Origin of the sequence: Pleionea sediminis (assembly GCF_007570825.1) — a bacterium.
Lineage (GTDB): Bacteria > Pseudomonadota > Gammaproteobacteria > Enterobacterales > Kangiellaceae > Pleionea > Pleionea sediminis.
The window spans coordinates 1-57,671 of record NZ_SUNB01000009.1; the positions used below are offsets into that span (position 1 = coordinate 1).

43 protein-coding genes and 1 pseudogene (1 of these 44 running past the window's edge) are annotated in these 57,671 nt (G+C 39.1%); 34 read left to right on the forward strand and 10 right to left on the reverse strand.

The genetic code is table 11. The features are described 5' to 3' along the window. From FAX86_RS20555 to FAX86_RS20585, 7 genes are all read left to right on the forward strand, one after another. Window positions 1-4,039, forward strand: a 4,039-nt coding sequence (locus FAX86_RS20555) for a thrombospondin type 3 repeat-containing protein (protein ID WP_205859271.1), incomplete at its 5' end; no start/stop codon positions are given. Window positions 4,040-4,070: 31 nt separating this feature from the next. Continuing rightward, on the forward strand, window positions 4,071-8,216 hold the full coding sequence (locus FAX86_RS20560; protein ID WP_144395382.1) for a D-Ala-D-Ala carboxypeptidase family metallohydrolase: 4,146 nt from the start codon (window positions 4,071-4,073) through the stop codon (window positions 8,214-8,216). Beyond that, the gene (locus FAX86_RS20565; protein WP_144395383.1) at window positions 8,213-9,145 is read left to right on the forward strand and encodes a hypothetical protein; all 933 of its coding nucleotides are present in this window, start codon (window positions 8,213-8,215) and stop codon (window positions 9,143-9,145) included. The genes FAX86_RS20560 and FAX86_RS20565 overlap by 4 nt, the downstream gene beginning before the upstream one ends. Window positions 9,146-9,303: 158 nt before the next feature. Then, complete coding sequence (locus FAX86_RS20570; RefSeq protein WP_144395384.1) at window positions 9,304-15,771, forward strand: LamG domain-containing protein; 6,468 nt, start codon at window positions 9,304-9,306, stop codon at window positions 15,769-15,771. A gap of 7 nt (window positions 15,772-15,778) precedes the next feature. Next, window positions 15,779-17,251 carry a hypothetical protein gene (locus FAX86_RS20575; RefSeq protein WP_144395385.1) on the forward strand — a complete coding sequence of 491 codons (1,473 nt, stop codon included), beginning with the start codon at window positions 15,779-15,781 and terminating at the stop codon, window positions 17,249-17,251. 428 nt (window positions 17,252-17,679) lie between these two features. Then, on the forward strand, window positions 17,680-18,516 hold the full coding sequence (locus FAX86_RS20580; protein WP_144395386.1) for a hypothetical protein: 837 nt from the start codon (window positions 17,680-17,682) through the stop codon (window positions 18,514-18,516). A gap of 10 nt (window positions 18,517-18,526) precedes the next feature. Then, window positions 18,527-19,267, forward strand: a complete 741-nt coding sequence (locus FAX86_RS20585) for a hypothetical protein (RefSeq protein ID WP_144395387.1) — start codon at window positions 18,527-18,529, stop codon at window positions 19,265-19,267. Window positions 19,268-19,592: 325 nt separating this feature from the next. Here FAX86_RS20585 and FAX86_RS20595 read toward each other — a convergent pair. Further along, a pseudogene (locus tag FAX86_RS20595) lies at window positions 19,593-20,789 on the reverse strand (IS256 family transposase); the annotation flags it as partial. Window positions 20,790-20,894: 105 nt separating this feature from the next. Beyond that, entirely contained in the window at window positions 20,895-21,344 is a 450-nt protein-coding gene (locus FAX86_RS20600; RefSeq protein ID WP_144395388.1) for a hypothetical protein, read from the reverse strand. A 762-nt stretch (window positions 21,345-22,106) separates the two neighbouring features. On the opposite strand from FAX86_RS20600, the gene FAX86_RS20605 reads away from it, so the two are divergent. The 8 genes from FAX86_RS20605 (at window position 22,107) to FAX86_RS20635 (ending at window position 27,260) form a co-directional block, all read left to right on the forward strand. Beyond that, window positions 22,107-22,451 carry a hypothetical protein gene (locus FAX86_RS20605; RefSeq protein WP_144395389.1) on the forward strand — a complete coding sequence of 115 codons (345 nt, stop codon included), beginning with the start codon at window positions 22,107-22,109 and terminating at the stop codon, window positions 22,449-22,451. Between the two features lie 12 nt (window positions 22,452-22,463). Beyond that, the gene (locus tag FAX86_RS20610) at window positions 22,464-24,347 is read left to right on the forward strand and encodes a PKD domain-containing protein (protein WP_144395390.1); all 1,884 of its coding nucleotides are present in this window, start codon (window positions 22,464-22,466) and stop codon (window positions 24,345-24,347) included. A gap of 506 nt (window positions 24,348-24,853) precedes the next feature. Further along, complete coding sequence (gene lepB / locus FAX86_RS20615; RefSeq protein ID WP_164503694.1) at window positions 24,854-25,570, forward strand: signal peptidase I; 717 nt, start codon at window positions 24,854-24,856, stop codon at window positions 25,568-25,570. 64 nt (window positions 25,571-25,634) lie between these two features. Beyond that, window positions 25,635-26,351: a hypothetical protein gene (locus FAX86_RS20620; RefSeq protein WP_144395392.1), complete on the forward strand. Its 717-nt coding sequence runs from the start codon at window positions 25,635-25,637 to the stop codon at window positions 26,349-26,351. A 63-nt stretch (window positions 26,352-26,414) separates the two neighbouring features. Next, the gene (locus tag FAX86_RS22325; protein WP_164503695.1) at window positions 26,415-26,582 is read left to right on the forward strand and encodes a hypothetical protein; all 168 of its coding nucleotides are present in this window, start codon (window positions 26,415-26,417) and stop codon (window positions 26,580-26,582) included. After that, complete coding sequence (locus FAX86_RS22885; protein ID WP_144395393.1) at window positions 26,582-26,710, forward strand: hypothetical protein; 129 nt, start codon at window positions 26,582-26,584, stop codon at window positions 26,708-26,710. The genes FAX86_RS22325 and FAX86_RS22885 overlap by 1 nt, the downstream gene beginning before the upstream one ends. After that, a complete protein-coding gene (locus FAX86_RS20630) occupies window positions 26,652-26,882 on the forward strand; it encodes a hypothetical protein (RefSeq protein ID WP_144395394.1) in 231 nt (76 codons plus the stop codon). Before FAX86_RS22885 ends, FAX86_RS20630 begins: the two co-directional genes overlap by 59 nt. Before the next feature lie 51 nt (window positions 26,883-26,933). Beyond that, window positions 26,934-27,260, forward strand: a complete 327-nt coding sequence (locus FAX86_RS20635) for a hypothetical protein (protein WP_144395395.1) — start codon at window positions 26,934-26,936, stop codon at window positions 27,258-27,260. Window positions 27,261-27,444: 184 nt separating this feature from the next. Here FAX86_RS20635 and FAX86_RS20640 read toward each other — a convergent pair whose 3' ends face one another. After that, window positions 27,445-29,037, reverse strand: a complete 1,593-nt coding sequence (locus FAX86_RS20640; RefSeq protein WP_144395396.1) for a 2Fe-2S iron-sulfur cluster-binding protein — start codon at window positions 29,035-29,037, stop codon at window positions 27,445-27,447. A gap of 55 nt (window positions 29,038-29,092) precedes the next feature. Further along, window positions 29,093-29,638 (reverse strand): carboxymuconolactone decarboxylase family protein, encoded by a 546-nt coding sequence (locus FAX86_RS20645; protein ID WP_144395397.1) that lies wholly within the window; start codon window positions 29,636-29,638, stop codon window positions 29,093-29,095. Window positions 29,639-29,771: 133 nt separating this feature from the next. On the opposite strand from FAX86_RS20645, the gene FAX86_RS20650 reads away from it, so the two are divergent. From FAX86_RS20650 to FAX86_RS20680, 7 genes are all read left to right on the forward strand, one after another. Next, entirely contained in the window at window positions 29,772-30,671 is a 900-nt protein-coding gene (locus FAX86_RS20650) for a LysR substrate-binding domain-containing protein (protein WP_144395398.1), read from the forward strand. A gap of 131 nt (window positions 30,672-30,802) precedes the next feature. Next, window positions 30,803-31,075 carry a transposase gene (locus FAX86_RS20655; RefSeq protein WP_144395399.1) on the forward strand — a complete coding sequence of 91 codons (273 nt, stop codon included), beginning with the start codon at window positions 30,803-30,805 and terminating at the stop codon, window positions 31,073-31,075. Window positions 31,076-31,320: 245 nt separating this feature from the next. Further along, window positions 31,321-31,782, forward strand: a complete 462-nt coding sequence (locus tag FAX86_RS20660) for a helix-turn-helix domain-containing protein (RefSeq protein ID WP_144395400.1) — start codon at window positions 31,321-31,323, stop codon at window positions 31,780-31,782. A 61-nt stretch (window positions 31,783-31,843) separates the two neighbouring features. Then, window positions 31,844-32,164, forward strand: coding sequence for a hypothetical protein (locus FAX86_RS20665; RefSeq protein ID WP_144395401.1), 321 nt, complete (start codon window positions 31,844-31,846; stop codon window positions 32,162-32,164). Window positions 32,165-32,184: 20 nt separating this feature from the next. Beyond that, entirely contained in the window at window positions 32,185-33,201 is a 1,017-nt protein-coding gene (locus FAX86_RS20670) for a hypothetical protein (protein ID WP_144395402.1), read from the forward strand. A gap of 208 nt (window positions 33,202-33,409) precedes the next feature. Continuing rightward, window positions 33,410-33,940: a tetraspanin family protein gene (locus FAX86_RS20675; RefSeq protein WP_144395403.1), complete on the forward strand. Its 531-nt coding sequence runs from the start codon at window positions 33,410-33,412 to the stop codon at window positions 33,938-33,940. Between the two features lie 585 nt (window positions 33,941-34,525). Further along, window positions 34,526-35,443, forward strand: coding sequence for a S41 family peptidase (locus tag FAX86_RS20680; RefSeq protein WP_164503696.1), 918 nt, complete (start codon window positions 34,526-34,528; stop codon window positions 35,441-35,443). Between the two features lie 475 nt (window positions 35,444-35,918). Here the strand turns inward: FAX86_RS20680 and FAX86_RS20685 are convergent, their stop codons facing one another. The 3 genes from FAX86_RS20685 to FAX86_RS20695 all read right to left on the reverse strand — a co-directional run bounded on the left by FAX86_RS20685 (window position 35,919) and on the right by FAX86_RS20695 (window position 38,557). After that, window positions 35,919-36,383, reverse strand: a complete 465-nt coding sequence (locus FAX86_RS20685; protein WP_144395405.1) for a hypothetical protein — start codon at window positions 36,381-36,383, stop codon at window positions 35,919-35,921. A gap of 501 nt (window positions 36,384-36,884) precedes the next feature. Then, the gene (locus FAX86_RS20690; RefSeq protein WP_144395406.1) at window positions 36,885-38,024 is read right to left on the reverse strand and encodes a KOW domain-containing RNA-binding protein; all 1,140 of its coding nucleotides are present in this window, start codon (window positions 38,022-38,024) and stop codon (window positions 36,885-36,887) included. Window positions 38,025-38,035: 11 nt separating this feature from the next. Continuing rightward, window positions 38,036-38,557, reverse strand: a complete 522-nt coding sequence (locus FAX86_RS20695) for a type III secretion system chaperone (RefSeq protein WP_144395407.1) — start codon at window positions 38,555-38,557, stop codon at window positions 38,036-38,038. Between the two features lie 542 nt (window positions 38,558-39,099). Here FAX86_RS20695 and FAX86_RS20700 point away from each other — a divergent pair. Continuing rightward, window positions 39,100-40,476 carry an energy transducer TonB gene (locus tag FAX86_RS20700; RefSeq protein WP_164503697.1) on the forward strand — a complete coding sequence of 459 codons (1,377 nt, stop codon included), beginning with the start codon at window positions 39,100-39,102 and terminating at the stop codon, window positions 40,474-40,476. Window positions 40,477-40,616: 140 nt separating this feature from the next. On the opposite strand, the gene FAX86_RS20705 is transcribed toward FAX86_RS20700, so the two are convergent. Then, window positions 40,617-41,330: a hypothetical protein gene (locus FAX86_RS20705; RefSeq protein WP_144395409.1), complete on the reverse strand. Its 714-nt coding sequence runs from the start codon at window positions 41,328-41,330 to the stop codon at window positions 40,617-40,619. 497 nt (window positions 41,331-41,827) lie between these two features. Between FAX86_RS20705 and FAX86_RS20710 the strand changes: the two genes are divergently transcribed. Together FAX86_RS20710 and FAX86_RS20715 are read left to right on the forward strand one after the other, a co-directional pair. Next, a complete protein-coding gene (locus tag FAX86_RS20710) occupies window positions 41,828-43,327 on the forward strand; it encodes a trypsin-like serine protease (RefSeq protein WP_144395410.1) in 1,500 nt (499 codons plus the stop codon). A gap of 222 nt (window positions 43,328-43,549) precedes the next feature. Continuing rightward, window positions 43,550-43,765 (forward strand): hypothetical protein, encoded by a 216-nt coding sequence (locus tag FAX86_RS20715; RefSeq protein ID WP_144395411.1) that lies wholly within the window; start codon window positions 43,550-43,552, stop codon window positions 43,763-43,765. A gap of 306 nt (window positions 43,766-44,071) precedes the next feature. Here FAX86_RS20715 and FAX86_RS20720 read toward each other — a convergent pair whose 3' ends face one another. After that, window positions 44,072-47,374, reverse strand: a complete 3,303-nt coding sequence (locus FAX86_RS20720) for a sialate O-acetylesterase (RefSeq protein ID WP_144395412.1) — start codon at window positions 47,372-47,374, stop codon at window positions 44,072-44,074. A 377-nt stretch (window positions 47,375-47,751) separates the two neighbouring features. Between FAX86_RS20720 and FAX86_RS20725 the strand changes: the two genes are divergently transcribed. From FAX86_RS20725 to FAX86_RS20735, 3 genes are all read left to right on the forward strand, one after another. Next, window positions 47,752-48,174, forward strand: coding sequence for a hypothetical protein (locus FAX86_RS20725; protein WP_144395413.1), 423 nt, complete (start codon window positions 47,752-47,754; stop codon window positions 48,172-48,174). A gap of 282 nt (window positions 48,175-48,456) precedes the next feature. Then, complete coding sequence (gene trhA, locus FAX86_RS20730) at window positions 48,457-49,152, forward strand: PAQR family membrane homeostasis protein TrhA (protein ID WP_144395414.1); 696 nt, start codon at window positions 48,457-48,459, stop codon at window positions 49,150-49,152. Window positions 49,153-49,391: 239 nt separating this feature from the next. After that, window positions 49,392-51,212, forward strand: coding sequence for a putative bifunctional diguanylate cyclase/phosphodiesterase (locus FAX86_RS20735; protein ID WP_144395415.1), 1,821 nt, complete (start codon window positions 49,392-49,394; stop codon window positions 51,210-51,212). Between the two features lie 27 nt (window positions 51,213-51,239). Here FAX86_RS20735 and FAX86_RS20740 read toward each other — a convergent pair whose 3' ends face one another. Beyond that, on the reverse strand, window positions 51,240-51,683 hold the full coding sequence (locus tag FAX86_RS20740) for a BLUF domain-containing protein (RefSeq protein WP_144395416.1): 444 nt from the start codon (window positions 51,681-51,683) through the stop codon (window positions 51,240-51,242). A 214-nt stretch (window positions 51,684-51,897) separates the two neighbouring features. Here FAX86_RS20740 and FAX86_RS20745 point away from each other — a divergent pair, with 214 nt between their 5' ends. The 6 genes from FAX86_RS20745 to FAX86_RS20770 all read left to right on the forward strand — a co-directional run. After that, on the forward strand, window positions 51,898-52,605 hold the full coding sequence (locus tag FAX86_RS20745; protein WP_144395417.1) for a hypothetical protein: 708 nt from the start codon (window positions 51,898-51,900) through the stop codon (window positions 52,603-52,605). Then, entirely contained in the window at window positions 52,605-53,612 is a 1,008-nt protein-coding gene (locus FAX86_RS20750) for an alpha/beta hydrolase family protein (RefSeq protein WP_144395418.1), read from the forward strand. The genes FAX86_RS20745 and FAX86_RS20750 overlap by 1 nt, the downstream gene beginning before the upstream one ends. A 16-nt stretch (window positions 53,613-53,628) precedes the next feature. Next, the gene (locus tag FAX86_RS20755) at window positions 53,629-54,750 is read left to right on the forward strand and encodes a sensor histidine kinase (RefSeq protein WP_144395419.1); all 1,122 of its coding nucleotides are present in this window, start codon (window positions 53,629-53,631) and stop codon (window positions 54,748-54,750) included. Beyond that, a complete protein-coding gene (locus FAX86_RS20760) occupies window positions 54,731-55,435 on the forward strand; it encodes a LytR/AlgR family response regulator transcription factor (protein WP_144395420.1) in 705 nt (234 codons plus the stop codon). Before FAX86_RS20755 ends, FAX86_RS20760 begins: the two co-directional genes overlap by 20 nt. A 389-nt stretch (window positions 55,436-55,824) precedes the next feature. Beyond that, window positions 55,825-56,535, forward strand: coding sequence for a hypothetical protein (locus tag FAX86_RS20765; protein WP_144395421.1), 711 nt, complete (start codon window positions 55,825-55,827; stop codon window positions 56,533-56,535). A 331-nt stretch (window positions 56,536-56,866) separates the two neighbouring features. Then, on the forward strand, window positions 56,867-57,671 hold the 5' portion of the coding sequence (locus FAX86_RS20770) for a matrixin family metalloprotease (protein WP_144395422.1). The gene runs 767 nt beyond the window's last position; only the first 805 of its 1,572 coding nucleotides appear in the window; the start codon lies at window positions 56,867-56,869; the stop codon falls past the right edge of the window.

The following is a 57,671-nucleotide window of genomic DNA, read 5'->3' on the forward strand; positions in this document are numbered from 1 at the left end:
CGATCGCGATGGTGATGGTGTTGAAAACGATCAAGATGCGTTTCCGAATGACCCGAATGAATCGTCCGATTTAGACGGTGACGGTATTGGTGATAATGCTGATACTGATCGCGATGGTGATGGTGTTGCAAACGATCAAGATGCGTTTCCGAATGACCCGAATGAATCGTCCGATTTAGACGGTGACGGTATTGGTGATAATGCCGATACCGATCGCGATGGTGATGGTGTTGCAAACGATCAAGATGCGTTTCCGAACGATCCCAATGAAACGTCCGATTTAGACGGTGATGGTATTGGTGATAATGCCGATACTGATCGCGATGGTGACGGTGTAGAAAATGGCCAAGATGCTTTCCCTAACGATCCCAATGAAACGTCCGATTTAGACGGCGATGGTATTGGTGATAATGCGGATCCCGATCGCGATGGAGACGGTGTTGACAATGGTCAAGATGCTTTCCCTGACGATCCCAATGAAACGTCCGATATAGACGGTGATGGTATTGGTGATAATGCCGATACTGATCGCGATGGTGACGGTGTAGAAAATGATCAAGATGCTTATCCGAACGATCCAACACGTTCAGCTCTCGAAAAAGTTAACAACCTACAAGTAGAGCGGCAAGATACCTCGGTACGATTATTTTGGACAGCCGTACCTGCAAACTCAATCGTTCAATCCTATGAAATTCGTCGGGCCGACTGGGGTGGTAGCTTTGCACCTATAGGAACAATTTCTGCAGGTGCATCAGAATACATTGACTCTAATGTTTCTAACGATAAAGCGTACCAGTACGAGTTAGTTTCCATTTCAAGTAACGGTGATCGCAGTACAAATAATCCCAGTGTTCAGTTTTTTGTTGCGTATAATAATAACCCTGTTTCTAACCTTTCATTGAAGCAACAAGGCACTCACATTGACTTAAGTTGGCAAACAACTGCCGCTGACGAAGTGATTATTTTAAGAGGGGAAGCGAATTTCCCTATGACTCAAATTAATGCGGTCCCCGACAATAACTTTACCGATAGCAACGTTGTTGTTCCCAACTCGTATCGTTATCAATTGGTGAATCGTAAATATTTTACCAATCCAATTGATAATTCGAACTTTCATATCGATGGACCTGCCTCAGATATTGCTTCAATCAAGATGTTGCAACCGATGGCGGTTAGTTTAAATGCTACTAAAGTGTCCGATGGCAATTATGAATTGTCAGTTAAAACAAGTCTCGCAAGTGTTACAGTCACTGGTTCCGTAAGTAATGCTACTGGCCCGGCGACTATTTCTGCAAGTAATGGAAGTCAAACTGAAACCGTAACAACCAATGGCGCTTTCAGTTTAACTTTACCGGTCGATGCCCAAGCCAATCAGTGGCAGATTAATGCGGAAACATCAACGAGTTTGGCATCTGCGAGCCTTACACTATTAATGGATAGCAGTGCTCCGGTTTTATCGGTCAATGGACCTTCTCAAATTAACACGGATGAATCGTCATTAACTTTTACTGGAAGCGTTACTGATGATCAAAAGGTTGATTCGGTTGCTGTTACTTCATCAATATTCGGTGGGCAAATATTCAAAGCAATTGTTTCTAATGATGGTTCTTTCTCGGTTGAATTACCAATAGAAGTGGGGGAAAACCAGCTAACCTTTGTCGCGACCGATGCGTCTGGTAATTCCGATCAAAAAATAGTAACCGTTACTAAAGAAAATAACTTGCTACCTAAAGTTTCTATAACCAGTCACAATTATGGTCAAACATTAACTGAGTCGACAGTTACTATTACGGGGTTAATCGAAACAGATTTACCTCCGGAGCAAGTAACCATCAAGCTCGGTAATATTTCTGGAAGTATTAAAGTCCTTTCAGCGCGAAACTATCAGTTCCAGTTTGACAATATCGGTCTCGTAGAGGGTGAAAACAAATTGGAATTTAAAACCATCTCTCCGGTTGGAGAGAGCTTGCTGCCCTTTATATTGAACTATGATGAAGCAGAACCTCAGTATGAGCCTCAGCTAACCTTAAATGAACCTCTCGATGGTTCTTTTATTCGCGATGAATCTTTCGTAGTTAAAGGCGAAGTTTATTCACCCAGCGAACTAACCGTAGTGACCATTAATGGCCAGCCTGTTGATATTCAGCGAACAGATTCAGAAAACTATTACTTCAATTACCCGGTAAGTTTCCAAGCCGATTCGATAACCGTCGATATTGATGCTGTGGCAAGTAATGGTTTAAGCACAACGCAACAAGCCACTTATTATCGAGATAACTCTGCACCACAAATTGTTGTCGATAATAATTTAATGGCAAGCCCTGCTGTAAATACCATTAACGAATTGCCCTATACCATTACTGGGCGAGTCATTGACGATAATCTGTCGTCATTAACTTTAAATGGCCGAGCGATTCAATTGATTCTGGGTAATCAAAATAATGAGTTTAGTTTTACGGTTGCCGTAAATGTTGAAAATCAGGTTGATACTAACATCGATTTGCGCGCCTACGACTTGTCGGGCAACTCAACCGGAGAGTCTTTTGTATTACGAGCAGAGTCTGCAGCGAGTATCGACATCATTGCGCCCAGTGGTCGAACAGAATTTCAATCAAGCGGTAGTTCGTTTAATTTGCAAGTGATTGCTCGCGTTCGTGGCACTATGGATACCGACCGTGTGCGCTTGGCAGTGAATAATCAAACGCCAGTGTTTGTTGATGTTAACGAAACCTTAGTGAATACATCAGTAGTCATGTCTTCCGACTCGGGCGAGCATCGTTTGAAAATGGAAGTGGTTAATGCCTCTAACGATGTCATCTATCAGACGGCTCGCGACTTTAGTTTGTTAAATGAAGCTGACATTCCTCTGGAATTAATAAAAACAGAACCGTTTAACGGGCAATCGGGCATTGAGCCCAATGGCTTTATAGCGATTTACACGAATAAATCGATCGACCCATCATTATTGTCCTTCGATGTTCGAGAAACAGCGAATGGTAAAACCTACATTAATAATGATGAACCGGGCACAAACTTCTTAAATGCGCGCGGTTACCAATTGGTTGATGTATCACGTAATAATGAAATCGTCCCAGGTGGTATCAGCCGAGTACCAGGTGATAACTTGGTAGCTTTCTATCCATCGCGTGCTTTTGCTTACAATGCAGATGTTACCGTGAAGGTGACCTACGATGGTAATGACTTAACGCGTTTTGCTTTTAAAGTAAGACCATTACCAACATTCCTTACCGGTTCGGTATTTGATCAGTTGGATCAACCGGTAGCTAATGTTTCTGTGGAGCTTCCAGAGTTACAACGCAAAGTATTTACCGACGAAGAAGGTGTCTTTTCTTTTGGATTTGGTGATGCAGCCGATGAAGCTTTGCCACAAGGTACATATCGTTTAGTGGTTAACCGCGGATTTGGTAATCCTAAATTCGGTGTGACCGATCGTCTTATTACTATCGAGTCGGGACGTCGTAACTCACTCGCTATTATTAAGACGCCGGTATTGGATAAACAAGTGCCGTTTAATTTATTAAACAGCGGGCAAGAAAATGAATTTGCCGGCGGTGAGTTAACACTCGATTTAACCTCAGCAAGGGTTAATTTTGCCGACGGCTCTGCCAGTGGTCAAGTGCATGTTTCTTTCGTCGAGATATCCGGCATTGATGCTGCGGTGACGCCCATTGCTTATCCGTCTTGGGTTTACTCAGTACAACCCTCGGGCATTCAGGTGTCAGGCAACATGCAACTCGAAATTAAAATGCCCAAACTTTACAACAGTTACGATTACGTACCCAACTCGGGTACCTACGTTACGTTGATAGGTCGCGATAGTACAACGCATACCTTGCGACCTGTGGGTGTTGGTGTCATCGATGGTTACACGGTTAAGTCGGTTGGCGATCTTCGTTACGAGCGTCTCGACTTTATTGGTTACTCTTTTGTTGCCGAAGACAAGCAAAGAGTACTCGAGCGTTACGCCAATGGTGAAATTGGTTTGCAAGCCTTAATGGCAATGCTGCGCACCGAGTAAATAGAATTATAGTTAACTTAGTTGAAGTATTATGAGTAGAAAGAATGTTATCAATGCACTGTTAGCAATCAGCTTAACGCTGACGTGCATTAATTCTGCCTACTCGGTCGCTGGTTTTCAGGAGTGGCGAACTCGGACCGGAATTGTTATGGCTCGCGGGTTAGTTTATACCGAAGACGGCTTCAGAATTTTCACTGAGTATGATGAGCAAGGAAATATAGTTAGTGCTAATGAGGTTATCGAAGACGATTCGATGCAGGGTGCTTTCGTAATCTCGGGCTCTGAATATCGGGCCATCGTAAATTATTACAACCAGTTTCAGTCGGAAAATGCTAATGGTATTGCTCGTGGTGCGAGAGTGATGACTCGTGAAGAGTATGAGAATGAGAACTTTTTGACTTTCGACAACAAACCATTGGCAAATGGTGCAAAGTCACCTTTGCTCACCAAAACGAAGTCTGTTTTAGTGAGAAATCAAAAGCAAATTTTTCTTACCAATACCGATCCATTGTTATTTCAAGCTTCATTTAGTTTAGAAGTAGAGGATATAGAAGATGCGATCGTTAATAATAATGATATTAAATCAGTCTTGATCGATCCTCTTGGTAATGTTCGGCATTTTTCGGAAAATAATATTGGTTATAAGGTTCTCTTTTTTGAAAATGAGAGCGATGAGAATTATAAACCAGGTCCAAATGACAAAATCTACGATCCATTGGATTTTGTCCCTTTATATATGCCGGATGGTTTAGTTGGTGGTTCTACTGCAACAGGCAACGATGGACGTTACTCATCACTGTATATGCTACCACCATGTCCCGGCTTTTCATATGAATTGTATACACCTATTACCCTCCGTCTTTATTATAAAAATTTTAATCCTCGCATAGAACGAGGTATGGGGCTTTATCATTTAACGAAGCCTGGCTACGACTTTTGTAGTGGGCTTAGTGCTTTGCCACCGTCGCCATCTTTACTTGGGGTTGCGGCCCATTGGGAAGTAATGGCAATTGAAGCAAGTATGGCCCAAAGCATCTATCAAACTCATTTTATGGTTGATACGGCAGTTATTGGGGGAGAAGGTTTTTTTAGTAACGAGAATACTAATCAGGAGTCGACTGGCAGTGAAACACCAATTCCCTTAGGCGAAGAAACCCAATACAAATACGAACGTCCCGATTTATCACTGCATGCTGATTACCACTTTGATTTTGATGGTGATGGAGGAAATGACCTCGCCGTATTGGGTGACTTAAGTGATGAAATGATCGATGGAAAAGAGGTGGCTTATTTTGAAAGAAATAATATTGGACCTTATCAGGGTATATATCTATCCGGTGGAACACAAAACCCGAACAGTGACGATAGAGACACTCGTCAGCCGGACTTTGTTCGATTAGCGGACAAAATGCCAGACTTTACCCATCAAGGTTTACTCGAAACCATCAGTGAAGAAGATTTTAAAAAGACCGATATCTTGGTTTTTCGTGAGTCTAACGGAAAATTAATTACACAACGTAACGGATTAGATGAAGGCGAATTTAGAACACGCAGTTATACCTATTTAGACGGAAATGCCGGCGAAATGGCGTATTCCATTATGGTCCGAGGACCAAAATCTGCGCCATTTGATTATGCGGATAGAGCCAATCGTTCGGGTACCGATTGGTACAGTGGCTGGCAAAGTGCCGCTGGGATGGATGAATCATTGCATCAACGTAAAGCTGATCATATTCGTCCGCAAGAAAAAATACGCGTAATTGCAATTAATCGTAAAACTGGCTACATGGGTAGTGTAAGAACCACTTACGGTAAATTCATTACTGACGGTTACATCTCAATGAACATCGATAAAATTGTTATGCGGCCGCCCAATTTAAAAGTCATAGTTGAGCGTAAATATGATATTGAGCAAGGTCTTACTCAAGGTGAAGAACGGGAGTATTTAATTGGTTACGAAGGTGCAGCACTAGACACAGATAAAACTATCACTATTACCACTGAGTGGTTCGATCACGATGGTTCACCACTGCCTGAAGAGTTGGACGATTACGGATTTACAGGACGTCTTGCAAAAGTTGTATCTGAAAATACCGTTCAACAAGACAGTTCAGCTATTGCTCATTTTAAAATTAAACCAGGTCGACATACTGAAAATATTCAGTTAAGCAGAAACATTGAGCATAACATTCATTACTATGTTCAAGTCAGCGCAAAAACAGCTGCAGAAACGGCAGACTTCAATACAAATCCAGAGAGCAATAATTCCGGCGAAAATTCAGAGGATTCAACAGATGGCTCTTCAGATGAAAGTCAACCTCCACCAGAGCCTTTAGATTACCGTCCGCAATTTTATGTGCCAATTAAAGCGCCTATAATGGATGAAGCCATGACCATAGAGCAATGGCGAGCTTATCGTGATTATGTAAGAAACAATCCCGAAGGACAAAACAATCCGCAAACGCGTATTGAGAAGCCCGAACCTATCTACCGCTGGTTTTATCGTCCTGAGTTACAGTTCAGTTTATTTGGGCTGAGAGTGAATGAGATTTTACGGGTAAATTATAACGAAGATGGTTCAGAACAAACTCTCGATATTCTAAACTCGTTAGCACCATCTATTTTGCCCTCCGATGACTTAGTGCGATTAGTTTACACATTAACTGAAGACAATTTTGCAGCACTGCCATTTTTAGGACCAGGGCAAGAGCTAGTGTTTAGTCTTGGCCCTAATGAAATCGATGCGGTTACTGCGCGATGGGAAGATGGACAATTTATATTTACAAATTTAGATGCTATTAATGATTTAGATATTGAAGACTTTTTAACGATCTCTCTTTATTCAAATAATGATGCTGGAAATATTTTGTGGGAGTACGCGTTCGGTGGAGGCTTAATTATCAATTCATCAGATGATCCTGGAAGTAGAGCTGCAAAATCTTTCATTATTTGTAATGAAAATGCACAAGGACGAAGTATTTGCGAAGAGCAACAGGCTATAACCGCGCACTTAGCTTTAGATTTACCGGATGATGCTGTCATAGAATGGAATGTAGAGGCATTAAGAGGGAATACAAGAAAGGATGATTTGGATAACAGCTCTAATAGTACTAACAAATTACATATGTATGGTGAGACTAAGAACTGGAAAGTGGGGGCAAATCAGGCCGTCAATAATGCGGTGAGAAAAGAAAACACAGATGGCACAGGGCGTTATCAAAGCCCATGGACAAGTGAAAACTATAATTATTCAGATGCGCGATACTTTTCTTTTTCTCCAGATTTAACCGGGGATGACTACACTCATCTACCTAGTAACTATAATCGGCCAGATGATTGTGTAAGTCAGTATGATAATTGTTTATCGGGTACAAACATGACAGATGTTTGGCGTCATAATCCTCATGTTGGTTATAAGATTTCAGTTATTGTGAATGGCCAAACTCCACTTAGTAAAATAGTAAAAATGGATCACGTAGATGTACTTCGCCAAGAATATATTGATCTGATGTACTCTACTAGAAATGATAGCCTCACTGCTCAGGCAAAAGGGGTTCGTCTGTTAGAGCGAGATAATTTAGTAGCTAAAAATGTACTTCCTACAGGCGATTGGGTGGATTCGGATTATGAGTATTCTCATGTAGTTGACGATGGTATGGTTCGCCTAGCTAGAGATGTAATGAATGGCTTTGAAACTTACCGACAATTAGAGTTTAATGGATTGGCTAATGCAACATTTCAAGTTTCTAGTAATAGTTTGAAAATTAATAGTTCTTATCGTAACCCCGAACGAAACGAAAGAATAGGTACGGTTTCAGGTAGCCGTCATATGATGGGGCGCGCTGTAGATTTTGGTTTTTCTGGTTTAACAGCTTTGGCCAATGATGCATCAATAATTGAACAGTTAGCAGCCTATAACAACCGGGGTATATTGTTTGGTAGCTTGTGGCAAATGATTAGCGAGCATCATGCCGATTGGTTAGAAACTGCAAGCTTGGCACAGTTGGAAGGGCGAGGCGGTCCATCTGATATCCAGGTGCGAACTAGTCCCACTGGTATTTTTAATCAGCAAATATCGACAGTTCCACTTGGAATACAAGATGCAGATAATGATGATATACCAGATGAATATGAGTTAACTTTTCATCTGCACATACAGGACAATCCTTCACAATGAAAAAACTAATTGTAATCAGTTTTTTACTCATAAACTCCATCTTCCTTCAAGCTGAGAATCTTCGAGAATATGAAGAGTTGGTTCATAGCTTGAGAGCTACACCTACTAGTTATTTAAAGAACGGTCAGGGCGAATTGGTTGATAAATCAGATGAAATTAATGCGCGCTTAGAGGAGTTGAATATTAAAATCTCGAGAGATCCCAATAATCCTATTTTGTATTTATTAAAGGGATTATATTATAGAGCCAAAGTTACAATCAGAAATGATATTTATCTTCGTAAGTTACGACGTGAAGGAAAAATAACAAAAGAAGAGGCTAACCAAGATCCTGAACGTAAAAGGTTAATTGATAAGGTTACGGAAAATTATGTTAAAGCTTTAGAACTTGACTCTAATCAGGCTCACAGTTTGAGACTTACCAAGCAAATGCTTTATGATATTACGCAAGATGTTGTGTTGGATCCAGCTGTTAATGAAGCTGCTATTAAAAGAGAGATGGCGCTTACTAAAACAGCTCCTACAAGCACTTATTACTGGGATTCTTATGAGACTATGTTTCAAATGTATTTAGGCGGAAAGCAGTATGACGAAGCTTTACGTATATTAGATGAAATGCTGGACAAGTTTCCAGGGCGAACAGAAATAATTCAAACTGCAATTGCCAACGTTGAGCTAGCAAAAAATACTGCTGAAGAAAAGTGGAAATCTACTCCTGCCATTTCAAAAGATGACCGTGCCTCTCAAAAACAAGTAGAACCTGCTGAAGAAAAACAAGTTGTAGATAGCAAGTCAGTTGAACCTAAGAAAGAAGAGGCTCAAGCTGAAGAGCCAGAGAGCAAGACGCAGTTTTTATTAATCGGTATTGCTGTATTCTGTTTGTTACTTGTTGGCTTTGTTTTATTGTTTGGTAGGAAAATTAAAAGATAGGGTTGGCGAAAGATAAAATAGAGATTATTCACTGGGGGCAATGCCCTCGGTTTTGTTATTAAAGGCTTAAGGGTTAGGTTTGTTAGCTTTGTTTGGATAAAGATAACAAACAAAAGTGATGGAATAGTTATAAAGTGGTTTTAAAAAAGTTGAAGTTTATGAGTAGTAAAAAGTCAGTCAGTCTATTGTTAGCCTTTGGGTTATCGCTATTGAGTATGAGTTCTGCTTACTCGGTCGGTGGTTTCAACGAGTGGCGAACGAAACAAGGTTTCGTTATGGCGCGTGGTTTGGTGCTTACGGAAGACGGGTACCCCATGTTCGCCGAGTACGACGAAGAGGGCAATATTGTTGTCGAGCAAGTGGCTATTCGCGATCCGTCTATGGAAGATGCCTATGTCATTTCTGGTGATGAATATCGAATGGTGGCTGACTACTATAAAAACTTTGTTCAAGAAAATGAAGACGGCATCGCTCGTGGTGCAGAAATTATTTCTGCCGATGACTATGACTCGCGAGCTTTTCAAACCATTGATGGCAAGCCGCTGGATGAGTCTGCTAAAGCCGAGCTCATGCCCAATACTAAGTCGGTACTTATTCGTAACCAAAACCAAATATTTATTCCAACAACCGATCCTGCATTACTTCAAGCGAATATCAACCTACAAAATCTAGACGAAGAAATTACCAATGGCAATACGATTAAATCCGTGCTGTTAGATAAAGATGGTAATGTTGTTCATAAAACTGAAAATAATATTGGATTAAAAGTTCGCTATTTTGAGGGTGAAAGTGAAGATAATTTCCGACCTGGTAGAGATGATAAAATTTATGACCCTTTGGAACTAGTACCACTAATTATGCCTGATGGTTTAGTTGGTGGTTCTACTGCAACAGGCAACGATGGCCGCTACTCATCATTGTATATGCTACCACCTTGTCCTGGATTTACTTATGAGCATTATACTCCAATTACCTTGCGGTTATATTACGAAAACTTTAATCCAAGATTGCAAAATGGAATGGGGTTATATCATTTAACCAAACCTGGGTGGGATTACTGCTCTGGCTTAAGTGCCTTAATACCTCCTACGTCTTTGGGTGCGATTTCTGCACGTTTGGCTATAGAGTCCATCGAAGCTTCTGCGACGACTTTTTTATACGATACGAACTTTTTTGTAGATACTGCGGTTATTGGTGGAGAAGCCTTTTTAAGTAACGAACGATTAGACGGGCCTGCTAGTGGTGAAGAAACTCCCATTCCTTTAGGGCCAACTCGGTATAAGTACGAAGAGCCCGATTTAGATCCGCATGACGATTATAAATTCGATTTCGATGGTGATGGCGAAGACGATGTTGCTCGTTTAGGCGCGTTAGATACTATTACTGTAGAAGGTGATGAGATTGAAGTATTTGAACAAAATAATACCGGACCATTGCAGGGTATCTTTTTGTCCAGTGGTTCACAAGATCCAGATAGTAGAGATAGAGATAAACGTCAGCCCGACTTTGTTCGTTTAGCGGATAAAATGCCCGACTTGCAAGATCAAGGTTTATTGGAATACATCAGTGAAGATGACTTTAAAGACACCGATATTTTAGTCTTCCGCGAATCCAACGGCATGCTAATTACCAAGCGTGAGGGCTTGGCAGAAAACGAATTTCGTACTCGCGCGTTTACTGAATTAGACAGTGCTGCGGGAGAGATGGCCTATTCTATTATGGTGCGAGGCCCAAAATCTGCGCCTTATGATTATACTGACCGGGCCAACCGAACGGGATTAGACTGGTACAGCGCTTGGCAAAGCGCCGCCGAAATGAATCCTAAGCTTCATGAGCGTAAATCCGACCATATACGTCCACAAGAAAAAATTCGCGTTATCGCCATTAATCGAAAAACGGGTTACATGGGCAGTGTAAGAACGACTTACGGAAAATTCATTACCGACGGTTTTATTTCGATGAATATCGATAAAATTGTAATGCGACCACCTAACTTAAAAATTATTGCAGAAAGAAAATATACGGTTGAAAAAGGTCTTACTGCAAATCAAGGTGAAGATTCCGAACGCGAATATTTAATTGGTTACGAAGGTGCAGCCTTAGCATCCGACCGCGTTATTACAATTACCACTGAATGGTTCGATCACGATGGTTCTCCGTTGCCGGAAGAACTCGATGAATACGGTTACACAGGACGCTTAGCAAAAATAGTAGCGGAAAATACCGTCGACCAAGATAGCGGTGCACTTGCCAATTTTAAAATAAAACCAGGCCGTCATACCGAAAATATTCAAATTGGTGATGACCCAGAACGTAACGAACATTACTACGTACAGGTTCATCCCGAACCGATAAGCGAATCCCCAGACTTCAGTACGACTGGTGCTGCACCAACGGGACCATTACGCTACCGCCCTCAAAATTACGTGCCGATTAAAGCCCCCATCATGGATGAAACCATGACTTGGGAACAATATCGTGCTTACCGCGATTATCGTCGAGAAAATCCCGAAGCGGATGTTGAAAAACCAGAACCTGTGTACAAATGGTTTTACCGACCCGAACTTCAATTCAGTTTGTACGGGTTGGAGATGCAGAATATTTTTAGAGTTGATGAAAGTGAAGGTTTATCGGTCGATGTCTATCAACAAGAAAAACCGGTGATAGCTAGTTCAGACGATTTAATTCGCATTGTTTACAGTTTGTTTGAACAAGAGATTCAACCTCTACAATTTTTAGGTGCCGGACAAGAATTAGTTTTTGCTGTAGGCGAAGAAGAAGTAAAAGCCTTTCCAGGTGAAGATGGTCAACTAAGGTTCGAAAACTTGGACCATTTATCGTCATTAGATGTTGAAGATTTTTTAAGTGCTCGCTTGTACTCGAATAACGACGCTGGAAATATTTTGTGGGAATACGCGTTTGAATATTTGGTATTGGACAGCCGAATTGTTGGTTATGATGATGTTGAAATTGACGAAAATACAGGTCGAGCTAAGTACTACATATCTGCAGATGAGCCAGAGTTTCCCTTGATATCTTATTTAGTCGGATATGCAGGAAGAGATCAAGAAGATCAATACCCAGTTGAGTTGGAATGGAGCGTTGATGGTGGAGCGCAGATTATCAATCAATCCAATGAATATCGAGAAAATGCGGTGTTCAGCGCTGACGTTAAAATGCCCACGTTTACTAATGCAACGGCAACTGTAAAAGCAAAGATTGCTGGCACTCAGACAGAAGCTGAATTTGGCGAATTAGTTGTTGTTCCTGGTAAGCCTGACTTTATGAATGTAAATATGTCGGGTGATGCTTATATTGTTGGGCATAAAGGGATTGATGTAACCATTGATGTATTCGATCAGCATGGAAATAAAGTGGCTGATGGTACATCAGTAGAGCTTACCGTTAAGGGTAGCGCGGATATTCTTGAGTACGATCCGGGTACTGTCGATGGCCGGATTACTGCTCGTATTGTTGGAAGTAATAAACCTGAAGCCGACAACACCTTAACAATTATTGCAGGAGAGTTGGAGGAAGAGCGAAACTTTGAGATTAAGCCTCTCAACATCGCTTTTGTTAATTTACCAGCAGAAGAAGAAGTTCAAAAAGTTTTACCGTTAAGTGTTCAGGTAACTGAGCCAGGTGGTGAGACAGTTTCTGGTGTCGATGTCTCCTTTTTTGCTCAAGGCGTAAAAATCGACGACAAACCCGTTCAAACGAATGGAAGTGGTATTGCTATTAAAAAAATGCATACCGGATTTAATCCTCGCACTGCAGAAGTTTATGCTCGAGTCGGATTGGTTGGTGAAAAAATGCCATTTCGAACGACACCCGCAGGTGGTGGCAATTCGAGTGTCGATGCTAGTAAAGCAATGGTTATCGGCGATGAAGAAATTGCCGGTTACTACGAATATGAGCGGTTTGACGGTGCTATTTTAGGACTTAAATACGAAACAGAAACGCCAATTACTTTAACTGGCGAAGCAGGAGAAAGCGTTACTGTTAATTTAGGCAGCTTGGCAGATCCGAACCGCACTCCTATTGCTGCGTTTTATATGAAATCGCTCGATGCGAATAGCGAGGGACAAGAAGTAGCGCGAGATGAAACGGGGATTCATCCTAACGTCGCTTACGATATCGTTATAGCTGATGAACATCCGACTGAAGTTAGTAAAAGCTATTTATTTTCGGGTGACTCATCAATTGTTGTTGATGAAAATGACGCATTAAAGCCGGCAAATTCACTGGGGTTTAGTGTTCAGGTTAAGCCAACAGAAAATAATGGCGAAGTTTTTCGATTGGGTAATGGAAATCAAAAACTAGCGATTAATGGAAATGGTGAACCTGTTTTTTCAATAATCACCGAATCGGGACAGTACTCAATTACAGGGCCTACATTGAGTGATAATAGTTGGTCAACTATTGCTGGTAGATATTACAACGGCCTATTGGAACTAGAGATTAACGGAACACCGGTGACTCCAGTTGCTGCTGTTGGACAGCTCGAATACGGTGCATTCCGAGCCGTTATGACTGTCGGTAAAGATTTTAAAGGCTATATGTCGAGCTTTAAGTTGTTCGACTGGAGTCTTCCAGCTCTTTTAACCTTCGATAATGGTGCCGAAACGTACACTCATAACTTTACATCGAATGAGAGTGTCGATGTAATAATTAAAAGTACCGGGCAACTTAATGAAGGAGTTACCAACTTAAATATTCGATCAATGAAAGTTGCTCTGGTCGAAAATAACATTACGCAATTCGTTGGAATTTTGAGTAAAGAATATTACGGCGAGCTTTCGGGATTCATGGCGACCATGCAATCCGATGCGGATATTCCAATTAAACCTGGTGCCTACACTGGAGGTCCTCCCGATCAAGCTTACGATATGGGAATGGTTCCCTACGCTTATGCTGGTTGGACGGACTGGATATTAGAAGAAGCTTGGGAACTTGTAGTTGATGTTGTAGGCTTTTTAATACCTTGGGAAGAGGCCGCTGGTTTCGTAAAACAGCTTTGGTATTTAGTTACAGGTGATGATGACTTCGATGCATTCGAACTAGCGCTTAATGCTCTGGGGGTATTAACGTTTTTTCCCGTAGCAAAGCCACTTAAATTTTTACTAAATCCGATCCGTAAACTATATCATGCTGTAAAAGGAAAACCTTTTATAGGAGCGTTTGGTGATGTTATGGCTAAGATAGCCGATGATTTGATGGAAGGAAAGTTTAATAAACTTTTAAATACTCTTCCTTTTCTAATTATTATTGGCGAAATGGCATTGGATGAGGAAGCTCGAGAAGGAGCGTTACAGATCATTAATGGAATTGAAAGTGCAGATGATTTTTTTGGTTGGGTAGAGTATTTTTCTTTACCAGCTGGAGGTTGGACGGAAGATACTCCCCCTGAGGTGGATTTAGAAAATTCTGCTTACAATTACAATAAATCTTTATTTCTTCCAACTGCATTTGCAGGTGTTAAGAAGCCAAAAATACAGGGAGCTAAATTTGGTAAAGTTGTAAAAGAATCTGTAGAAAAGTTAGGAGATGAGTTCGACGCAAAAGCTTTAACCAAGGCAATTAAAACAATTGGTCAAGAAATGAGGCAAGGAGGGTTTAAGTCTCTGAGGAAAATGATTTTCTCGAAGCAGATGATCATTGCTGGTGCTCAACTTGCGAAAGGTAATTTGGCATTTCTAAAAAATTTCTTAGCTGGAAAAACTGGAGCTCGAATTCCACCTCCAATTATGATAGCAATCGTATTTTATTTAGAAACTAGTATGGCAAATGAAAGCCTGGCTGACGTTGATGGGCGATTACACAACTCAATTCGAAGTGTATATGGAGATGCATTTACTTGTTTTTGCCGAAACTCTCAAAGAAAAAATCAGACAGGAAAGTCTCATGGCGGCATGTATCAGCTGGCTGTTATTGCTAGATATCACTTAGAGAACCAACTCGGTAGTAATAAGTCAATCAAAGCAGTGGAGGCCACTAGAAAAGTTAATTTATATTACGATGAAAGTGGCCTAGGCGAGGAGGTCTATGGCGATAGGGAGCGTCGAGTTGATTTAGTTTTACAGGATAACAATAGCAAGGAAGAGTGGGTAGAGTTAAAATCCTACAAGAAAGGCACTACTCGGATAAGCTCTAGATTTGCGGTTTGGAATGGTAGAAGTAGTAGATCGACTCCCGGTAAAGAAATTATTTTAGATAGAATAGGGCTCTTGCGCAGTACCGAGGGTGGTGTTACAAATGATGATATTGAAGGTAGCCCTACAGTAAGAGTGTCAAAAATAACGTGGCTTTTTCAAAAGTTTAGAGTCGCGGCTAGAAGAGTAAGTGGAAGAAGTTATGAAGAAGAGCGAAGCTATACGCAAGCAGAATTTGGAACTAATGGACTTCAAGAAGGAAAAGTGCTCTTTCACTTGTCTAAAGTTTCGTCAACTAATCAGGTTATTTTAAACAGTTTGGGTTTTGATAAAGCTTCTGAAAATGACCCTTTTAGAAGAAGTGAGATTCAAACAATTGCTCGTTTAGATAATGTTACAGGCTGGTTGAAAGAAAATGCTCGAGAATCTATATTGAAGGGCATTGAAGATTTTGGTGAAGAGCTTACACAGTAAGAGAACTATGAAAAACTATATTGTTGATGAAAATAAGACCCATTTCACTTATGACTTTAAAGACGAGCTTTGGCAAATTGATGACCCTGAGTGGGTTAAAGCGAGAGAGCTGGACTGGAATTTAAATTTTCTTGAGCGATACTCTCAAACATGCGATAGAAACCAGTTGGCATCTCGTAAAACCTATTTCATGAAAGGGATTTGGAAAAAGGAATCGAAAGATACTTTAACCTTATCAACAAGAGCGCTTCTTGCTCCATACAAAGGACTTGAGTACCTCGATAAAATTATTTTTAGCGAAGAGTTAGCGTCTAATATTGACTCTGCGAGAGCTAGTCTTTTTTACTCTATGTGCTCACACCCCTTGCCTCCAACGTTTAACCCTTTTAAAGGTGACGTCGAAAAGGTCTTAGGTCACTATTTGTATTGTGAACCAAAAGATTGTTTAACTGGACTATCTTTGATTCATGAAAAAAAACTTAAGCAGTTTCCAGTAGATCTATTTGCTCTTCATATGTTGTTTATAAATGATGCGGTAAAGTGGCTAGAGGATTACTCATCAAATCCCAGTAATGGGCTGATTCTATTAGTTGAGTACTGGGTAAAGTCGTTGAGCCTTTTAGAACCAGAGGTGATTGAGTCTAAGAAAAATCGACAAAGTCTTCGTAAACTACTGCTACATGTTACTTATCCTTGGAAATATCATCCAGATTCGTTAGCTTCGCAGGAAAAAATGGAGTTTATACAAAAAGTAAAGCAATCACTAGACAGTCTTGATGATGATAAAAACCCTTTGAAGGAAATTATGGCAGAACTTGCATTTAGTGCTGACGATGATTGGGCTAAAAACATTCTTAAGTCAGTCGACTATTCATCGGATAAAAACCGAATAGATTTACCTCAAATCTGTCATCATTTTTACGCAAAGAGTGAAAGTATTAAAATCGAACACCTTTATAGTATTATCGATATATTTAAAGAACATGACTTTATTGAATTGAGTGATGAATATCCAAAATTAGAGGAAGTCGACTTTAACTGCTATTTGACTGAGGCTTTTAAAAAACAACATAATTTAGAAAAAGCTATATTAGCAAGAAAGTTAAATGTCTTTTTTAGTTCGGAGTATATCGGTAACGATTTGGCTAAAATTAGTTCAGATTTAGTATTTATAGAGTCGAGCGATAGCAAAGAAAATATAATTTTATTAGTTGAGCGACCCTATGAAAATTATGCTTTGCCTCTGGCGCATACTTATCAAGGAAATCAAAAGTTCATAATAAATGCTGTAAAATTGGAACTAGGGATAGATTTTTATAGGCACTTTGGATATGGAGCAAATTACAATTGGGATGAATCTAAACGAACTCCAAAAGATGAAGCAAAAATAGAGTATTTAAATAGAGAGCATATTCTGAACTTGGATTTTTTTATTCTTAAAGTAGGTAGGTATGGTTTACTTGCTGAGCAGAGTGGTTAATTTGAAAAATAGATAAATTGTGAATCTATGATTTAAAAAAAATTTAATAGAATTTCGATAACCAATATTGTTACCTTGTTATTTCTGATGGCCTTCCTTCGAAAAGTCCTTCAGTCGATATTTCTCATTTTTAATGACCAGGCTGGAGCTACTCTTTTGTTTCTTAAACGATTCAAACTCAATCAATACGAAGTATTGGGTTACTCTAGCTTAGGTTTTATCTTGTCTCTAACCTACTTTATTTATCTAATTAGAAAGCAAACAGAAAAGGAATCTAGCGATAACTAAAGGATTAAAAAAGGGTCAAGCCGGTTGAATAAATAGGAAAGAAGGGGGAGGTTCAGCCTGACCCCTAAGTACAATCTTCTAAGAATTTTAGGATATCTCCTTTGGCTATTGTTGCGATAACCGCATTTATTTCGACTCATATGGATGAATGTTCTGAAATTTACGAACAGTGCAAAGAATTTCCAGATCAAGTTAAGAAGAAAGTACCGATTTTAATGGCAGAAGCATTTGCGAATCCCGCTGAAAACGATCGATATGTAGGTGGAAGGGAAATTGGAGGGTTATTTCATTTATCAATGTTAGCCCAGAAGCAACTCGAGTATGAGGTTTTGGATGACGAAAGCAGGAAAGTTGTGGGCGTTGAAGTTAGTAAAGAAATACCATTATCGATTAAGAAAGCTTCTGGTCGTATTGCAGAGTTTGGATTTCAACCTAAAAGAAGAGTCGATATATTATTGAAGGGAGAAGGTAGTGAAAATGCAAATGACTTGAGAACCGGAAGTGGTCATATTTGGGTAGAAGTCAAATCACTTAAAACAAAATCGAATTTAAAAGACTGGGACCAATGGAGTACTTCAAAAAAGAAAGACTATAGTTATCATCGTCAATTTTTCTTAGATAGGGTAGGTAATGGGACATCACAATTTGTAGAGTCTGTTAAATCTAGCAATTATGAATGGTGGTTGCAGGATTATAAAAAGTCTAATACAAATCGGAGTTATAATTCACAAGAAGTTGATAAGATCATAAGAAAAATAAGAAAGTTGCCTTTGGGAGACAGTGAAACTTATGTTAGCCTTGGATATTCTACTAAAAATCAAAATGGTTCTCAGTTTATGTTTTCACTAGCAAAACAAAAGTTTAAACAGCGAAATATTAAAAATTGGATTTTGGGTGAAGCTCGAGAATATTTGCTCGAAGGCGTTGGTGAAGAGACAATAAATACATTGGTTGCTGGTTATGATTCTAGTTTATAGGTAATTCAAAATGAGTAATAAAAATAAATTATTCAATGTTGGCAGTGTAGGTGAAAGGGACTGGCGTCAAATTTTAAACAATATCAAGCAAAGCGGAATTTTAGAAGATGAAGATTTAGATTTACCTTTGCTTGAATCATATTTTTTAAATAATAATGAGGATGACTATAAAAAAATAAAGGAGTATGGCCTTGGTTTAATTCTTCTAATGTGGTTAGATGATAGTCCATCATTAGATAGGTTTCAGTCTTTGGTAGAGTCTTTTGATACGAGAAAAATAGAAATAGCTAAAGCTATATTTAATTCAAAGAATCCAAGATTTGGTAAGGAATATTTGGGTGAGTCAGTATTTTGTGGATTAGATCATTTGATTTATTGTTCTTTATATCCGAATGGTTTCAAAATTGAAGAGAGTGAATTCAAAAAGAAAGTAGACTATTATCAAGCATTGAGAAATGATTTTGTTAGAATAGCTAGTTATTTATGTATGTTTTTAGAAGATGACGAAGATCCGTATAGCAAGTATTTGTTAATGTTGGACGACTGGGTGTTTTTTATTAATAAAGGATATACAGACAGACCAGAATTTGATTTTTTAGTTGAAATGGCATATCAATCAAAAAAAGCAGGGTTTGAATATAGGGGGTTAAGGAAGTTGCTATGTGAAGAGTTATTTGAACTTTTTGAAAAAAATGAATTTTCGAAAATTGTTCAAGATAAAATCAATGAAATTAAAAACAATATAAAATAATAATAAGCTACAAATTACTGCTTTGAATAAATGCTAATTTATTTAAGTGGTAGCTTAAAAAGAAGCTTCTTTTAATATTTTTATGATCAATTCAATATTTGAAAAAGACAAAAAACGGAATGTCTTTTCCAGTGATGACTCAGCTAAAAAATGATATTCCTAGTAATTAAAGACGCTAGCAAGAAATGGATAATGCCGATTCAAAACTGGCGTCACACGATGAGTCGTTAAATTATTGAGTTCGAGGAACGACTCGAAAAATATATTAACTAAATGATAGTCACACAGAATGAGAGCGTTCAGAATTCTGTGTCAGCCTAAGTTTTTAAAGTTCTAGCTCACCATCTAATCGCCCTTCGAAGTGGATGGCAAGTTGCGACAATGTAAGGTTCCAATTTTGAACGGGCATTGTCCACTTCTTCGAAGCATTTAATATGCCCGCATACAGTAATTTCATCAAGCTATTTTCATTAGGAAACGCACCTTTGGTTTTAGTCATTTTTCTAAATTGGCGATGAACCGCCTCTATAGCATTAGTGGTATAAATCGCTTTGCGCACATAGTCAGGATATTTGAAGTAGACGGATAAGTTATCCCATTTGCGGCGCCAGGAGTCGATAACAATCGGGTATTGGCTTCCCCATTTTGCATCCAATTCATCCAAAGCAGTTTCAGCGGCGCTTTTATTCGTTGCTCGATAAACTGGTTTGAGGTCAGCCATAAAGGCTTTCTGATGCTTGGAGCCGACGTACCTCATCGAGTTTCGAATTTGATGAATCACGCATTGTTGAACTTCGGTTTTTGGGTAAATCGTTGCTATCGCTTCAGGGAATCCTTTCAAGCCATCAACGCAGGCGATTAAGATATCGTTGACGCCACGATTATGTAAATCGGTCAATACACTGAGCCAGTAATTAGCGCCTTCTGACTCTGAAAGATAAAGTCCTAATAATTCTTTCTTGCCTTCAATGGATACGCCTAGCACGGTGTAAACAGCTTTGCTGACGAAATGACCACTGCTTTCACTTTATAGTGGATTGCATCGAGCCAGACGAATGGATAAATTGAATCGAGTTGACGTTCCTGCCTGGCTTTGAGTTCAGGCAGCAATTGGTCAGTAACACCTGTGATGGTTGCTTCGGAAACTTCGATACCGTATAACTCTTGAACGTGACCACGAATATCGCGATAGCTCATGCAGAGTGCGTACATGGAAAGGATTTTACGGTCAATTTCGTCGGTGAGTTTGGTTTGATTTTTCTTAACTAACTGAGGCTCGAACGTGCCTGCCCGATCTCGCGGCGTTTCCAATTCAAACTGACCAACACTCGATTTAATCGTTTTCTTGCTACTACCGTTTTTATGATTGGGCTCTGCTTCTAATTCGAGATGTTGATTGAGCTCAGCCTTGAGGGAAGCTTCAGTGAGCTGTTTGATTAGAGGTGTTAAGACGCCATCTTCAGCGGTCAGCGCCTCCTGATTGAAGTTGTTTTAATGCTTTATTAAAGTCGAATTCTTGAGTCTTATGCCATTCCTGTTTTTAACAGTTTACTGAAATGACACAGATTTCTAAACACTACTCACAGAATCTGTTACAGTCTCGTTTCGTTAGACTCTGTATTTAGGATTAAAACTCTGAGTAGTTAATAATCGATTCTATTTCGGACTTTATTGCTGATAGGTTGCATGGTTCTAACCCTTCTTTCCACGAATTGAATTTATCATTGAAGTATAAGTTAGGACCTTTTTCTTTGGCTTCTCGTAAATCTTCATAAATATCTAATTCGGACTCGTCGCACTCTGAAATGTTCTCATATATGACTCCACTCAACTCCTCATAATGAACAATATTATCTTCCAGCCACAATAAACTACACCAAGGGTCTTCATCTCCAATGATATAGGCTTTTACAAATGGAACTCCATTTTTAGAAAGTCTTTGCATTACAGTCTCAATATCATTTTCTACTGATGAGCCTCCCAAAACAGAAATTTCTACAAGTTTATTATGTTCTTTCACTTCTTCGATCGATGAATCGAGATCGGATAGTAAAGTATTGATTACAAATTCATTCATATCTGCTATTTTTATATCATTCCTGAAATATACTGTTCCGTAAGTCTCCAAGGTGAGTGCTCCATTAACGTTTTGAGATTTGATAACCTAACACTAAGTATTAAATCAACTAAAATCAAGTCGTATATAGAGGAAATATATTGAAACGAAAGTGGACAGTTAAAAGCGTTATTATTCTTTTATTTCTATTGGCTCTTCTTCGTGAGTCGATACAGTCATTGCTTTATATAATTAAAGGTGAGGGTAGCACCTTAGTGGCAGTAATAAGCGGTGTACAGCTTAGCCACATTCAAATATTTATCATTTCCATTATATTACTAGTACTATCTTTAGCTCTTGTGTTTTATTTTGACCGAAAAAATAAACCTAATCCTAAAAACGATTGATTTACTGATAATTAATTGTGAACTTCCGGCGAACCACGCCTAGTTAATTTTGCTGAATCGTCTTAACCTCATCTCCTACCGTTTTGCTAGGAGTGACCTTTACCCTACATTAGAAAAACTCAACTTGCGTGTGGTTCTGTTTATAGGGGCAAGGTCCGTGGCAGAACATGCTCAATATCGGGATTAAGATGATGTTATTTTTGCACTTGATCCTTTATTTATTGGTATATATCATCTGCATTTCGGATATATTTGGCAAAAGCCAATTAAAAGGAATTTAAAGCAGCGTTTGAAACTGCTTTTGTTGATCGAAATTTATACACCTAATCTTAGTTTTTCATTAAGGTTTACCATATTATTTTCTAGAGGAATCGGAATGAAAGTTTCACTCTTTTTATTTGCAATTCTAATTGCTGGCTCTGTAAGTGCCGAAAGCAATATTTCAAGCTGTGTAAGTTCAGATACAGAAATCAGCGTTTTAAATCACGGCCAAAATATACAAACCGTGGTTATGAAAAGTGCGATGGTTTCAAAGCGCTTCACTGGTGAAATTCAGCCAACAACGGGTCTTTTATATTTAAAAGCTAAAGACGATAACAAGGCTAATGCACTAGTAATTCATAAAGTAGAAGCCAATAAATACCAGGTGAAATTTACAATGGACGGTGAATCTGTATCACAAGTTATGGATTGCAAAGTCACTAGACCTATTAACGGATGATCGGAGACTAGAATGAAATTTTCACTATTACAATGGATTGCACTAATTGGTTTTTCGATTAATGCATTTGCTGAAACACAGATAACAATGGATAGCGACTCTGGAGACTGGGTTGGTGGTGGTAGTTCTTATGAGCTTACCGAAAGTACAGGTAGCTTTACCATTAGCCCGTCCCAGAATAATTTGATTGTTAATTATTCTGGTAGCGATTCTTCCGATTTTCGTTATGAGTTTGTAGCACCTAACGATCGTGACCTGGAAGCTGGTGCTTACCTTAATGCTCAACGCGCTCCTTTTCGTGGTCCTCTAAATCCAGGTTTATCAATTACAGGAAATGGTCGAGGATGTAACACAATTAGCGGCTATTTCTACATTTATGAATACTCATTTAATGAAAGTAATCCTGTTATTGCGATTGATTTCGTTCAATTTTGCGATAGTACAGTTAGCAGTTTAACAGGTTCGATTCGTATTAATTCAAGTCTCCCTGTCCCTTATAACTTACCATTTTCCGTTATAGATGGTCCCTCATCGGTTCAGGAGTCAGAAGGATTTTCTCTAAACGGCGGATTTTCTTCTGGAGGAACAAGTGATATTACCGGTTATCACTGGACGCAGGTCTCAGGTCCAAGTGTCGAATTTTCCCAACCTAATAGTTCGTCGACAGAAGTTTCTATTACCGAGTTAGTGGCCCTGGGAGGAGAAGACATTGTTGTTGAGTTAGAAATTACAACTGATAATAGTGGCTCTGATAGCTCGCAGTTTACGGTTAATGCAAAGAGTAAAAGTGATCCTTATAGTTTCTTTCTAATGGAAAGTGCTTCGGGTGACTATATTGGTCAAGGCAGACGCTGGTTTTATGATGAGTCTAACTCAACGATAGGAATATCACGTAATTATGATAAAGGGGTGTCTTTAAACATTAATGGAGATTCATGGTGGAGCGCTGATTTTGCGGCTCCTGGTGATGCTGAGCTTACCGTTGGTCTATACGACCCTGCGACTCGTTTCCCGTTCCAAGATGCGGATGATGCGGGATTAAGTATTTCTGGCGATGGAAGGGGATGTAATCGATCTTATGGTTCATTCGAAGTGTCGTCTATGGTTTGGGATGGACAGTCTCCAGTATCGTTTCGGGCAACGTATGAGCAACATTGTGAATCGATGTCTGCACCTTTGTTGTCTGGCGAAATTGCTTACAATTCGCTACATCCCAGTGTACCTACTGCGAGTGCAGGTGATGACCTAACCATCAATGAAGGCGAAACCTTGTCGTTGAATGGATCTGGTTCCTATGACAGTGATGGCTCTATCGCTATTTATCAGTGGTCAATCGATGATCCCGAAACGACGATTAATTCATCGGATACTTCGAGGGCAAATCTTGATGCGCCAACACTGGGTGATCGCGTTAGTAGTAAAGTATTCACGGCGACATTATTGATTATTGATGATCTTGGTTATCAAGCGAAAGACGACGTGAAAATTACAGTCTTACAAAACAATGCTGCGCCTATAGCTAATGATGATTCAGCCCAAGTGAGCGTTGGTGGGAGTGTCGATTTAATGCCATTATTAAATGATCAGGATTCTGATGGAAGAATCTTGATGGATTCTATTATTATCACTTCGCAACCCAGTTTTGGTAACGTTATCGTTGAGTCTGATGGAACCGTTAAATATACTCATACGGGAAGCGCAACAGGGGAAGATTCATTCACTTATAAAGTGAGTGATAATGACGGTGAGATTTCCAATTCTGCGACTTTTAAATTAACGATTAGTAACTCGGCTCCTTCTGATGATTCGACAGACTCAAATGGTTCAGGCGGTCCAATTAACTTGTGGTTTATGCTTTTAGTAATGTTATGCGCAACTAGAGCAAGAAATCGATAGATGTCTGACGAGAGAGTTAAGAAAGGGCGGCAACGCCCTTTCTTAATACTTAACTTTTGGCGATGAGGAGCGGCAGACTCTTAACAAATCGCTGTGAGATACTATACATAGCTAGCGAACTAATTCACTATTTAGCAATTATTCTAAACTTAAGTAAACAAGCCATTTAAAGAAACATTTCACAAAGAAATCTTATTATATTTCACATTTAAGCAAGTCAGAATAACTCTTTCTAACTCTATTGGCTATACTATAAAGCATCTTTGATGCTTTTAATTTTAACACTATCCTGATGGGCTATTGCACTACACACAGTTAAGTTGTCTAGTTCAACCTCTCTTAAGGTCAATAGATATTTAAAGTCAGTGACAGTAAAGTTCAATGCCTCTCCTAACGTGCGCTCCATCATTTTGATGCTAAAATAAGGCGCAAGAGCCACTCAATCTAGATATATATTCTTGCTAATGCCTGCTTCATTAAATTTATGGTTTTTGATGAGAAAGCTCATGCTGATTGCAACCAACCTATTCATACCGGGTTGGGGCTTATGGCTAATGGGTTTTTATCGAACCGGTGTATTAGTATTTGCTGTTTATGTTGGACTATTACTGGCTTTTTCCTGGACAGGCTTATTATTAATACAGACGGGTACTATTGGTTTTCTTCTGTGTCATGCTGCTTTGGCTATCTATAGCATTATTCGCGGTTGGTCTGAACATCGTCCGGTTCGTTTTTTATGGAACGGACTGGTTCGACTAATTACTTCTCTCCAATATCTAACTATTCTTATTATTCTGGCTGTTTTTAAAGCTAAGTTACTAGGATGGCAGGTATACCAAATACCATCTCCTTCGATGGCGCCTGCTTTACAAATAGGCGATATCATCATCGCAGATACCCGCCCATGGGTAGTCAATTCAATAATCCGAGGCGATATAATGGTGTTTTACCCTCCCAACATCGATAGCTATGTTTACATCAAACGTGTGATGGGTGTTGCTGGCGATAAACTTGCCATCAATGAGGGCGAGTTATTGGTAAATGATAACTCTATGGCAACGGGATTAAGAACTCAATCCATGTCAGAGCGCACCATATTGCCAGCTCATTTTTTTATGATGGGGGATAATCACAGTCAAAGTCGAGACAGTCGCTTTTGGGGTGATGTTGGCCAGGATCGTATGGTGGCTAAGTTCTATCGTGTGGTGTATCGAAAAAATTAAAATGAGATATATTTAATGACTCGAAATACAGGGATATCTATAGTTTTATTAGAGGTGCATTAAGATGTCTTTAAATACTATAGGTCTCAAATATGATGATATTCACTATGGGTCTCAACTAAATAAAAATTACTTGGTTGAGAAAGGTGTTAACCATAATTTCTTGGATGCCTTTCAATCTGGACTCGAGTCTATTTTTTCTAATTTAAAAACTAATCAAAGTAGAACATTTGAAAAACTATTTGCTGCGAAAGAGTATGCACTTTTAGAAACTAAAGAATTCGATGGTACAAGTCTATTTACTTTAACTCTTCTCTATGAGAGCGGTTTGCTATCGAGTAACTTAATTAACGGTAGAACTATTAGTAGGAGAGTAAAAAGTCAAAAGGTTATTCCTAAAACACTGGAATTTTTAGACGTTAGATTGCATGGTTACTATCAATATTTGAATGGGTTAAGTGTTACAAAGAATAATAATCCATTCGTTTTAGAAAATTATTTATTGCCAAGGTCTTTCAACGCGTTTGATGAACTAGATAGTTACATGAAAGATCATGAATTAAACATTAAGTTTAAAGGGGATGTAAACGTTGATTCTAAAAGCTTGTTAGTATGGATATACTGCAATCAAGATAGACTTATACTAATTGATAAAAATAGCCCTGATAAAGCGCTGTTGGAAGCGTGTGTAGCTAATAACGGTAACTATGAGTTAAAAAATTTATCAGTAGAGGATATTGATATTTATTGTGCGAATATCATTTCTAACTTTGGGTGTTAGATAATAATAAGATCTGGGGTCAGGTCACTGGATAAATAATATAGCTTATTATAGATTTAAAACATGGCCAGACCTGATCGAATAGAATACGAAGATGCGACTTATCATGTGATGAATCGTGGCCGTGGTCGTCAGATGATATTTCATGATGAGGATTACTATAAGGCCTTTGAAACGACCCTTCTGAAGCAAATAAACGTATTGACGTACATATTCATGCTTACTGTCTAATGGGCAATCATTACCACTTACTTCTGCAAACCCCGAGGGCCAACCTTGCTCGTGTCATGCGGCATATCAATGGCGTATACACACAGCGCTATAACCGTCTTAAAAAAAACGGATGGCGCTCTCTTTAGGGGGCGCTACAAATCACTCCTGGTGGAAGATGATATCGATGCACTCTATGTCAGTCGTTATATACATCGAAACCCTATCGACATGAAGCGACCTTTGGTTACTCGATTAGAAGAGTATCGGCATTCAAGTTATCCCGCTTATATCAACAAGTCGAAAGTACCGGAATGGTAATCGAGAGACTTCCTGTATGGATTGGAAGGCTCTGCGAAACGATATTCTGGAATGCGCCAGTTTGTTGAGGTAGGTGTCGATGAGAACACGGCTAAACTGTACAGTAAGAAGAGATGGTCTATGGTGTACGGTAGCGAAGACTTTCGACAATGGGTGGCTGATGAAAAGCTGAAACAAAAATCGGTAACGAAAAAAGCTTCCATAGTGAGTAATCGACCATCAATCGAACAGGTAATAGTCGTTGTCTGTGACTACTATAAAATAAGCTATGGTGATGTTATTGCTGTTCATAAGGGTAGAGGCGTTAAGAATCGTCCTAGAAATGTTGCCATTTATTTTTGTCAGGAAGTCGCTGACAAGACATTACGAGCAAGTTAAGAAAGCAAGTGAAAACCGACGCAAAAATGCAGAAGGATATCGATGAAATAAGTCGATTAATTATTGAAACCGTGACCTGACCCCTATGGTTTTTTGTAAAATGTGAATTACGTTTATACACTCTTAAAGAAATGTGATTGCATGCAAGTAAAGTATTTACTTTAGAAAGTTATTCCTTCAAGGATCACAAGTCAATCACTAACGTATCACTAGAGGCTCGAGAGATACAGGGACACATTAGTTTGTCATTCTCTTTTTCATATTTGGATAAGACTTCATCATTGTGCTCAGGTTTTCCTTCGATTACTTTGACTTTGCATGAACCACAGATCCCAGTTTTGCAGCTGTAGGGTAGATCAATTCCTTCCGCCAAAATGGCTTCCAGCAGTGTAGTATCTGATGCCACTTCAATCGTTTTTTGTGTTCGATTTAATGTTAGTTTCACTGGCTTTGCGTTACTTTGTGCTACTGGAGAAAAGCGCTCAAAATGTAAAGACAAATCACTAGGTCGCTGAAGATTAATTTGCTTTTTTATTTCACTGAGCAATCTTTCCGGTCCGCAGACATAAATGCGTGATTTTTTCGGCGCTTGTTGAATTAGCGACTCAATATTTAAACGTTGACCTTCCGACTTATCATAAATAGTGAGCTCATTATTGAACTCTAGTTTTAATCGCCAAGAAAAAGCCATTTCGGCTTCGTTATTTCCAAGGTAATGTAATTCAAATGGCCGTTTTTGGATTTTTAGCTTTTGTGCCATAGGTTTTATGGCCGTAATGCCAATTCCACCCGCTATTAAAATGATCGGTGTTTTACCTTCCTCTAGGGCGAAGTTGTTCTTTGGGTAGTCACATTGTAATTCAACATCAATATGTAAGAGTCTATGGGCTGCACGAGAGCCTCCTTGGCCATTTTTCTCTTGTTTGACAGCAATCTCATAGATATCCCGTCGAGCGGGGTTTGAGCAGATGGAGTAGTGTCGATAAATTTCTGTACCGTCTTCTAGTCTTAATGGAATCTTAAGGTGAGAGCCCGCTTCAACCGCAGGAAGAGAGCGTCCATCCGATGAGCGTAATTCAAAAGCTCGGATATCGGGTGTTAACTGTCGTACGCCAGTTACTTTAAGCTTTAAAGGGCCAGTTCCATAAAACGCGGCGTTAGTTTGTTCTGAGTGATTACTGGAGTCTGTTGTTAATTGTCGTTTCAGTTCGGCAATTTCATTTTGTAGTGGTTCTAATAACTCTTCAACATGACGATCAGTAAAACGTGGTGTTATATGTTGCGGGCAATTCCAATCGAAAGCATCTATTTTAATAAGGAATACTCGCTCGACTTGAGCACGATACTGACTGTCTTCAAACTGTGCGAGCAACTCCCAATCATCGTCGACCACAGTGACATGTCCCAATACTTTCAGTCGCGTTTTGTTCGGATAATCCATCAAAATAAGAGAGACACGGTCGTTTGTTCGAAAATTTCCTGTACTAATGTACTGCCTATTTCCTGAAAAATCGGCAAAGCCAATAGTTTTTGCATCGATGACTCGTAAAAATCCTTCGGGTCCGCCGCGGTGTTGAACATAAGGCCAGTTTGTTTCGCTAACGCTTGCCATATAGAAGCTGTCGCGAGCTTGAATAAAGTCAGCTTCGCGCTGACTGAGTAAAAAATTAACATCGTCTCCTTGCTCCATCGATGCGTAAGATTTGCGACTGTTTTGTTTTTCTTGCTCTTGCTTTACTTTGGATGTGAAAGCGATCTCTGCGTATTTGTGTCCCACGAGTGTCTCCTCTTACTGACTAAATTGGGTGCGACTAATATCGCACCCTTAGTGATTAAGATGCTTTTTGAAGGCTTACTTTTGGAAAATCGATTTCAACTCGGCTAGCCTTTCCTAATATGTTAGTTAAAACATTCATTCCAACGTGGGTTATGATCTCGACTATGTCCGATTCTGAGTAACCTGCCTTACGAGCTTCAAGGATTTCCGACGTTGTGACTTCACCATTATTTTCAGCTAATGACTTTGCAAACTTAACTGCAACCGCAGCTTTCGCATCATGGCTTGAGCCTGCCCGATTCGCTTCTATTTCAGCTCCTGAAAGACCGGCCTTACTTCCTATTGCTGTATGGGCTGAAACGCAGTACTCACAAGCATTTTGCTCGGCCAACGCTAGGGCTATTCGTTCTTTCGTTGCGGTATCGAGACTTCCTTCGTTAGCAATAGAGTGTAGACCTAAAAATGCCTTTAGTGCACTGGGCGAATTAGCAAATACTTTCAAAAAGTTTGGTAGCATGCCCAGTTGCCCAACAATCGCATCAAATAATTCTGATTGCTCTTGAGTGGCTGACTCTCTTTCTACGACGTTAATTCGGCTCATATTGTTTCTCCTATTGGTTTCATAAAATAAAGTTTTTAATGCCTGTGTATTTGGCATGTGTGTATTCTGCCTAATTTCTTTATGGTAAAGAATATGCTTAAATTGAAATTAATAATTGCGTATGGAGAAATAAATGGACCAGTTTCATTTGATGACGGTTTTTGTCGCCGTCGCAGAAGAAGAGGGCTTTGCGGCAGCCGCGCGGCGTCTGGACTTGTCTCCTCCGGCTGTGACTCGAGGTGTATCCGCATTGGAGCAACGCCTTGGGGTAAAGCTTTTCACTCGTACAACAAGGTACGTAAGAGTTACTGAAGCTGGCCAACGTTACTTAGAGGATTCGAAGAAAATATTAGCGGATCTCGAGATGGCGAATGAGGCCGCCGCCGGTATCAATGCCGCGCCTAGTGGGAGGATTGTTATAACGGCTCCAGTGCTTTTTGGACAAATATATGTAATGCCTATTGTTGCTGAATACCTTAATCGTTACGTAGACACACAGGTTGATGCATTGTTTGTCGACCGAGTCGTTAATTTGATCGATGAAGGGGTCGATGTAGGTATTCGAATAGGCGCTTTACCCGACTCCAGTATGCGCGCAATCCGTGTCGGCCAAGTTCGTATGGTGGCCTGTGCTTCACCTGAATACATTAATGCTTATGGAATTGTTCAATCCCCAGAAGAGCTCTCCAAGCACTCTATTATTGCGTCGGTAGCTGGAAATCGGGCGATAAGTTGGAAATTTGAGAATGAGTCATCGACTCGTTTAAAGCCCATTGAACAACGGTTAACCGTTTCGTCAAACCAGTCAGCGATTGAAGCTGCGGTCCGTGGACTAGGAATTACACGGTTATTGTCGTACCAAATTGCTCCCTATCTTGAAACTAATGAGTTAAAAATATTACTCGAAAACTATGAACCAAAGCCTTTGCCGGTACATATTATTCATCGTGAGGGTAGGTTTGCCTCAAAAAAAGTGCGCGCATTTATTGATATGGCCGCGGATGCTTTACGATCGAATAAAAACTTAAATTGATGGGGCGCGAAACTTTAACGTCTTAAAAGTAGATACTTTTATTCTTTATTTATTTTATCTTCGATAAGGTCTGCACATAGATAAGGGGTCAGGTCATTGGATAATTAATATAGCTATTATATATTTAAAACATGCCCAGACCTGACCGAATAGAATACGAAGATGCGATTTATCATGTGATGAATCGTGGCCGTGGTCGTCAGATAATCTTTCATGATGAGGATTACTATCAGGCCTTTGAAACGCACCTTTCTGAAGCAAATAAACGTATTGACGTACATATTCATGCTTACTGTCTAATGGGCAATCATTACCACTTACTTCTGCAAACCCCGAGAGCCAACCTTGCTCGTGTCATGCGTCATATCAATGGCGTATACACACAGCGTTATAATCGTCTTTAAAAAACGGATGGCGCTCTCTTTAGGGGGCGCTACAAATCACTCCAGGTGGAAGATGATATCTATGCACTTTATGTCAGTCGTTATATACATCGTAACCCTATCGACATGAAGCGCCTTTGGTTACTCGATTAGAAGAGTATCGGCATTCAAGTTATCCCGCTTATATCAACAAGTCGAAAGCACCGGAATGGTAATCGAGAGACTTCCTGTATGGATTGGAAGGCTCTGCGAAACGATATTCTGGAATGCGCCAGTTTGTTGAGGTAGGTGTCGATGAGAACACGGCTAAACTGTACAGTAAGAAGAAATGGTCTATGGTGTACGGTAGCGAAGACTTTCGACAATGGGTGGCTGATGAAAAGCTGAAACAAAAATCGGTAACGAAAAAAGCTTCCATCGTGAGTAATCGACCATCAATCGAACAGGTAATAGGCGTTGTCTGTGACTACTATAAAATAAGCTATGGTGATGTTATTGCTGTTCGTAAGGGTAGAGGCGTTAAGAATCGTCCTAGAAATGTTGCCATTTATTTTTGTCAGGAAGTCGCTGACAAGACATTAAGTGAGATAGCTCAAGTGTTCGGCTTTACTCATCCTAATTCAGTAAGTTACGTAACGAGCAAGTTAAGAAAGCAAGTGATAACCGACACAAAAATGCAGAAGGATATCGATGAAATAAGTCGATTAATTATTGAAACCGTGACCTGACCCCTATGCTTTTAATCAAGGTATTATATCGAGTTTTTGGAAGAGTGAAAGTGTTCCTGAAATGTATAAAAAATATTCTAAAGGGTGCAGTGATTATCCCGGTGATCAAAAGATAACATGTAAAGGAATCAAGTATGCAACTATTGTGTTGAAAAATGCAAAATACGATCTTAACTATACTTGGAGAGTCCTTAAAGATAATCCAGATCCAAAACCAGATGAATGGATTTGTTTTGAGTATGGAACTAACTATTTTCCGAATAAATCATGGGAAACTATAAAAGGATACGCTTTAAGTAATAAAACTGTAGAAGGTAAGGAACCAAAAGATAATGCCCCTTCAGAAAGAATGGACTGTCCGTCAGTTACTCAGAAACCTTAAATTTCTTTAGGAAAGAATAAATGTTAAAAATCATATTAGGTCTTTTTTTTACTGTTACTACATTACAGAGTGTATCTAAAAGTAAGTACGAAAATTATATATTTCAGCCAAATTATTCTAATGTGATAAATGAGTTTAATAAACCTGATGCGTTAAGTAAGTTTGTTTACCCTTGGTATGAGTTTCGCTCTATTTCTTATTTAAGTACTAATAAAAATGAATTTGTATTATTCGGAGTAGATGTGGCTGATGAATCAGTAAACGAATTGATGAAGTTAAGAAAGGACTCTAAAAAGAACCTGAGAGTTAATTACTTTGATTCTGGAGGAGATGCATTTGTTATAAATTCTTCTGATGGTATTCGTATAGAGTTTGGCCCTAGTTTTTCTGGTGACCTTATTTCGACCGGGCACAAAGCGCACGATTACTTCGGTTGCATTGAATCAAAGCCAATTTTTGAAGCCAGTATGATAAAAGATAATGGAAGTTCTGTTTGGGTGATTACAGGAATGGGAAATAATCTTCCATATGCAGGAGTTATTGAGAATATAAAGGTATCTGTTTACGATGGGCAAACTACCGAAAAATATTTTGAGTATTATGCGATGATTGCTTCCTACATTGATGAGCCTTGGAGGGATTTTGATTACGTACTAGGAGAAACTAGAAATCGTAATTCACCTTTATTTAATGAATCGTTTCGTGGTAAGAAGCTGTTTTCTAAAGTTTTTATTGATGACTTTAATAAAGATGATAGGTTAGATGTGATAATTTGGCATCGTCAGTATCATTCGACCTTAGTGTCAGATAAAGATCGAAAAGGGTTTATATTTGAAAAGGAATGGTATACGCATTACGAAGAGAAAGATAATAGTTTTGTTAAAAAGGAAATGACTGTAGAAGCAGGCACTAAATTATTAGAAAGTGTGAATTTAACTTGGAAAGATGGGTTTCCAAAAGGCAATAGTCTATGTGACGGTAGAGAGGCAACAGTGCCTATGATGCCTTTGGTTATTGACCCTAGATTTGCATATTAAGTATTTCACTCAACTGAGAAGTTGGTTTTTAGTCTTTGGATTATCGGCATTGAACTAAATTTGACAAATAACTTAAGATTCTGACTTATAGTTAAATGGATATCCTATTTTTTCGCAGGGTGTATCTCTGAGTTTGATATTAGTGGTTTTGTAGAAAAGACTGGTTTACACGCTATAACGATTTAAAAAGTAAGTGGAGCGAAGCTTAATGACAGCAAAAAATAGACAATATAAACAGCCAAGAGAATCTAGGCTTATTGCTGGCGTACTAGTGCTGATATTTGGTATTGGTATCTTCTTTTTCTCTTGTTTGGTTGCTCTTGAGTCGTTTAGTCAAAGCCCGATTGTAATTACTTTATTCCTCGGTTTAGGTCTTATAATGATCGTAGCGGGTCTTTGCTTCTCGGCTTGTATACCGGAATTGGAAATTGACCAAAAAAGAAAAGTTCTAATAATAGCGACATCTTGTATACTTTTTAAAAAGAAAAAGTTTGTGCCATTTTCTAAATTAAAAGAAGTCGGAATTAAAGAGCTATATCATGCGGGTGACCGGTCTGATGAAACGGGTTCCTCGTACTATGTTGAGATTCGAAGCCATTCAAATATAGAGGTTCCTGGAACTAAAGGTCGGAGTATAGATGACGCGTCGCGAACTGCAGGCGATATTGCAGATCAACTAGGAGTTAGTTTTAATCCAAAAATACGAGATGTCTTTACCGGAAGTATAAAAATTAGTTAGTTGATCAATTCAATACCAAATTCGGCCCATATGAAAAGACAGAAGGGGGCGGGATTCTAGACGAAAGATTACTGATTTATTAGCTTTGTCTTATGCCGAGATAAGAGCGAATTAAATACAAGAATAAAATTCTAAAACGTCTATGTTTTTATTAAAGGGTTTAGCTGTATTTTGTTATTTAGACTTATCCATCAAAGACCAATTTTTATCACTTTTAATTAACTTCGGGATTGCTCTTGTTATATGTATTCGGGTGAAGAGCAAGCTCAGCCCTGTATTTTCTGTTTGGTTACGGTCATTCCAGAAAAAGCGATGAATAATATTGATAATAAGATATTCAGCAACGAGTAATCCTCCGGGCATGAACAAAATCGATGGCGGTGGTCGCCCCCCCTCACTAGTCCACTGCGCTTTTCATACTCGGCGACGCGGTACATTAAAATAGCAGAGCAGATGGTAATAAAGAGTAAACTGTAGTTCATTTCTTTTACTCATTTTATTTGGGTTTAAACGCTGAGTTGTGATTCCATGCGAAAGACTTGTAAAATATCAGGAAAATTACTACATATATTAGACGAACGCTTGATGAAATACGTATTAAAGATAATTCTGCTTTTACTCGGAGTGGCTACTTGTAAGGCAAGCATTATTGATGAGGTCATCAGCTTAGCTAAAAAGCATTCCTATAAGTCTGATAGCATAAACTGGGAGCAGGCAAAACAGACGATAACGCAAAGGTGCGCTAATAAAGAAGTCAATACTCAATGTGTGCTTAACAACTTATTGACAGTTATTAATGATCAACACAGCTTTATTGCAACTTCTTCTAAAAACTCAAGTTGCGAGATAGGCGACTCATTTCAACCGAATGGTTGGCTGGAGCAGAAAATTGCGTATATTGAAATTCCATCCTTAATGTGCGGAGACCCTGTAAAGCAGAATCTCTATATTCGAACGCACTTAAAGCTAATTGCTGAGCTTGACTCACAAGAGCCTGAATATTGGGTGATTGATTTAAGAGGTAATCGAGGTGGTCATATGTGGCCAATGTTATCGGTGGCAAGTGTCTTCTTAAATACACAAACAGCTGGATATGCAATTAAGAATAATCAAAAGATGTTTGGTTGGTGGGCGAAGGAAGGTGAAGTGGGAGTTTATCAAAATACACATGCCGGGCAATTTACTGCTATTGATATTAAAAAGCCGGTTGTCGTCTTAATTAACAAGGAGACAGGCAGCGCGGCTGAAGCCACCGCTATTTCGTTTATCGGAAGAGAACAAACCTTAATCGCTGGTAAGCAGTCGAAAGGTCTAGCAACAATGAATCAGCCATTCAACTTGAGTGATGGTAGTCGCTTAATGCTTGCAACCGCCTATTTTGCAAGTCGAAATCTGGATACATTCCCAGATGGAGTAACCCCTGATATTTCAGTAGAAATCAATGACCAAAAAGAAGTTATTAATTTTGCAAAGTCGGCTTGGGAGAATGTATTTAGTAAGTAGTATCGATATAACTCGGTGTATGTACCACGAATAAGTAAAAATGTATGAATAAAATTTTGATTCGAACGTTAGTGAAGGGGCAGGTAGATTTATTTCAGTATAAGTTTTTTTAAGCTTTATTTGCACTTCGACGTCAATTTATACAATATGAGACGGCTTTCTATCTCGTTATCAAGCGTTTCAAGGCTCGTTCTATATTATTTTTATGGCGAACACTATTGCCGAAACATTTTTCAAATACATAAAGAATTCAATAATAGATTTGACGTTGTCTTTTATGCTTATTGCTTGATGTGTAATCACTATCAAATACTGCATCGAATTGTGTGAGCTATCCGACGAATTAAAATAAAGAACTGATAAAAGCTGACACTAAGTTACTGCTTGATATCAGAGCGATTAGTTGTTTAATCGTTGAATGCACAAAAATGATGAGTCGAGAGCGCATCAAACGCTCCCGACTTGCCTTGATTGCTTAGTTAGCAGGAGCTTCTAAGTCGTGTGTTGTTGGGCAGTATCGATCAACAATGCTTACAAGCATATTTGCGCCATTTCCGATACGCTTTTTACGATCTGAACCGCAAGCACCTGAATCAAACAAAACATATTCTTGTTTATCTAGTGTTGCAGAAATCTCTGTTACAGGAGCATCACAAAGATAGTTTGGTGTTTCTAAAACAATCTCTCTTGATAACATGTTTAATGCAAACCGAATATCTTCGCCTTTATTGTGGCTGTAGTAAGCAATGCTGTCATATGGATATCCATAGAAATAACCGGTTTTAATGACTTCAACATAGTTGTCATAAACATTACATGTTTCAGAAGTTGGCTCGACAGAAAAACCCGATGAACTTGTTTTGGTAATTAATGCATCAGCGTATAAACTACTGCTCAATAAAGAGAAAGTTAATACTGCTACGCTTTTTAAGGAATGCATGTTTTAAACTCCAATGGTTTGTTAAAAATAATTCAAGAAATAGGTTTGGTCGTCGACAACGCGAGCGAGATTATAGGCGTAAAATATTAAATGTAAATGAAAGATAGAAAATATTTACTGGTAGTATCAGATATAAATATTTAAAAGAACTCTTTTTTTAGATGTGTTTTGGTGGTGTGGGTTCTATTAGTTTTTATTTGTTGTTTATTGATAAGTTTAAGGCTGTTTTATAAAGTTTTTCATTGCACTTGATTGTAAGGTTTGAAGTTTGGTTTTAGAAGAGTTTGGATTGCTATTTTATTTATTGTGAAAGAGACTTTAATGTAGAAGGAGTGTTTTGGATGCGACGGTCGATCGATAATGATTTGTCAAAATGAATCTGGCTTACTTGTATAAAAGGCCTTTAGGTTATCTTTTGGAAAGACTTTATTGTTTTGGTACTAATTATACCTATTGTCAGTTAGCGATTGACTAGTGATAGCCAGACTTAGGGAATATTTTCTAGCTCTGGTTTTCAGTTAATTCATTGATCACCGTTCTTAAATGTTGAATGTCTTGCTCGAGTACTAATCGGGCGTTGGCATGCTCTTCATCGTTTTCTAATTGCGATAAATTAAAAATTTTGCTTTTTAACTCAATCAGATTTTTAATGATCTCGATATCATTTTTAATCTTATCTTCCTTTTTACTCCCTGACTTTAGCGCATTTTCCTTTGAAATAAGAAGCCCCTCTAAACTCTGAACGGGAACACCATCTAATTCTTCTTTTTGATCTAGCGACCCATAAGGCATTCTAGAGCGAGTTAGATCAACAGAAACCATTTCTTCTTTAGAATAAGAAACGCTTGTTTTTGAATCGCTGGACTGTTCAAAGACTTTACCGAGGCCAAACCGAGCGTTCTCAAATGCTTCTTGTTTGACTAATAGATCAATGTCGCCAGGATCTCTGAATTCAACGCCTAAACTACCTGCCCAGAGCTTTATGGCACTACTGCCCGTTAGCATCCAATCATTCCCAGCAACTTTGGTCATCTCTTCTGATAAAGCATCTATACATTCTTTTGATATTGAGCCAGTAAGTGCTTGTTTTAGACCTTCTGTGTCCATTGCCTCAGGTAAAGGGGTATCGATAACAAACAATTCAGCAGGGGAAAATTCGACGGGTATTGGATCGCCTCCATCAGACGGTTGGAGATTAACGGTCAATTTATTAGTCATTGGGTCATAGTTGCTAACGACTCCCTTCGAGCCATTCATAATTCCTTTCTTATTCACTTCGACGGTATCGCCAACTTTAGGAATATCGACGAATACAATGTTTTGACTTTCGGCCGCTTCAAGCAGCTGCTTGACTTGCGCTGCATCTAATTCCTCTCCCATATTTTCGTCGAACAGCTTTGCAACCGCCTCCCGACTCTTTGGGCTGGTTGAGTTTTGCAAAATGAGCTTGAGTGTTTCAGCTTTAACCGTTTCTTTTTCTGCGTTGCGTAGTTCCGGCGTTGTTGGTTGTGGCTCCGCTCGATTTTCAGGGTTATGTAGCTCTTCAGCCGTTGCACTTGTTCCTGTGCTTTCAGGTGTTGCTTGATTCGCTAATTGCGCTACATCCGAAAATCGAGCAACAGCAGGGTCTAAGTTTGGCATTTCTACCTCTGTTATACTTTCAGTAAATAGTTGTGATTAATTAGAGTATCTAAAGAGAGTTCGCTTCTAACTTTTGAATTGTTAAGCCCGAAATCATTGCACAGAGTTATCCAGTGTTTTGCCTGCTTATCGAAAGCAATGATTTTGTTTCCGAATTCTTGGAGGGAAAGCTCAAAGGCTATAATTGGAAGAGATAACTCAATTTTCATGTTATTGATCAAACCAAAACTGAAACCTCCGGTTTTTTCCCACAAAGAATTGAAGCCCATTAGTGTCATATAGAATTGATTGAGGAGATGGATTTTTTCGGCATCTTGTTGTAGCTCATTTTTATCGACTCTGAGGTGTTGCGGTAGTTGGATGTCGGTTGATAAGTAGAGTGTGTTTTTAGAGTCGAGCAGTTCGACAAAAGTCTCACGGTCATCACTTATAAAGAGACTCCAATGCTCATTATCATGGCGATAAACACGCTTTAGTTCAAAGCGAGGACCAATTTCTCTCATAATAAGATCGAGCTTTTTAATATTACTCATAAAGTGTGATCAACTTAAACGTTTCAAGAGAGTACAAAATGAATGGTTGGTCCGCATCTTTTCGCTACTCACATTCTATAAACTCATTTCGTTGGCGTGGATAAATTAACAACTCTTGATTCTTGTGTTATCAATTTTAGGTGTTTGATTTGAGAAATTAGGCATGATTTATTACGTTATCGGAAGTCAAAGACCAATGAAGTATACGGTGATTGACTACATTGGCGATGGAATTCAGTGAGGAAAACAGCTCCATTCTATTACATCTGTTATGTAGTAAATATGACAGGTGCGGCTGGGTTCGAGTATCGTTCCTTAAGGAGGTGAACTTAATTGTAATTTTCAGGAATATTAAGAGTAAATAAAGAACAATAGGCAATAAGGTGAAACATGAACTATTCACAGTGTTCATCGGATATTGATATACTAATAATATTGGATGAAAAACAACCTCTGTTCGATAGAATGGTGTAATTATTAACCTGGAATTGCTCAAACGGAGTCTTTATTATTGAGCCGATTTATTATACTTAAGGATGAACATGAAGTATTTAGTCTTATTTTTACTGTTTTTCAGTAGTGCCACTGCTTTTTCCAGCTTTGATGAAGCAATAGCCGACTATGAACAAGGGCACTATCAAAGTGCTTATCAGAAGTTTAAAAATCTCGCTGAAATCGGAAATGCTGCCTCTCAATTTAATCTGGGTGTCATGTATTATCAGGGGCAACATGTTCAGCGTGACGTGAATAAAGCCTATGCTTGGATTAAATTGTCACTTCAAGGTACACGTGATGATGATAATGAATTTTCTCAACGAAAATCGATTCTCGATATTGTTGAAAAAGAAGTAGTGTCTAGTCCTGCTGAGTCTGAGTTTAAAAAGTTAAACAGACAATACGGTTTGAAGGTGTTGGCTGAAACACTTTATCCGAAATTGAAAAGTAAAGAAGCATTTCCTCCTCCCAAAGTTATTCGATCGGTAAAGCCAAGGTTTCCAACTAAAATACAAGGTAAAAGTCGGTCGAGACGACTGGTTGAACAAGAAGGGGTGGTGCGAATGAAGTTTGATATTGATGAGTCAGGACGACCGAGAAATATCGTTGTACTCGACTACTTTCCATCTAAAATATTTATTCAGCCAACAATAACCGCTTTTAAAAATTGGGTTTTTGAACCAGCTAAGTATTCCAATGGAGGCGTTTATTACTACGAGGATGCGCACTATACCTTTGCATACGATTTGACAGGTGGTGTTCTTATGCCACAAAAGCGGCATGTCAAAGAAATACTCAAAGGTGTAGAACAAGGTAATGTAGAATCTGAGTTTCTATACGGATTTATATTGCAGCAGTTCAGAGGATTTCAAGATTCAGAGAACTATAACGATTGGTATTTGAAGGCCGCACTAAAAGGTCATGCTCTGGCTCAATATTCCTTGGGTAAGAATATGGTGTTAGGGAGCAAGTGTGAAGTCGATCAAGAAAAAGGGATCAAATGGCTGACTCGTGCTGTGGCTAACGGTCAATCTGATGCACAACTGGAGTTAGGAAGAATATACGCAAAGCAAATGAGTGAAGCTCAACAAGCCAGGGCGATAAAGCTACTAAAAGATAATATTAAACAAACAAACTCAGATAACGCAAAATTTACTTTATTAAAAATACTTTTGAAATCTCCTTATGAACCATTGCGTGATTACTCATTAGCGCTAGAACTATTAGATTCAATGGAATGGGAGTCAATTTATGATCCGGTAACGCCTTTTGAGTTTCGGAGCTACGCTTATGCTGGACTCGGTGATTACGAGTCGGCTTTTGAAGCTATGAAAGAAGCCGTAGAAACTGCTCGGGATAATGACTATTACTACTTGAAGCTTAAACAAAAACGAAATCAATATAAAAGGCTTCTTGATAAGTAGGTTTATGCTCCGGAGAAACGAACACTTTAAATCTATTCCTTTCTACTTTAGTGAATATCTGTGCCATTTGACAACTCCACTAAATGACACAGGTTATTTCAACGTCATTGATTGTTAATGACCAATGACGTTTACTGAAACTAACAACGTTGACGATGGAATTCTGCTAAAACAACAGCTTCATTCCATTGGATCCAAAGTGCTGCAAGAATAAATGGAGCAGAAGGGTTCCACCATTGCTGCTGAGTTGCCAGAATTTGATTATAAAGATGTGCCGCTTTTACCGTATAATAAACAGCGAGGTCGCAATCCGCTTGGTCTAATGATTTAGTCATATCTCCTGTTGATTTAGGAAAGGGCAGTGACGAATGGTTGATTGTGTTTCTATCAACTTCTGTATTCAAGCTAATTATTTGAGTATTTTCTGCCGATTTCCCCTCAGTCATATTCTTCTCTAAGAGTTTGCAGTCATTTAAAGATAACTGTATTTGCCCTCTTTCTGATTGTAGATAGCCATGACAGGAATCACCTGAAAATACTTTATTGTCCGTTGTAAAATGAGCAATGTCATTAACGTCTAGTGACAAGCTAAAATCTTGCTGAGAAAATTGTTTGGTAAAAAACTGAGAGTGTTGCGCTTTAGCTGAGATAAATAAGTTTTCATTGTTATCGAGCTGTAGCATAAAGGCTAAGTCACCTTCTTTTCCATTATCTGTGTGCACACTAATGTTTGTCTTAGTAATAGTACTTGAGCTTATGGTTGATTCTCCTTTAATCATTACATCGGCGTCAGCATTTGTATTAATACCACCTAGGGCAAATAAAAATATTAAACCCGCTGAAACATTTTTCATATCAATCTCCTGGATACTATAAATTTTTAAGTGTCCGGTTATTCAATTAATAAATTAACCAAAAACCGAGTTTGTGTTGGTGCGCATCAACACGGTCGAGCTTACTAAGAGGCTTAAAACTGAGTCTGTAAGATAGTCTTACAATAATTTAATAAGCGATATTTTAACGGATATAAAATGAAATATTGTTTGAGAAAATATGAATAACAAGCGAGTTTTATCGCTGGTTATTCTGTTAAGAGTTATCCTTTTATATCGAGTGTTTGTTTTAGTGAGTGAAAAATAGCATTTGGTTTTGTATGGGTATAACTGTCATTAATCGCAGGTGTGAGTTTTGTTAATCGCAAAGATGAAAATAAAGGCGATAAATGTGAGATCTGTTTCATTCTTTTATTATATTTTTGTCAGTTGTCATTAATCGTATTGTTAAATCTTACCTAAATTTATAAGTACCTAAACACAAACCAACGCTGACACTGTTAGTGAGGAGGTTTTTTATGCGTACGCCAGTTAGATTTATCTCAATAATTTCAATGAAAAATTTCAAACAATATTTATCGATACTTTTTCTAGTTTTGATGGCTTCTGTATCTTATTCGGAAAATTCAAATGACGATGAGCCGAAGGTTCGCCCGAGTATTGTTGGCGGTGTTGAAGTAACACCGGGCAGTCGAAGTTATCAAGCCATGTTACTTTTTAATGGCCGCCAAGGTTGTGGTGGAACATTGATTGCTGATTACTGGGTGATTACAGCAGCTCACTGTCTTGATAATGCGAATACCAGTAGCTTAACCGTGAAACTTGGTGCTCATTATCGCAACAGTGGCGGAACCACACATCGCGTTAACCAGATAATTCGTCATCCTAATTGGGGAGGCGGCGGTGTTGTTAATGGTTACGATATTGGTCTTTTGAGATTGGCAACTCCGGCAGCGTCTAATTTGAAAAGAGCCAAGCTACCGACATCTGCTATTCAGAATGAATTAGCTTCTCCCGGTAAGTACATCACTGTGTCGGGCTGGGGACGTACTTATAATGGTGGGCCAGCGAGTAATGTGTTGTTAGAAGTCGACTTACCAGTACTTTCGACTCAGCAGTGTCGGCAACAACTTTCTTCATCCATCGATGGAACGGTGATTTGTGGCGGAGGACCGAACAATACTTCGGCCTGTAATGGTGATAGTGGTGGTCCATTTGTGGCAGAAAAAAATGGAACTTTTTATAGTATGGGAACTGTTAGCTGGGGACGAAATTGTCGAGGCGCGACGGCTTTCACTCGTACATTAAGTTATGTCAATTGGATTAAAAACTACGTTGATATTGATGATGGTGATGACGGCGGCGATGATGGTAACGACGATGGCGAGTTATCGAATGGCGTTCCTGTTTCGATCAGTGGAGCCCGAGGTAGCACAAAATACTTTATGATTAATGTACCCAGTGGCGCAAGAAATTTAGTTATCGCAACCTCCGGCGGTAGTGGTGATGCCGACCTTTATGTGAAGTTGGGACGTCGGCCAACGGAGAACGATTATGACTGCCGCCCCTATCAAAATGGCAATCAAGAAAGTTGTGACTTTGCGCAAGCCCGAGGCACTTATCACATTATGGTGAAAGGCTGGGCTGACTATCGAAGTGTGACTTTACGCGCGAGTTACGAGTCTGACGATGATGATGGAGACGACGGTGGTGTAACGCCCATTAACTCGGTAATAAGAAATATTAATATTCAGCAAGGAACCTGGAAGCGTTATGTATTGGATCTTCCTGCAGGATATTCACAACTTCAATTTTCAATTTCCGGCGGAAATGGTGAAGTCGATATGTACATCAATTATGGCCGTCAATCAACGTTTAGCGATTACGACTGCCGTCCGTATAAGTGGGGCAATAACGAAAGTTGTGGTTTCTCTAGCCCACGTGCAGGACGTTGGTATATTGATTTATACGGTTACTACAATTCTCAAGGATTAACCTTGACGACTCGAGCTAATTAAGTTACTTCGAAACCGACTCATTGCGCCTCGTTCTATTATACGGAAGAGGCGTTTTTTTAGCTATTTTCTTAAGGCTCGAGAAATTTTTATATCGAGCTGAAGAATTTAATTATCTTTTAATAGCGGTAACTGTTAGATTGAAAATTGAAAGTAGATATTACTCTGAGATCAGAAAGTAAACAGAGTTGTGAGGAATTAAATGTAACTTTTCAGGGCTAGATAATGGGAATTATTATTTCATATATCATCGGTGCATTATTTATTCTGTTACCGAAAATCATGGGTAAAGTTATTGCTGAGCTGCTAGCCCTTATTTCAACACCAAGATTTGGCCGGCCTCCTGACGATCAAATAAATGCGAGACCTATTTTCTCAATACTTATTGGGGTGGTTATTTTAAGTATCACCGCTGCCATTCAATTAAACAGTCAAAATTAACCTCTCTTTGATGAAATAGTGCTTGATCTGCCGACATAAAAAAGAATTTGAAATATGGAAATGGACATTTCGCAGACTCAGACTATAAAACAGCAATTAGTTCAATTAAAAAAACATACACTCTCGACAGAGTGTTTTTAAAAGAATAAGGTTCTTATCGTGGGTGGTTTTTCTTTGTCATTAGATACGTTATAAGTTAGATATAGATTAAAGCGATACCGATAAAAATACATGGTAACTTAATGCCGGTTACCATGTATTAAATTACTCGCATTCGGTTGTCTGCTTAAACCATTTTTCTGTAAATCAATTCGGCCAGCGCGTTAATTCTTTCGCATTATTTTCAAAACCATTTATTTCTGCATCAGGCGTTAGATATAAAATGACCGATTCAATTTCGCCTAGCGTTGCAGGCAGGTTTATCGCTCGAGTGTACAAACTTCTGGACGATAAGGGATCTTGAGTAGTGTCCCATTCAATGGGCAACATCACTAATCTTTCACGCCCACCTTGCTGAACTTTTACTGTTAAGTCGCACCCTTGTGACGGACAATAAATAGTTTTCGCACGATTTCTATCGTAATCGGACTGAGGATCAAACAAATCGATGGTTCCGGATAAATACGGACCGATTGGTGGGTAGATCATAGTGACGTCTGGTTTTGCACCGCTTGCTGCTACCATAACGCTGTAAACATTGATGTCTCGATTGACAGGGTACTGCACTCCATTGTTGTTAACAGAAGAGGTGTAATCGCCTGTTTGTTCGTTCCATTTGGCAAAGCTATTTAATTGACCGTTCCACTTGACCATGTGACGTTGAAGATAGTTTCGCATTTGGTTGACGGAATAATCGGAGAAATGTCGCAAGTAATAACCTTGTTCTTGATCCCCTTGACCACCACCTTGCATGGGATCCATTTTATAGGTGCCAGGAACGCCTCCGACAGCATTGTCTTGCACTGTGGGAGGAATAAAATTTCCCGTTCTTAAATCGAATGCCCAAGCAGGACCTGCGTGCGTCAAATTATAATTGTTAGGAGCCGGTATGCCATGCATATCTCCTTTGTAAGGATACTGATTGCTATTGCCCCAATGTGGTAATGACAAAGCGTGTCCCAATTCGTGATGTAAAATTCCTAAGCCGGTGCCATTCCCAACACCTTTGAATCCGCCAGCTTGTCCTCCCGCATTAACACCATAAATATTTAGATAATATAAACTGGTTTGTCGTGCTCCACCGGCGGCTTGCAATGCATTAATCCATTGCAATGCCGCTGCTTGTTCGCCATCAAAATTTAGTCCGGTTTGATCTTTGTAGTCTTGCTTTGAAATGACTTTGGCTGCAGCGACACCTGCTCTTGGTGGAATCACTAACTCTTCAAAAACAAGGTTATTGATTCGACGCAATTCGATGTCTGAAACGGGCCATTTCGATTCCAGTTCGCTTAACCAGTCTTGTGGATAGTCTCGGTTCGTGTAGTTGAAGTAATGAACATCGAACATGTTCATAATGACTTTGTTGGGTGCTGTTACTTTTATTGAATTTAATTCGTATGAGTCATTGCCCGCGATTACTTTCAAACGAAGTCCGGGTTGAATCCACTCTTTAGGGATGGTGGCTGTAAAGCTGTCATCGTATTTGTGTTGAACGCTTCCGAGAGTCGAATCAAATTGCGTTGGGACGGTGTTTGGCCCTTGCATTGTTAAGCGAGTTGTTCGTCCATTTAAAAACAAGGTAGTTGTTACTTCTGGTGACGGCGTATTGGCTTCATTGGTAATAACTTGAACTTTCAGCAAGGCTACTCGATCGCTCACTAATCCGAACAAATCACTGGTGGGTTCTAGTACATGATTTTGCGCAAAGTAAACGTTTTGTATGGATACATTGCTACTTTTGGCTTCAATTTTCATACTATCCAAATTGGGACCGGCATTAATTGCCTGTACTCGAAAAGAATGTTGTCCCTTCGGTAAGTAAACGTCGTAACTTGCGTTCCCCCAGGTTGTCCAACTGCCGGTGCCCGAAAAAGGTAAGTCTAAAATTTCATTTCCATTGAGTAGCAGTTTGGAGTTTCGCGTACCGCGTAAGTTGGCGTAACGAAAACTTAGAGTGTAGGTTCCATCTTCAGGAATAGTAATCGCCGGCCATTCGACGTAACTGCCAGCGCCGCCATAATCGACAAAGCCACGACCCGAGTAGCCAGGATGAACGTCGGTAACTCTTGCATCATTGAGTTGAGTATTATCTTCTGCTTCATAAAGATTACTTTGAATGAGCTCTAACGTCATGTGATCTAAATTGGGTCCACCATTGATCGCCTCGACTCTTAATGCATGTTGGCCGTTAGGTAAATAAACTTCATAACTGACGGTTGCCCAATTCGTCCAACTGCCCGTTGAATTGAAGGGTAATTCGAGTATGGCGTTGTCATTTAGAAACAGTTGCGAGTTTCGAGAGCTAGAACCATTGGCATAGCGAAAACTGATTTGATAGTAACCGGCGGTATCGATATTAATACTGGGCCATTCAACAAAACTTCCCGCCCAGCCAAAATCAATAAATCCTCGTCCAGTGAAACCGGCATGATTGTCAGCAAAAGACGATTGATTTAAAACCGTATTCTCTTCGGCTTCATAAAGATTATCGCCGCAAACGGTTGTTGAATCTGAAGATTTACATTGAATGTCAACCAAGGCTTCTGCGAGTGATTCGCCGATTTTATAATAGGTTTCTGCATTGGAGTTCCAGTGGTAACCTTGCGAGCTAGGCGATACATCGGCATCTCTGTAAAAATCACGAGTGTCGATGGTTGCGACGTTCTTTGAGCTAAACAATCCGGGATCATTCGGTACCGCCAGTTGTGCTTCCATTAATGATAATGCTCTTGGGTGTGTTTCGCTCCAACCCGACATGCCCGTTGTAGCGATGATAAACGGTAAGTCGTTTTCACCAAACTCAGCTCTTAAATCGTTAATCAAATTGACGCAATTAAATAGATATTCATCGTTTGCAGATTGATTGACCCGATCGTTCCAGCCTTGATGCCATCCTACACCTGCGAGTTGGTAACCCTGACCTTGATAATTCGGAACATGGTTTTGAAGATTATTAAGCACTTCATGAATACGATTGATCATCAGTGTGTAGTATGGGCCTATATTACCGCCAGAGCTGGGTGGTCGAAAATCGGTTTGTAAACTCTTTCCACCCCAGGCTGTTTTGATGATTAATACTGGGTTCTGCAAAGCGTCTCCAACAACATGGCCAAACTGTAACTCTGGACCAATCTTGTTGGTTTTAACCGTTAATGGTCCTGATGTCGTTAAATCGGCTAGCCAAACATCGTCGCGAGTTACCCAGTTGCCTTGCTCAGTGACTAGGTGTTGATATTCCCCTTTTGTCGAATCGTGAGTGACTAAATACTGCAAGGTTCCCATACCATCATTCTTGTCCATTTGATTTTGATTCGGGGTAACAATGCCTTGTCCTTGCATATTTGACTGCCCCGCCAAGATAAAGACTTTTACTGGTAATGACTGATTGTTTGCAGTGACAGAAAAACTAAGAACACAAAATAAAAGTATGAGCAATTTTCGTTGTAACATTATCCACTCCTATATGAGGTGATAACCTCATGAATGCTTAGTACGATTGACAATTGATTGAAACGAAACTGACAAGTGAGAAAGTAAGATTGTATGAAAAAGATTAACGCTAACTATTTTGATAAACTGAGACTAAAGTCTAATTTGAAAGCATCTTGAAATTTAATTAATTTTATTACACGATAAAGCTCGACTCTATGTGAAGTCGATTATAACTTAATGGTTTAAATGCTGGCCCGAGATTTTCCAAAGTAAAAAATAATACTAGAGAAATGATCGAAAAGATCATTTAAACCATTCCGTTTATTGTGTTTTTAAATACTTCGTGTAATCGGCTACAATAATGAGATTAATTAACCTTTTCGTGAATAGAAGAAATGCATCGCTCAATCGATATCTATAAAAAATGCCTAATAGCCTCTTTGCTATTAGTAATCGTTAGTTGTAGCGGTTGGGAAAACGATATTATTTTCAGTAATTTTAGCAATGTCGATATTTATAGTCTTGTGTTGAAATCGGATGGTCATGAATATGATTTTGGCGCGGTAAACTATGGCTATTCTCAAACAAGCTTAATAAAGTCATTCGACTTATCAAGTGGAGTGGTACTTCACTGGACCGATTTTGATGGGAAAGAATTTGGGGTTTCGATCAACGGAGATTTTTTCAGTGTTAAAAATGAAGGTACTTACCGGTTTGTTTTAGTCGACGATGGATTAAAACTTAATGTCGAGAAGTACAATGGTGAGCAGTTGATTGAAAAAGTAGCTATTGAGGTTAAAAAAGTCAATAAAGACTAGTTTATAGAGAGACTCTTTATACGTCCTTATAGAAAAGTTGCTCTGTTTACCTAGGTGAGCGTCGATATGATGAGTAAAAAAATTAATTCTATTTGTGCGATCAAGTTTTCTTTATCCTCTAAGAATTGATTTTTAAGTTCTCTTTGTCATATTTAGAATGCGCTCTAATTAACAACTTGATTCTTATTTAGTTCTATACTTTGCAATTGTTTGCTACCATAAATTCAAAATGAGTTAGACTTCACGCGCGTGAGGTTTCAAAAATAATACAGCCTTCGAAACATGAATATTTTACCGATTCCAGGATTTAGCGAACCTTTTAGTGCAATCAGTCACTTGATAGCAGCCGGTTGTTTTTTTGTGATTGGTATTCGTCTTATTTGCCGGGCGAGAGGGGAGTTAGAACGACTGTCTACGGTCAGTATTTATGTCTTTTCGGTGGTGTTTCTCTTATCTATGAGCGGTGTTTTTCATTTATTGGAACCTGGTAGCATTGGACGGGAAGTGCTGCAACGTTTGGATCATGCTGGAATTTTTGTCTTAATCGCTGGAACATTTACCCCAATACATGGCATTCTTTTCCATGGTTTCTGGAGTTGGGGATTTCTTGTTTTTATTTGGGGACTGGCGATTTTAGGGCTTACCATAAAAACCATTTTCTTCCACGATTTAGCCGAGTGGATAGGTTTGTCCATTTATATTGGTTTGGGATGGTTGGGAATTATCTCCGGATTTTTGACCCATCGACTTCATGGATTTAAGGTCATCAAACCATTAATGTTTGGCGCTTTTGCTTACACTTTCGGCGCTATGATGGAATTCATGAGAGTTCCGACAATTATTCCTGGTGTTATTGGACCTCATGAGTGTTTTCATATTGCCGTTATTGCGGGAATTGCCTGGCATTGGCAATTTATAAATAACTTTTTAAAACAACCGCATTTGCATGCTTCGTCGTTCGACAGAGTATCGATTTAACTCGGTTACTCGTCGATAACTGAGTATCCCAGTTCTCTATTCGGTAGAGATTTAAGCTGAATGCCAGTAAGGCGGAAGTGATTCAGCTCCCTATGTTTACCTTGTCTATGATGTCCTGGTGTTAGCCGATTCTTTGAAAGTCTTTTTTATTGCGGTTTCCAAGCACGTAACAGTGCACAAAAGTTCATTTTTAACTACATTTAGATAGGAGTAGAACAAACGGTTTCAAAGAGGTTTATTTGATTGTAAAGCTCGGTTTTTCAAAGCCTTTGGCCATTGCCATGCACATCGCGGCTTTTGTGCCAATTTTGGTCTATGGATTACACCATATTTTCAATGAAGTAGCACTACTCGGATGGCTACTACTCGCCAATGATCTCATCTTAGTTTTCTCTTTTCATGCGACCTTGAAAGATCTGGATTTGGACATCTATCTCAAGGGATTTGTCATGAGTATGACAGTCACAATAGCGGTAGTTTGCTACTATCTCGGTCTTCGTGGAGTGCTCTTCGTCTTTCCGTTGTTGACTTCCTATTTCTATTCCTTTGAGTATAAAACGGCGCTCTTGTTTAGTGTTATTGCGTCCGCTATTTGCATGCTAGCTGCGCTCAATAGCATCGAACCTGAGATGGTGGCTCGTATTAGTGTCGGAGTGAGTTTAACCATTTTCTTTAATGCGAGCTTTTCTGCATTGCTTCATAAACAAAATCGTTCATTGCAAGTGGAAGCTGATCAGGACTTTTTGACTGGTATTTCTAATCGTCGAAGCTTTAACGCGTGTTTGCAAAGAGAAATTGCTCAAGCCAATAAAGACGGACGGTTTTTAGCGCTGTTTTATATTGACTTAGATGATTTTAAGCGAATTAATGATAACTATGGTCATACGGTGGGGGATGAAGTATTAAAGCAGGCGAGTCAACGCCTGGTTAACTCGGTCAGATCGACCGATCGAATGACATCCATGGACGATGAAAAAAGTGACATCGCACGATACGCAGGCGATGAGTTTGCTTTGGCGGTTACGCACATTAACTCTATCGATCAAGTCAATAAAATATTAGACAGAATATTAGAGTCGCTCAACAAGCTTTATGAGATCGACAATTTAGTTTTCAAAGTTGGCTCTAGTATTGGTGTTGCAATTTCTGGCTCTGATGGTCAATCGGCAGAAGAGTTATTAAAAAATGCTGATGCAGCAATGTTTGTTGCGAAATCTAATGTTAATAAACAGTATCAATTTTTTAATGAGGATATTTCTAATCAGATAATTGTTAAACAAAGCATCGAGAAAGCCATTGAAGATGCACTAGAAAAGGAAGAGTTTTTTCTTGTTTTTATGCCGATGTATGAAACGAACTCGCTCAGTATATGTGGTGTAGAAGTATTATTGCGGAGTACAAATCCGATTTTACAGAAATATGGGCCCGACAAATTTATTCCCGTCGCTGAACAGAGTGGATTAATCTTTGATATTGACCTTTGGGTCATAGAAAGTGTGCTAAAGAAAATTGAAGAAATCAATCAGATGGGAACCGGTGAGAAACTTCTGTTTTGCATTAATATTTCTGCAAGTGAATTGGGAAATGAACGAATAATAGATGACATCAAAAAGATTTTCGAAAAATACACGGTCGCACCTGAACAAGTCGAGCTGGAAGTAACAGAAACCAGTTTGATCAATATCGACGAAAAAACCATTGATATTCTGAATCAACTGAAGTCTTATGGCTTTCGCTTATCGTTAGATGATTTCGGAACTGGATACACTGCATTTAATCAATTAGCCAGTTATCCCGTTGATACATTAAAAGTGGATCGCTCATTTGTGAACATGATTGGTAACTCCAGCGACTCTAATAGCTCTATGGTGAATGTTGTGACTTTGTTAGCGAGCCTGTATGAGTTAGAAATTGTTGCTGAAGGAGTCGAAACTCAAGAACAGTTGAATTACTTGAGAGCAATTAGCTGTCATTATGTACAAGGCTATTTTTTAAGCAAGCCAGTGGAGTGGCAACACTTCCTTGAGCTATTGGCGACAAATAAAACTCTTCTCAATTAAATCGGGCGATTAAAACAGACCGATAATTTAAGACACTTGAAGAATTTCGTTAATATTGGGTTCGTTTAAGAGCTCTCTTAATAGCGAGTGAAAACCTTCAGTGTCTAACTCTATGAGATGTTTCATATATTTAGTGAGTTTTTCGATATTTTCTGTATTAAAGAGGCTCGGGTGTGCAAGATTGATGGGCTGCATATTCCACTGGTTATATTGTCGAGAGCTACATTCTTCCTTAATTAATATCTTCACATCGGAATGGCGTTTATCTTGGGAAATAATTCTCATTAGGTTTTCAACATCTTCTGGTTCACCTTCAATAGTTTGCAAAAAATGTTGGTTGTTATGTATGAGAACTCCGGATATTCCATGTCGGCAGTTATTTTGCAGCGACGCCTTATAAATATCTGCTAAGTCAGCCCTGAAATTTTCAGGTTTCCCTGTGTAAGTACTTGAATAAGTTAATGAAATCATAATATATTTTATATGGCCTGAACGTTATTTAGCCTCTGTTTGTATAAATATAGTCTAATTTATAGGCAAAAGAATTTTCTTTAATTATGTTCAGTACTTTTAATCATATAGGATTACCGCTTACATCGAATTTTGACCACTTTTCATATAACGAGCTGCTTGGGCAAAGGAAGGTGTCATAGTAAACTCATCATTCAAAACTAAAGGAAACAAAATGATGAAACGATTCCTACTCCTTGCAACGATCGTTGTTTGTATGTGTGCTAATGTCAGTCTTTTTGCCGAAGCCTCCGTTGCTGGAGATTGGCATGCGACGATAAAACTGCCTAGCACCGAATTACCCCTTGTTATCCACTTAAAGTCGTCGGAATCGGGCTGGAGCGGAACGCTCGATACTCCATCACAAGGCGGTTTCGGTATTCCCATGACAAAAGTTGATGTGTCGGAAGGACAGCTGACTTTTGAAATAGCCAGTTTGTATATTCATTACGAAGGTAAAGTCTCAGGTGATAAGAAGACTATTCAAGGAACCTTTATGCAAGGTGCGCCCATACCGCTGACTTTTTCTCGCCCTGAAGACAAACGCTCAAGTCGATTAAAAACGAGCGAGTCCGCAGCGGTTGTAGGAACTTGGAGTGGTGTCATAAAAATACCGAATTATCCGCTCACTTTGGTCATTCATGTTTCTGAGGATGGCAGCAAACTTACGGCAAAGGCAGAAAGTCCCGATCAGCATAGTAATACTTTTCCAGTCGATACGGTTGAACTTAATGATGGAAAATTTTCATTTGCCATGAATAAACTCGACGCGTCTTACGATGGGGTGTTACTTGAAGATGGTAAATCGATAGAAGGGATCTTTACGCAAAAAGGAAATCAATTCTCTCTGAACCTGACACCTGGGCGTGTAAAAAAAAATTGATGAATCGTCCGCAAACACCGAAACCACCATTTGATTACATCACTGAGTCGGTTTCGGTGACAAACCAAAAAGACAATGTGACTCTGGCTGGAACATTATCCATTCCTAAAGGACACATTAAGGCAACGGCCATTTTAATCACGGGGTCTGGTCCACAGGATAGAGATGAAACGATATTGGGTCATAAACCATTTGCTGTTATTGCTGATCATTTGACGACTCATGGAATTGCAGTATTAAGGATGGACGATCGCGGTGTTGGTCAATCAACGGGACGGTTTGGGGAAGCAACAACACATGATTTTGCGACTGATATTAGTGCTGCTGTTGATTTTTTAAAGCAGCGCAATGACATTCCGGCCAAGAAAATTGGACTTATCGGTCACAGTGAAGGTGGAATGGTAGCGCCAATGGTTGCTTCACGCAGGGATGATATCGCCTTTTTAATCTTACTGGCGGGCCCTGGCATCACTATCGACAAACTCTATTCCGAGCAGCGCTATTTAATTCTCAAAGCCAGTGGTATCGATGAGTCTGTTTTGAATTCGGTTTATCGTGGAGAGAAAAGACTGTTTAAAGAAATTCGTGAGTTGCCAATTGATAAACCAATTAGTGATAGCATTAAAGCGGAATTAAGAGAGCTTCATTCTGTTTTTGGAACGAATAATGATTCTGCTAACCAGTTAATTGAGTTTATATCAACACCCTGGTTTCGTTATTTTATGACGTATAATCCAGAAGACTATTTTCGAGATATTACTATTCCTGTACTGGCGCTCAATGGAACTCTTGATCTTCAAGTTGCGGCAGAATCGAATTTAAATGGGTTACAACAGCTGTTCGAGAAGTACGGATACAAAGATTATACCATCAAGCCCTTGAAACAACTTAACCACTTATTTCAAACCGCTAAAACAGGTAATGTTAATGAGTACCGTCAAATAGAAGAAACATTTTCTCCTGTTGCGCTCAATGAAATGACAACTTGGCTGGAAAAACGATTTTGAGGTCAACTAAATACTGATGCAACTACTAGCGGCTCCCAAAACAAATAAAACATTCTGGCTCTACCATATTATGGGGTGGAGCTTTATTTCTATATTGAATTTTGTTAACCGACAAAGTTTTAACGTTGAGCCGCTTTCTCACGGTGTAGTCTCGTTAGCTTTGATGATCATTATTAATGGAACCATCTGTTTGTTGTTTCGTGAAATGCTTTATCGATTCAAAATAATTTATCTTCGTCTCGGAATACAATGGATATTTTTAGTCTTTGGCGCAGCGTTCTGGGGATTTGTATCAAGCTTCTTGATGCTTTACGCACTGGGTGCTTATTACTGGCTAATGGGATATTCATCGTCGATAGTGTTTTTTATGAACCAGGTCTTTGCCAATTGGCTAGTCATCGGTATTATGACTTTTTTGTGGGCGATCATATATACATTGGCAAACCATTTTTACCAATTACAAAAAGTAAAAGAAGAACACGATGCATTAAATTTGAAGTTGAAAGAAGCAGAGTTGAGTACTTTATTGGGGCAGTTAAATCCGCACTTTCTATTCAATGCGCTCAATAATATTCGAAGCTTAATGTTAATTGATAAGCATAAAGCGCGAGAAATGTTGACGGCATTATCCGAGCTTTTACGATACTCTTTGCGCTCGAATAAACAACCGTTTCGAACGCTCGACGAAGAAGTGATTATTGTTCGCCACTATATTGAACTAGCAAGAATTCAATACGAAGAGCGATTAAACTATCAAGAGGATATCGATAGTGCATTGGGTGATGTTGCTATTCCGTCTATGATAGTTCAGTTACTGGTTGAGAATGCGGTACGGCACGGTATCGATAAACATTTAGGTGCTGGCAGTTTGAGTTTGGAAATAAAGCAAAAGAATGCAAACTTAGTTGTTAAAGTTCTCAATCCAGGTGAGCTAGATTCATCGAGAGAAGACAAGGACAGTCATGGCATTGGTTTGCAGAATATTCGACGTCGTTTGGAACTCAGTTATGGTCAACAAGCTTCTTTGTCTGTAAGAGAGTGTTTTAATGCCAATGAAGTAAAGCAAGTCGAGGCAATAATGACGTTGCCATTAAATGATACAAGAGATTTAGAAAAAGATGAAAGCACTGATCGTTGAAGATTCCAGGTTAGCTCGATTGGAATTGATTGAGCTGTTAAAGCATCATGCTTTTGTAGAGGTAATAGGTGAAGCATCCAATGTTACTGATGCGGTAGAAATGGCCAGTAGTTTGCGACCGGATTTGCTATTACTCGATATTAACTTACCTGATGGCACTGGATTTGATGTACTTAAACAATTATCGTCAGTTCCACAGGTGATATTTACAACCGCTTATGATGAGTTCGCAATTAAAGCATTTGAAGTGAATGCCCTTGATTATTTGATGAAACCAATCCACCCCGAGCGATTGGCCAAAGCACTCGACAAACTGGATCGTTCGGCAGAAAAAGAAAAAAGTGAGTCGTTATCTGAAGACAGTAAAGTCTTTGTTAAAGATGGCCAGAAATGTTGGCTGGTCAAAATAAAAGAAATTCGTTACTTTATGAGTTCGGGCAATCATGCACAGGTGTTTTTTGACAACGTAAAGCCATTTATTTATCAGTCACTCAGTAAGCTGGAAGAAAAGCTTCCGTCGCAATTATTTTTTCGTGTGAGTCGGCAGTTTATAGTGAACCTCAATGAAATTAAATCGATCGATCCTTGGGATAATGGAGGTTTTGTATTAACCATGACGGATGAGCGAGAAATTGAAGTTTCACGCCGCTATGCATCGATATTAAGAAGTGCATTGTCTATTTGATGCCAATTTTTTATTGATTGGTATTATTCTTTTTTATACTTACTCATTCAATTGAGTATCCTTAAATCTCATTAGCCAAGCGTATCTTTTTTTTGTTATGGTGCTCAGGCAATGCACTGTAAAAAATAAGGCGTTGATTGTGAAAGTTTGAATTGCGTCACAAAACTTTTAAGTTAGTGATTCATTGAACATGGTCCTCGTTGAGCACAAGGGAGGAAAGGAATGAAAAAAATTTTAACGATAATGTTAATTCTAGCATTAAGCGCGTGTGGTGGTTCAAGTAATCGAACACCGAATAATTGGGATCAAATGTCGTGGGATAAAGGGGAGTGGCAATAATGAAATATAATCACAAAAAAGGTTTGTTCTTATTATTAGTGGGAACTTGTATGAGTCTGTCCTCGACTGCGAGTGAACTTACGATTCCTAACACATTTCAATCGGGTGAAAAGGCGTTAGCTTCAGAGGTTAACGATAACTTCACTGCTACAGCAACTGCAGTTAATGATAATGATGCTCGTATTGTAGCGCTGGAAGCTGCCGTAAGTGCACTTACCCAGCGAGTTGAAACTCTTGAGTCGTCGTTTGTCTCGTCGGCGGAATATTTTGGTACCGACTTATTCTTCTTACAAAATGATGCAAACGGAACACTACTCATTCCTGTTGTAGAAGGCAATCAGTCCAGCTCCAGTTCAATACAAACGAATTATGAATATGCTGCGGTTCCTGGATTAGATACTGTTTCGTTTGACGTCGCAGATGATAACACGACTGTCATTATTCAAGCTTCTGGCGAGGCATATCTAAATACCTTTAGTGCTTACAGCAGTTTGAGTGTTGCCATTGAGATAAATGGTGAAATACCTGACTTAGGAGCACAGCAAACACATCGTATGGTGTCTGATGACAATCTATCTGGTGGTGGTGCTGTTTGGGATATACGTGTTCCCGTTCAATTAGATGCAGGGACACATACATTTTCTGTTTTGGTAAAAGGAACGAATCAAAACCAAAGCCAGATCGTCATCGATGGCCGTTCTCTTGAAGGGTATGACGGACGAGTAAAGACCTCAATTCTACAAATTAATAGCGGGAACTAACTCAGGTAAAAAGTCGTGCGTTGAATGATTCAATGTCCGGCTTCTTTTTCTTCAAAAGTATTGTTTGATTTTTGAACAAATTATCAGTTTGGTGCTTTGTTTCTAATTTGAAACCTATGAGAACCAATTCTCATTCTGGTGATTTTCTGATCGAGAGCTATTTTTTAACTTCTTCCAATATTTGAATAGGTTAAGTCAACTTTGATTAAAAATTGACTATTTTGATGTGAATATTACCAACTATACCCGGTACTATTTAACAAAAAAAATGAGATATCATGCCGCGATATCTCATCAAGCAATTAGCCTGGATATTAGAGGAGTTATCCTAATGGAACAAAATTTGTTCAAAAAATTAATGGGTTTCACAGCGTTGTCTCTAGCTGCTACAGCTGTGTCAGCAACTGAAACTAATACTTTAGATTTAACGAAATTGGAGCGCTTACCCGTCATTACTGATGATTGTGGCGGTTCTGGATGTTCTGATCGTCGTGGTATGTCATTAGAAGACATGAAATCAAATTTAGCCGCGGCAGCTTTTGGTTCTGCAGGAAATCAAGCCAAAGGCGCGAATAACAGCAAAGCTAATAATTCTAAAAATGGCCAAGGATTAAACTTGGGTCAAATGAACACAGACACTCAAGTTGTTTACTTAAACTTTGAGCAGTCATCGCCATTTTTCCAAGCGGTTGTGAGCGGCGATACTCCTTGGTATTTCTTATCGCATCAATTTACGCAAGCAGAACGTGATGCTATCCAGCAAAATCTTGAAAATGATTACACTGGGTTTGATATTGAATTTACGCAAGAACAACCAAATTCTGGTGATTTTGCAACGTTAAACTTTGAGTGTCAGGCTGAAGATGGTGTTTGTATTAACTTTTCGGGTGGTATTTTATTTGGTTTAGCACAAGGGATTGATATTGGTAACCAAAATCGAAACGACGTTGCTTTCGTCGATGCCAGTTTATGGGAAGTGTTTGCGCAACTGGATCCTAGTGGTTCTTTATTGTCGCAATTTTCCGGAATTGAAATAGAAAATGGCGACGTGCAAGCGGCATTGTCAAAAGCGGTAGTTAATCAAGCGTCAAATACGGCAGCTCATGAGCTGGGTCATAATTTAGGGTTACGTCATC

Excerpts from the sequence above, each read along its gene's own strand:
- FAX86_RS20560 (WP_144395382.1), top strand. The coding sequence starts at position 4,071 with ATGAGTAGAAAGAATGTTATCAATGCACTGTTAGCAATCAGCTTAACG.
- FAX86_RS20565 (WP_144395383.1), top strand. The coding sequence starts at position 8,213 with ATGAAAAAACTAATTGTAATCAGTTTTTTACTCATAAACTCCATCTTC.
- FAX86_RS20570 (WP_144395384.1), top strand. The coding sequence starts at position 9,304 with ATGAGTAGTAAAAAGTCAGTCAGTCTATTGTTAGCCTTTGGGTTATCG.
- FAX86_RS20575 (WP_144395385.1), top strand. The coding sequence starts at position 15,779 with ATGAAAAACTATATTGTTGATGAAAATAAGACCCATTTCACTTATGAC.
- FAX86_RS20580 (WP_144395386.1), top strand. The coding sequence starts at position 17,680 with ATGGATGAATGTTCTGAAATTTACGAACAGTGCAAAGAATTTCCAGAT.
- FAX86_RS20585 (WP_144395387.1), top strand. The coding sequence starts at position 18,527 with ATGAGTAATAAAAATAAATTATTCAATGTTGGCAGTGTAGGTGAAAGG.
- FAX86_RS20600 (WP_144395388.1), bottom strand. The coding sequence starts at position 21,344 with ATGAATGAATTTGTAATCAATACTTTACTATCCGATCTCGATTCATCG.
- FAX86_RS20605 (WP_144395389.1), top strand. The coding sequence starts at position 22,107 with ATGAAAGTTTCACTCTTTTTATTTGCAATTCTAATTGCTGGCTCTGTA.
- FAX86_RS20610 (WP_144395390.1), top strand. The coding sequence starts at position 22,464 with ATGAAATTTTCACTATTACAATGGATTGCACTAATTGGTTTTTCGATT.
- lepB (WP_164503694.1), top strand. The coding sequence starts at position 24,854 with ATGCTGATTGCAACCAACCTATTCATACCGGGTTGGGGCTTATGGCTA.
- FAX86_RS20620 (WP_144395392.1), top strand. The coding sequence starts at position 25,635 with ATGTCTTTAAATACTATAGGTCTCAAATATGATGATATTCACTATGGG.
- FAX86_RS22325 (WP_164503695.1), top strand. The coding sequence starts at position 26,415 with ATGGCCAGACCTGATCGAATAGAATACGAAGATGCGACTTATCATGTG.
- FAX86_RS22885 (WP_144395393.1), top strand. The coding sequence starts at position 26,582 with ATGGGCAATCATTACCACTTACTTCTGCAAACCCCGAGGGCCAACCTT.
- FAX86_RS20630 (WP_144395394.1), top strand. The coding sequence starts at position 26,652 with ATGGCGTATACACACAGCGCTATAACCGTCTTAAAAAAAACGGATGGC.
- FAX86_RS20635 (WP_144395395.1), top strand. The coding sequence starts at position 26,934 with ATGCGCCAGTTTGTTGAGGTAGGTGTCGATGAGAACACGGCTAAACTG.
- FAX86_RS20645 (WP_144395397.1), bottom strand. The coding sequence starts at position 29,638 with ATGAGCCGAATTAACGTCGTAGAAAGAGAGTCAGCCACTCAAGAGCAA.
- FAX86_RS20650 (WP_144395398.1), top strand. The coding sequence starts at position 29,772 with ATGGACCAGTTTCATTTGATGACGGTTTTTGTCGCCGTCGCAGAAGAA.
- FAX86_RS20655 (WP_144395399.1), top strand. The coding sequence starts at position 30,803 with ATGCCCAGACCTGACCGAATAGAATACGAAGATGCGATTTATCATGTG.
- FAX86_RS20660 (WP_144395400.1), top strand. The coding sequence starts at position 31,321 with ATGCGCCAGTTTGTTGAGGTAGGTGTCGATGAGAACACGGCTAAACTG.
- FAX86_RS20665 (WP_144395401.1), top strand. The coding sequence starts at position 31,844 with ATGTATAAAAAATATTCTAAAGGGTGCAGTGATTATCCCGGTGATCAA.
- FAX86_RS20670 (WP_144395402.1), top strand. The coding sequence starts at position 32,185 with ATGTTAAAAATCATATTAGGTCTTTTTTTTACTGTTACTACATTACAG.
- FAX86_RS20675 (WP_144395403.1), top strand. The coding sequence starts at position 33,410 with ATGACAGCAAAAAATAGACAATATAAACAGCCAAGAGAATCTAGGCTT.
- FAX86_RS20680 (WP_164503696.1), top strand. The coding sequence starts at position 34,526 with ATGAAATACGTATTAAAGATAATTCTGCTTTTACTCGGAGTGGCTACT.
- FAX86_RS20685 (WP_144395405.1), bottom strand. The coding sequence starts at position 36,383 with ATGCATTCCTTAAAAAGCGTAGCAGTATTAACTTTCTCTTTATTGAGC.
- FAX86_RS20690 (WP_144395406.1), bottom strand. The coding sequence starts at position 38,024 with ATGCCAAACTTAGACCCTGCTGTTGCTCGATTTTCGGATGTAGCGCAA.
- FAX86_RS20695 (WP_144395407.1), bottom strand. The coding sequence starts at position 38,557 with ATGAGTAATATTAAAAAGCTCGATCTTATTATGAGAGAAATTGGTCCT.
- FAX86_RS20700 (WP_164503697.1), top strand. The coding sequence starts at position 39,100 with ATGAAGTATTTAGTCTTATTTTTACTGTTTTTCAGTAGTGCCACTGCT.
- FAX86_RS20705 (WP_144395409.1), bottom strand. The coding sequence starts at position 41,330 with ATGAAAAATGTTTCAGCGGGTTTAATATTTTTATTTGCCCTAGGTGGT.
- FAX86_RS20710 (WP_144395410.1), top strand. The coding sequence starts at position 41,828 with ATGCGTACGCCAGTTAGATTTATCTCAATAATTTCAATGAAAAATTTC.
- FAX86_RS20715 (WP_144395411.1), top strand. The coding sequence starts at position 43,550 with ATGGGAATTATTATTTCATATATCATCGGTGCATTATTTATTCTGTTA.
- FAX86_RS20720 (WP_144395412.1), bottom strand. The coding sequence starts at position 47,374 with ATGTTACAACGAAAATTGCTCATACTTTTATTTTGTGTTCTTAGTTTT.
- FAX86_RS20725 (WP_144395413.1), top strand. The coding sequence starts at position 47,752 with ATGCATCGCTCAATCGATATCTATAAAAAATGCCTAATAGCCTCTTTG.
- trhA (WP_144395414.1), top strand. The coding sequence starts at position 48,457 with ATGAATATTTTACCGATTCCAGGATTTAGCGAACCTTTTAGTGCAATC.
- FAX86_RS20740 (WP_144395416.1), bottom strand. The coding sequence starts at position 51,683 with ATGATTTCATTAACTTATTCAAGTACTTACACAGGGAAACCTGAAAAT.
- FAX86_RS20745 (WP_144395417.1), top strand. The coding sequence starts at position 51,898 with ATGATGAAACGATTCCTACTCCTTGCAACGATCGTTGTTTGTATGTGT.
- FAX86_RS20750 (WP_144395418.1), top strand. The coding sequence starts at position 52,605 with ATGAATCGTCCGCAAACACCGAAACCACCATTTGATTACATCACTGAG.
- FAX86_RS20755 (WP_144395419.1), top strand. The coding sequence starts at position 53,629 with ATGCAACTACTAGCGGCTCCCAAAACAAATAAAACATTCTGGCTCTAC.
- FAX86_RS20760 (WP_144395420.1), top strand. The coding sequence starts at position 54,731 with ATGAAAGCACTGATCGTTGAAGATTCCAGGTTAGCTCGATTGGAATTG.
- FAX86_RS20765 (WP_144395421.1), top strand. The coding sequence starts at position 55,825 with ATGAGTCTGTCCTCGACTGCGAGTGAACTTACGATTCCTAACACATTT.